We start from the raw sequence: 57,671 nt of genomic DNA on the forward strand, positions 1-57,671 counted from the left end.
AAGGGCGTGATAGCCAGTTGGATATTAGCCCTTTCAGTGCATCACGCTTTACATTGGCTGGTGGTTGATTGCCGGCTGCGCGGTGTGCAGGCTAAGGGTAGGGCCCGTCTCTTGAATATGAGACGGGCTTTTTATCTATGATTTAGCGCACTTAGTGGTTATGTCCTGCATGACTGCCAAACGCTGCGTTGAACTGCACCATTCCCACCCACTGCTCATCATGCCCTGCAAAGTCTTCGCGGGTCAGTTGGGTGCGCACGAACATGTTATCGCGTACATGCCAAGTGAGCTGCGCGCTGTGCCGCCAGGACGTGTCTTCTGAGACGATCGCGGTAGGGTGGGTTCCCATCACTTTGTTGGTTAACCCTAATGCTTCTGCCCGTAGGCCGACTTCCCAGCGAGGCGCAATACCGTAAATAGCGTCGATGTAAGCGCCATCTTGTTGCTCTGTGTAGTGGTCGTGTGCATGAAAGTGATCATGGTGTTGCACATGCTCTTGCAGGTCACGTTCGCTATAGAAGTATTCCGCACCTAATTGCCAGTTGCCCTGATAACCAGGTTGCTCCGCATCGTAGTTAAACCGCGCGTCTAAACCTGCGAACCAGTTGTCGCCTTCAGCGGTATGGGCATGGTGGCCATGGTCATCGACACGCACATACTGACGGTTCATGCCCGCAGACGTTCCCAGCGTTAGCTGCTTATTCGCACCGAGATCTGGGCGGTATTTAGCGAAAATCGTGCCCACGCGAGGGCCACTGGCGCGATCCTCATAGCCCCCTTCATCAAAGCGGCTGAAGCCTTCTCCCTCGCCTTGAAACAGCTCGCTACCCAGCGTCAAGGTGCTGTTTGGTGACCAGGTTAGCTGTAGACCTGTATCGAGCAGACCATGCTCTCCAAACAAATACTCATTGACCAGTGGGCGCTCAACAAAATCCCAAGCGTGAGGGTGTCGGCTGTTAATGTAGCCTATATCAGAAAGAAACTTACCGGCTTGTAAGCGCAGCCCGTTAGGCAGCGTACGTGTCGCAATAAAAGCCTCCTCCAGCGTGATATCGTCTTCCGTTAGCGAAACAACGGCCTTGCCCTCAAGGTGGGCGGTTTGCCCTTCGATAGCCACTTCAGAGTGTCCCAGGTTAAATCCATTGTCGAGATCATGGCTATGGCCGCTGTGGTCATGTCCTTCTTCATGATAGTGACCGCTTTCGTGCCCATGGCTAAAGCCGGCAGGCGAGTTCTCATCTCCTGAAAAGCGATTGTGGTAGATGCCTTCCACAACTAAGGAAACGTTGATGTTGTTTTCAGCATCGCTATGTTTATCGTTGCTATGTTCATAGGCGTCGTGCTCATGAGCATGACCAGAGTGATCATGGTCGTGCCCATGATGGTGATCATCTGCATAGGCAGAGGAGCTGATAAGCAGAGCAGTGGCAAGCGGTGTAAGCAGAAATAAAGAGCGTGGCACAGGTGTATTCCCTTAAACGTTAGAATTAAGCGCACAAAATGATATGTTATATTGTATCAATATTGCAATTGTGCTGAATTCTGTCGCTGCACGCGGCTAGCTTCGAGGGGGTGCGAGGTGTTTAAGAAAAACTGACCAAAATGTTGACCACACTATGCCTAAACAGACCATTTTCAGACTACAGGCACAAAAAAAGCACCCGTAGGTGCTTGATTTGTATAGTCAGGTGGTGGAGGCGGCGGGAATTGAACCCGCGTCCGCCAGCACGCGCCTATTGGCTCTACATGCTTAGATTTCGTCATTTGCTTTAACGCGACTGACTCCGACGATCAGGATTCAGCCACGCGAGCCTTCTAAGTTTAACGATTGATGAGAAGACACCACCAACCGCGGTCCTATCAGCTTTAGCTCGTATCCCATCAGTGATGAATAGGCACATCACCTTTGGGCCAGACAAGAAGCTAACAGTGTTTAAGCTGCTAGCGCGCCTTGAGCGTAGTTTTCGTCATTTGCGACTATTTTTCGTGATGTGGGATTTACGAGATACATCACGCTCTCGGCATGCACCGCAAGGGTTGTCACCGGCGTCGAAACCATGTCGCCCCCTGATTACAGATGAGCATTCTAACGTGCTCACATCGAATTGACCAGTTATGCCTTGTTATGTTCCCGCATTATCCGACCTTTCTGACGGCTCCAGTCGCGATCTTTCTCGGTGGCGCGCTTGTCATGCAGCTGTTTGCCGGTCACCAATGCCAGCTCACACTTCACCTTGTTGCGTTTCCAATAGAGCTTGAGCGGCACGCAAGTGTGGCCTTTGTCCTGAGTTACCGAGAAAATTTTGGCAATTTCCTTACGGTGCAGAAGCAACTTACGCGTGCGCGTCGGGTCAGCAATTTCGTGGGTGCTTGCTGTATTAAGCGGCATGATATGGCTGCCTAGTAAAAAAGCCTCGCCGTTACGAACCAAAATATAGGTGTCGGTAAGCTGTGCTTTACCAGCGCGAAGGCTTTTAACTTCCCAGCCCGCGAGTACCAAACCTGCTTCTAAGGTTTCGTTGATATGGTACTCAAACCGAGCCTTCTTGTTTTGGGCAATAACGCTGTTGCTAGGGCCCTTACTGTTACCTTTCTTAGTGGCCATGGAACCTCATCGTTGATCTGTCAGTAGCACCCCCTTCGTTATGTGGGGAGGCGTGATACCATTCAAGGTCTACAAAAATGTTTCCCATGATACGCTTTGGGCACTGTGAAGTCAGCGGAGAGGTCAATGCCAACCGTTAATCGTACCGCCTTGGTGCGGCACACCCCCCAACAAATGTTCGATCTGGTTAATGACTTCGAACGCTATCCCGAGTTCCTGCCGGGGTGTCGCCGTGCGCGCCTGCTAGAGCATGACGAGGCGCATTTAATTGGCGAGATGACCCTTGGACGTGCGGGTGTGGAGCAAACAATCACTACTCGAAATGATTTATATGCCCCCGAGCGGATTGAGCTGTCGTTAGTAAAAGGGCCGTTCAAGCAGCTTAAAGGGCGTTGGTTATTTATCCCGATGGGGGAAAACGCCTGCAAAGTCAGCTTGGAAATGGAATTTGTATTTGCCAATCGCTTGCTTAGCATGGCGTTTGGAAAATTATTTCAGCAAATTGCGGGGCAGCTTGTCGATGCCTTCACGAAGCGTGCTGACGAGCGCTATGGCCGTTGATACGTTCTCGGTAGAGGTTGCCTTTGCCTTGCCGCACAAGCAGCGTCTAGTGGCCTTAAAGGTGCGCCAAGGCACAACCGCACGCCAAGCGGTAGTGATGGCAGATCTACCCAGCCTGTTTCCCGAGATTCCCAGCGACACCTTTGAACAGGCACCGCTGGGAATTTTTGGCAAAGCGCTGCGCCAGCCTGAAAAAGAAGCGCTGCGCCCAGGAGATCGTGTTGAGGTCTACCGCCCATTGGAGATAGACCCCAAAGCTGCTCGCCTAGAGCGGGCAAAGCGTCAAGCCAGAGGCGAGTAACTTATTCGGAAGACATCACTGGCTATGGCGCTGTGGCATTTTCTGACGTAGGTACTCGTTGGCTAGGTGCGTTGATGCCGGTGATTGGATCTGCTGTTTCTGTTGCAGGGCCTGCGCCGGTATCCGTGCTGACCGGCAGATCGCTAGAGAAATCACCTTGCTGTTCAACGTTCACCAGACGCCCCATGTTATCGAACGTGAGGGTTACACGCCGCTGCTCAACACCCGCGTACGCTTTATCAAGACGGTAAACGTAATCCCATTCTCGCGTGTCAAATGGGGCTTCCAGCAACGGGCGACCCATCACATAAGTGACTTGCTCTCGGGTCATTCCTGGCTGTAATTGGCTGACCATTTCTTCGGTCACCAAGTTGCCCTGAGGGATGTCGCGCTTGTAAACGCCAACGTAGCTGCAGCCGCTAACAACGGTTAGGGCAACGGAAAGAGTAATGATACGAGTCAATTTTTGCATTTGAGCCTATTCTTCACTATCGTGGTTTCGGTCGATCATACCCGACCTAACCTGTTACTGCGAAGAGCAACCATGGCCGATCAGAACCATGAACTGCGCAAAGCCGGGCTGAAAGTGACCCTGCCGCGCGTCAAGATCCTGCAGATTCTCGAAAATGCTTCGGGTCAACACCACCTTAGCGCAGAAGAAGTGTACAAAACACTGATTGATGCGGGCGAGGATGTTGGCTTGGCTACCGTGTACCGCGTGCTGACTCAGTTTGAATCAGCAGGCTTGGTGATCCGTCATAATTTTGATGGTGGCCACGCGGTGTTCGAGATGACTCAAGAAGACCACCACGACCATATGGTGTGTTTAGAAAGTGGTGAAATCATTGAGTTTGTCGATGAAATCATCGAGCGACGTCAGCAAGAGATCGCCGAAGAGCACGGCTATGAACTTGTGGACCATGCCCTGGTGCTTTACGTACGCCCCCGTGGGTCGGACGTAACCCGACAGGACAGCGGCCCCACAAATAAAAAATAGTCGCGCTAAATAAAATGCCTCTAGGGTGCGAGTGATGACTCATTCGCGCCCTAGGGGCGTTTTTTATAGTATGTGGCGTTTGCTAGCGCGTTATCGATTGAAAAAAAGCGTTTAGTGCGGTGGCCGTTGGCTAGCGTGCAGCATTTCGCGGGCGTGGGCGAGTGTTTGGTCAGATAGCGTTACACCGCCCAGCATGCGGGCGAGCTCGCTAATCCGACCACGCTCGTCTAGCAGGGCCATATGGGTCAGCGTGCTATCTCGTTTGGCACGTTTTTCAATATGCAGATGCTGATGCGCCTGAGCGGCGACCTGAGGCAGGTGGGTGACGGTCATTACTTGACCGTTTTCGCCGAGCTTGCGTAGCAGTTGACCGACAATTTCGGCCGTCGCTCCCGAGATACCCACGTCCACTTCATCGAAGACCAGGCTGGGAATAGTGGAGTGGGAGGCGGCCACCACTTGAATAGCAAGGCTGATGCGCGATAATTCACCGCCCGAAGCCACTTTGGTTAGCGGCCTAGCAGGCTGGCCTGGGTTCGCGCTAATCAGGAATTGGACGTGGTCCAGGCCTTCTGGCGTAGGCGTTTCACGCGGGGTAACGTCCACGTCAAAACGTGCTTTACCCATGGCCAAGAACCCTAGCTGTTGTTGTACTTCTTTGCCCAAGCGAACGGCGGCTTTTTGTCGCGCCTCGCTTAGTTGTTTGGCATCGCTGCGATAGCGCTCGCGGTATTCAGACACTTGGTTGCTTAACGACTCCAGGTCGTCGTCGCTGGCTTCTAGCAGTTCGACTTCCTGGCTGAGCCGGGCATGCAGCGCGCAAATCTCTTCCGGGGCAACGTGATGCTTGCGGGCAATACGGTGGACATCGCCAAGCCGTTCTTCTACCCAGGCTAGGCGTTCCGGGTCTAGTTCGGTAGTACTGGCAAGACGATTTAGCTCGCTTGAAGCCTCCTCTACTTGAATGCGCGCATCGCTAAGCATGGCCAAGGTATTGGCCAGTGTGCCTTTGTCACTGCCGGGTAGCGCGCTTAAATGGGCATAGGCTTGATTTAACAGCGACAGAGCGCCACCTTCATCGCTCGCGCAGCAATCGGCGGCAAACTGGGTTTCACGCAGCGTCTCTTCCGCATGGGCGAGAGTATGCTGCTCTTCTTCTAACGTTTGCAGCTCACCCTCTGCCAGTCCCAGTTGATCTAACTCTTCTACTTGGTAGCGCAGCAACTGCCGCTTTGCCTCAACTTCACTGCCTTCTTCGCTGAGTTTTTTTAATCGCCGCCGGGCGCTGCGCCACTCGCGGAAGGTTTCAGCCAACTGCTGGCTACGCTCACGTAGCCCGGCATAATCATCTAGCAGGGCGAGATGGGTTTCTTCACGCATAAGTGCCTGATGAGCATGCTGTCCATGGATTTGAATCAGCTGCTCGCCCAGCGATTTTAGGTCGGCGATGGTGGCAGGGTGGCCATTGATCCACGCTTTGGAGCGACCGCTGGCTGTAACCACACGGCGCAGCAAGCACTCTTCAGCAGGCAGCTCGCGAGCAGTCAACCACTCTGTGGCAGCGGGTAGATGTTGAATATCAAAACGAGCGGAAAGGTCGGTGCGCTCACGCCCATGGCGCACGCTGCCAGCGTCGGCACGCTCACCCAAACATAGGCCAAGTGCCCCGAGTAAAATCGATTTGCCTGCCCCAGTTTCCCCGGTAATCGCCGTCATACCACGGGTTAGGTCGAGTTCAAGGCGGTCAACAATAGCGTAATCTTGGATTGCTAGCTGCGTGAGCATAAGGCCTCCTGAGGCGGTGCGGCACAGAAGCTGGATACTTATCCAATAATTGTTGTTTTATACAGTAGTCTATAACTCACTTCAATGCCCCTCTTGAGATGGCTTTTATGGCCCCCATATAGCGTCCATACGTGGTTAATACTCGTTACTTAACCGAGGTGGCCGTTAATGCCACCGCTGCATACTTTTCAGGAGCTAGGCATGGCAAAAGAACCGCAAACCCCATTAGAAGATGAGTTGGCCCGCCAAGAGCAAGAAGCGGAAGTCACCGAGCAAGCGGCTGAAGAGCGCCTGGTCGAGGGTGAGCTGGAAGGCTTGATCGAGGAAGACGCTGCGTTAGAGGGCGGCGTGGGAAACCCAGAAGCCGATATGCTAGCCGCTCAGGTGGAAGAGCTTGAGCAGAGCTTGGCGGAAGCTAAAGACCAAGCGCTACGTGCCGCTGCTGAAGCTCAAAACGTGCGTCGCCGAGCTGAGCAAGAAGCTGAAAAAGCGCGCAAGTTTGCTTTAGAAAAATTTGTTAAGGAGCTATTGCCCGTTGTTGATAGTCTGGAAAAAGCCCTAGAGAGCATGGAAGACGGAGCCTCTGACGTACATCGTGAGGGCGTTTCCATGACCCTCAAAATGCAGTTAGGCGTATTGAATAAATTTGGCGTGGAAAGCGTTGAACCCCAGGGTGAGCCCTTCGACCCGCAGGTTCACGAAGCGATGGCGATGGTGCCGAATCCCGAGCTTGAACCCAATACCGTCATGGACGTGATGCAGAAGGGTTATTTGCTTAACGGCCGCCTAGTTCGCCCCGCGATGGTGGTAGTTAGCCAAAAAGCCAATTAAGCATTGGCTGACGCAAAGCAAAAAAAAGCCCCTTGAAATGCTGCAAGCGGCCCCCAAATAAAGGGCAACCCGCGGGAAAACCCGCAAACGCTTTAAATTTCAAAAAGCAGATTTTTTGACATCAGCTTTCAAACATCAGTTTTGTAACAACCGAATTCGAGGTTTTTGCTATGGGACGCATTATTGGTATCGATCTGGGCACCACCAACTCTTGTGTGGCAGTGCTCGATGGTGACAGCGCTAAAGTCATTGAAAATGCCGAAGGCGGCCGCACTACGCCTTCCATTATTGCTTACACCGACGATGGTGAGACGCTGGTAGGCCAGGCGGCAAAACGTCAGGCCGTCACCAACCCTGAGAACACCCTTTACGCGATTAAGCGCCTGATTGGCCGTCGCTTCAAAGATGATGTCGTACAAAAAGACATCAAAATGGTGCCTTACAAAATCGCCGAAGCCGATAACGGTGATGCCTGGGTTGAAGTAAAAGGCAAAAAAATGGCGCCGCCGCAGGTAAGTGCGGAAGTGCTGAAGAAAATGAAGAAAACTGCCGAAGACTACCTCGGTGAAGCGGTAACTGAAGCGGTCATTACCGTACCGGCGTACTTTAACGACAGCCAGCGCCAGGCCACGAAAGATGCGGGCCGTATCGCCGGTCTTGATGTTAAACGCATCATTAACGAGCCGACCGCTGCTGCATTGGCCTACGGTATGGACAAATCCCGTGGTGATAAAACCATCGCGGTATATGACCTGGGTGGCGGTACTTTCGATATCTCTATTATCGAAGTGGCCGACGTTGACGGCGAAACCCAGTTTGAAGTGTTGGCCACCAATGGTGACACCTTCCTGGGCGGCGAAGACTTCGACTTGGCGCTGATCAACTACTTAGTTGACCAGTTCAAAGCGGACAGCGGTATGGATCTGTCTGGCGACAACCTCGCTATGCAGCGTCTGAAAGAAGCGGCTGAGAAGGCTAAAATTGAGCTTTCCAGTGCCCAGCAGACAGACGTTAACCTGCCGTACATCACCGCTGACAACACTGGCCCGAAACACCTTAACGTGAAGGTGACGCGTGCCAAGCTGGAGTCGCTGGTTGAAGATCTGGTACAGCGCTCGCTCGACCCGTGCAAAATGGCGCTGAAAGATGCTGGTTTGTCTGCATCTGAAATCGACGAAGTGATTCTGGTCGGTGGCCAGACGCGTATGCCGATGGTGCAGAAGAAAGCCGCTGATTTCTTCGGTAAAGAAGCGCGTAAAGACGTCAACCCAGATGAAGCGGTTGCTGTTGGTGCGGCGATTCAGGGCGGTGTTCTTGGCGGCGACGTAAAAGATGTACTGCTGCTGGACGTGACGCCGTTGACCCTGGGTATTGAAACCCTGGGTGGCGTAATGACGCCGCTGATCGACAAAAACACCACCATCCCCACGAAGAAGACGCAAACCTTCTCCACGGCGGATGACAACCAAACGGCAGTGACGATTCACGTCGTTCAGGGTGAGCGTAAGCAAGTCTCGCAGAATAAATCGCTGGGTCGTTTTGATCTTGCCGATATTCCGCCAGCGCCGCGTGGTGTGCCGCAGATTGAAGTGGCCTTCGACCTGGATGCCAACGGCATTCTAAACGTGTCGGCCAAAGATAAGGCGACCAATAAAGAGCAGTCTATCGTCATTAAAGCGTCCAGCGGTCTCACGGATGAAGAGATCGAGCAAATGGTACGCGATGCGGAAGCTCACGCGGACGAAGACAAAAAGTTCGAAGCGCTAGTGCAGCTGCGTAACCAAGCAGATGGCATGATTCACGCCACTCGCAAAACTGTGCAGGAAGCCGGCGATAAAGCGACCGATGACGAGAAACAAGCCATCGAGACCGCGATCAGCGAGCTGGAAGAAGCAGTGAAGACTGACGATCAGGACAACATCCAGCAGAAGCTGGACGCGCTGACCGAAGTGTCTGGCCAATTGGCGCAGAAAATGTACGCCGAGCAGGCAGAAGCTGCTCAGCAGGCGGACGGTGAAAGTGCTGAAAATGCCAGCACCAAGCCAGAGGATGACGTGGTTGACGCTGAGTACGAAGAAGTCAACGACGACAAAAAGAAACAGTAAATCACCTCTATCTGCTAAGGAATGCGGTGGCGCGGGAGACAACTCCCGCGTTGCTGTTTCCGAAGTAGACGCCTAATTAAGTGCGTAGCTAACCAGGAGGCGTAGGACCCATGTCCAAACGCGATTATTACGAAGTCCTGGGTGTCGAAAAAGGGGCTGATCAGAAAGAGATCAAAAAGGCCTATCGCCGCTTGGCGCAAAAATTCCACCCTGATCGAAACCCGGACGATAACACTGCAGCGGAAAAATTCCGTGAGGTGTCAGAAGCGTACGAAGTCTTAAGCGATGGCGAAAAGCGCGCGGCGTATGACCAATTTGGTCACGCCGGTGTTGACGGCCAGGGCGGCGGCTTTGGCGGTGGCGGGTTCGGTGGTGGTGGCGCTGGCGACTTCAGCGACATCTTCGGCGATGTGTTTGGCGATATCTTTGGTGGCGGTGGTGGCCGTCGTCGTGGCCCTAACGCCCCCGCGCGTGGCAGTGATCTACGCTACAACTTAGAGCTGGATCTGGAAAACGCCGTTTCCGGCACAACCGTTGATATCCGCGTGCCACGCCATATCGAATGTGACCGCTGCGATGGTGAAGGTGCTGAGCCTGGTTCTAGCAAAGAAACCTGTCCCACGTGCCATGGCCACGGCCAAGTGCGTATGCAGCAAGGCTTCTTCGCGGTTCAGCAAACTTGCCCGACCTGTCACGGCAGTGGTCAGCACATCAAAGTGCCGTGCCACAAGTGTAACGGTGAAGGCCGCGTGCGGGAAACGCGCACGCTATCGGTGAAGATTCCGCCGGGAGTGGATACTGGTGATCGCATTCGTCTGAATGGCGAAGGTGAAAGTGGTATTAACGGTGGCCCGCCTGGTGACCTGTATGTTCAGGTGTCGATCAAGCCACACCACATCTTCCAGCGTGATGGCAAACACCTGCAGTGTGACGTGCCGATCAACTTTGTTGATGCTGCATTAGGTGGGGAGCTAGAAGTACCCACGTTAGATGGCCGTGTGAAGTTGAAGATTCCACCGGAAACTCAAACCGGTAAACTCTTCAGGCTGCGCGGTAAAGGTGTGAAGCCGGTACGCGGCGGCGCCCCTGGCGACTTGCTTTGCAAAGTGGTGCTGGAGACGCCGGTCAATCTCAATGACGAGCAGAAAGACCTGCTTCGTCAGTTGCAAGAGAGCTTTGACGGCAGCAATAGTCACAGCCACTCGCCGAAGAAAACAGGTTTCTTCGACAGTGTGAAGAAGTTTTTTGAAGAGATGAAGCCGTAACGGCGATTCACTTCACAGCACATCAGCGCCCCGATACTTTCAAGTTTCGGGGCGTTTTTGTTGATTGCTTATCGCTAACTCATTGTGTTGCATAGTGTAAAATAGCGGGTCTGATGGGCTTATCGTTTAATCGCTAACCGATACCCTTTTAAAGCGTGGATTATTTGCACATAACTTATTTGCACATAAGGACGAGGGCAAATGCTAGCGGATGAAGAGTCTCGCTCTGGGTTGGGCATTGGGCTGCGGGTGCTTTCCGGCGTGCTGTTTACCGGTATGTTGGTGTGTATTAAAGCGGTGAGTGACGAGGTGCCGGTAGGGCAGTCGGTGTTTTTCCGCTCGCTATTTGCGCTGTTGCCGATTGTTGTTTTTTTGATGCTTCGTCGCGAGTTTCCGCAGGGATTGGCGACGCGCCGTCCACTGGGGCATGCGTTGCGCTCGGGGCTTGGGGCAGCGGCAATGTTCGCATCGTTCGCGGCGGTGGCCTTGTTGCCTGTCGCGGAAACTACGTTGTTAGCCCAGCTGACGCCCGTGTTTATGGCGTTGGGTGGTGTCTTGCTGCTGGGGGAGCGTTTCTCGCTTTATCGGGCGGGCGCTATTGCGTTGGCGTTGGCTGGGGTGGCGGTGCTGGTGCTGCCAGGGCTTGAGGCCAGTCGCGAGCAAGGGCAACTGGCTGGCTATGCGCTAGGGGCGCTGAGCGCGCTGTTAACTGCTGGAGCGCTGCTAACCGTACGGCGCATTTCACGTACCGAAACAGCCGGTTCCATTGCCTTCTACTTTATTCTGGTCTCTGCGCTAGCGGGGTTGGCAACGCTGCCCTTGGGCTGGGCACCACTAAACGGTGATGTGGTGTGGTTGTTAGTGCTTTCTGGCTTGTTTGGCGGCACGGCCCATATTGCGATGACGCTGGCGCTGCGTTACGCCGAAGCGTCACGCCTAGCGCCTTTTGAATACATTGCGTTGGTGTGGCCTGTGTTAGCAGATTGGCTGCTGTTTGGCCTGCCGGTTTCTAGCGGCTTTTTGCTGGCACTGCCGTTGCTACTTAGCGGGGTCGGGCTGGCCACACTGGAAGGCCGCCGGATTAAACGGCTTCTTCGACGATAAGCGTTTCCCTGAACAGAAACATGCTGTTGCAAGGGATTCTCATTTCTTACTTTGCGATTTCTACTGTGAGGATTACGCTAGTAAGATCTAACTCACTATCTTTGTGGAGAAAATACGATGCCTTTATCCCGTGCCGAAATCGTAACGCCTTCTGGTGAGCGCTTGATAAACCGCTTGTGCAAGCACTGGGCACATAAGCTTGAGATTGAGCATAATGAGCAGGAAGCCAAAATCACATTTGCCAATGGCACCTGCCTGATGCATGCCGAGGCGGATCGCTTGATTGTGTCCCTTGAAACCTTGGAAGAAGAGCATCTGGATCAGTTGGAAGGGGTGGTGGAAAGTCATCTCATGCGCATGGCAAAAGACGAGCCGCTGGAAATTGTTTGGGAGAACTAACTCGTTCGAAGCAGCGTGCGCGCTGCCTTAAGCAAGCGCCGCATCATTAACAGGGGTCTGTTATAATTTCGGCCACTTTTTTATCCTTGTTTTTCTTATACCAAGCTGGGTGCCGAACGGCGCACGCGCAGGAGTTCTCATGACTCGAATTGCCATTGTAGGCGTCGCTGGCCGTATGGGCCGCACATTAGTAAATGCGGTAGAACAGCAGGCAGATGCCTCACTTGCAGGCGGTATCGTTGAGCCAGGTAGTTCCTTGGCGGGTGCGGACATTGGTGAGCTGGCAGGTGTTGGCAAACGCGGTGTGGTGGCCGTCGATTCTCTCGCTGCGATTGTGGACGACTTCGATGTTCTAATCGATTTCACTGCGCCGCAGGTAACCCTGGCAAATTTGGCATTCTGCGCCGAGCACGGCAAGGGCATTGTGATTGGCACCACCGGCATGAGCGATGACGAACTGGCCGAGCTGGACAGCTACCGCGATAAAGTGGCCATGGTGTTCGCGCCTAATATGAGTGTCGGCGTTAACCTGACCCTCAAGCTGCTTGAGACCGCTGCAAAAGCCCTCGGTGACGAAGGCTACGATATTGAAGTCATTGAAGCGCACCATCGTCATAAAGTGGATGCGCCTTCTGGCACGGCGATTAAGATGGGAGAAGTGGTCGCGGAGAGCATCGGCCGCACGTTAAAAGAGCACGGTGTCTATGAGCGGGTAGGCCAGTGCGGTCCGCGCACCGACAAAGAAATCGGTTTTGCCACCGTGCGCGCTGGCGACATTGTTGGCGAGCACACAGTGATGTTTGCCACTGAAGGCGAGCGTATCGAAATTACCCATAAAGCCTCCAGCCGTATGACCTTTGCTAAAGGCGCGGTTCGCGCTGCTCGCTGGGTCGCTGATAAGGCGCATGGCCGTTACGATATGCAGGATGTATTAGGTTTAGAGTAATGTTTTAGTACAACAGGGGGCGTTTCGATATGTACTCTGTTGGCTGCTGAACATAACTGTTTGGATGGCCTCCGAACCCGCTAGCAGGGTGAGGGGGCTTGCTGCTTTTTGGCCCCCCTCCTGATTGATTTTCTGCTTAATTTTGACGCCGGTGCTGTAGGCGTCCTCCAGCCCAGGTTTCGAAGATAGCGCGGTCGTCGCCTAGCATCATTAGAGTGAATAACTCCTCTGCCAAACTTTCGCATCGTGCCATACGTCGTGCCATCAGCGGTGAGGCGGACAGGTCGATAACTACAAAATCGGCATCCATGCCTGGTGCGAAACGGCCGATACGGTCATCTAGCGATAGGGATACTGCATTGCCTCTGGTCAGGGCATGGAAGCCTGACCAGGCCGTCAGTGGCTGGCCGAGCAGTTGCCCTACTTGATAGCCCGCCTTGAGAGTCGCTAATCCGGAAAGATCGGTGCCAGCACCAATATCGCTGGCCAGGGTTAGATTTAACCCGCTTTCATGGGCGGCGTGGCGGTCGAACAAGCCGCTACCAAGGAAGAGATTAGAGCTGGGGCAAAAAGCGATATTGGCACTGCGTTCAGCCAGCCGCTTGCGCATGCCATTGTCCAGATGAATGCCATGGGCAAAGGTGCTGCGTGGCCCAACCAGGCCGGACTGCTCGTAAACCTCAAGGTAGTCACGGCTTTCTGGAAACAGCTCGGCTACCCAGTCCAGTTCGCCGAGGTTTTCCGATAAGTGAGTTTGCAGCCATAGGCTTTCATCGTTGCGCAGCAGGCCGCCAGCGGCATCAAGCTGGGTGCGTGTGGATGTGGGAGCAAAGCGCGGCGTAACACTGTAGCCAAGGCGGTCGGTGCCATGCCAGTCGCTGATCAAGCGCTCGGTATCACGAATGCCGCCGAGGGTCTTGTCGGTAAGTGCTTCGGGGGCGTGGCGATCCATCAGTACCTTGCCAGCGAGCATACATAGGCCGCGGCGTTGGGCGGCGCTGAAGAAGGCATCTACCGAATTGGGATGGCTTGAGCAGAACACTTGGGCGGTGGTGGTCCCGACTCGCATCAACTCTTTGAGAAAAGCGTCGGCCATGTTGTCGGCATGTGCGCGCTGGGCGAAACGGCACTCTTCAGGAAAGGTGTAGTCATTCAACCAGTCCAGCAGTTGGCGGCCATAAGAGGCCATGATATCGAGCTGAACGTAGTGAACATGGCTGTCAATAAAGCCTGGCATGACCAGCTTGTCACGCTGGTCGATGACGCTGATATCGGCGGGCAGCTGAGGGGCCAGGGTGCGATAGTCGCCAACGCCCTGAATGCGGCCATCGGCCCACCACAGGGCACCGTCTTGGTGGTAGACAACGCTACCCTCTCGGGGCGTGTCACCATCGCCGGGATCGGCATCGAAACTCAAGACCCGTGCACGTATTAACCAGGCTTGCCCCTGCTCTTGTTTCAGGCTTTGTCCTTGCTCTTCATTCATGATGTTGCTCCTGAAGATAGTTAGAGGGGGAAGGCTTAACGGACATTGCTGTGTCGTTTGTCAGCGGCAGGGTCAAGTTTGGCGCGTGCGGCTTCGGCGGCAGCCATGACTCGCTCCGGTGTGGCTGGCGTGTCCAGAGGTATCGCCTGGGTGTATCCGTTTAGGCTGGCCAAGCCGTCACGCAGGGCCGCCCATACCGACATACCAAGCATAAAAGGGGGTTCACCTACTGCCTTGGAGCGATAGATGCTGGCCATGGAGTTGGGGTGGCCTTCCATTAAGGAGGTATTGAAAGTGGCGGGTAGATCGCCGTAAGTGGGGATCTTGTAGGTCGCGGGGCCATTCGAAATCAGTTGGCCTTTACCATTCCATTTCAGCTCTTCACTGGTTAACCAGCCCATCCCCTGAATGAAACCACCTTCGACTTGGCCGATATCGATAGCCGGATTCAGGGAGTCACCCACGTCGTGGAGGATGTCGACACGATCTACCAAGTATTCGCCGCTCAAGGTATCGATTGAAACTTCGGCCACCGCCGCACCAAAGGCATAGTAGTAGAAGGGGCGTCCATTGCCGCTGGCACGGTCATAATGGATCAATGGTGTGGCGTAGAAGCCTTTTTCCGATAGCGAGATGCGCGATAGATAGGCGGCTTGAACCAGCTCTCCCCAAGCGATGCGGCGTTCACTTTCGCCAAAGCCGGCTATTAGATAACCCTCTTTGATGTGGATGGTTTCTCGATCGAGATGGTAGTGCTCGGCAGCAAAGTCATAAAGCCGTGTTTTTAGTTTGAGCGCGGCATCGCGAGCTGCCTGGCCATTGAGGTCGGCGCCGCTGGAGGCGGCGGTGGGAGAGGTATTGGGCACCTTGTCGGTACGTGTGGCGGTGATGCGCACGCTATCAAGATCCAGGCCCAGCTCACGCGCCACCACTTGGCAAATCTTCGTGTGCAGCCCCTGGCCCATCTCGGTGCCACCGTGGTTGATCATTACGCTGCCGTCGGTATAGACGTGCAGTAGCGCGCCCGCTTGGTTGAGGTGCTGGGCGGTGAAGGAAATGCCGAATTTTACTGGGGTCAACGCTAAGCCTTTGCGAATGACGGGGCTCTTGGCGTTGAACTCCCGGATTTCTCGGCGTCGCTGCCAGTAGTCGCTAGAGGTTTCGAGTTGCTCAACCAGCTCATGCAGAAGAACGGTCTGATCCACCGTCTGGCCGTAATGCGTCGTGTTGCGTCCGTCGCGATAAAAATTGCGCTTGCGTATCGTCAGCGGATCTTCGCCTAGGCGGCGAGCGATATCCTCCATTGCCGCTTCGATAACCATCATACCTTGGGGGCCGCCGAAGCCGCGGAAGGCGGTGTTAGAGGCCGTATGGGTGCGCGCTCGATATCCTGTAACGCGGACGTCACCCAGCGAATAGGCGTTATCCGAGTGAAACATAGCGCGATCAACAATGGCGTCGGAAAGGTCGGGTGAATAGCCACAGTCGCCGATTACATTGATATCGCCACCCAGAATCACGCCATGGGCATCGACGCCAAGGCGGTAGTCGTTATGAAAAGGGTGGCGCTTACCGGTTACGCGCATGTCATCGACTCGCGGTAAGCGGAAGCGGCAGCTGCGCCCGGTTCGCCGGGCGATTAATGCGGCTATGCAAGCCCAAGGTGAAGCCTGTGTTTCCTTGCCTCCGAATCCGCCCCCCATGCGGCGTGTCTCGACGGTAACGGCATGGAAGGGAATACCGAGTACCTCGGCAACCAGTTTCTGCGTCTCGCTGGGATGCTGGTTAGAGGTGTGAATCATGACGCCTTCGTCTTCGCTGGGATGGGCGACGCAGGCCTGCCCTTCCAAGTAGAAGTGTTCCTGGCCGCCGACAAACTGTTTGCCAGCAACGACAATGGCGGCGTCGGCAAAGGCTTTTTCCCAATCTCCACTGATCTGTTGATGAGTGGGGCGAACCAGATCACCCGCGTTGGCGGCAGCAACGGGGTCGAGGCTTGCTGGGCGCTCTTCGATCTCGATAATTGCCTTTTCGACTGCTTGACGAGCCGCACGATGGCTGTCGGCCGCCACGGCGAATAGCACCTGGCCCGCGTAGAGCACTTCGCCGTCAGCCATGATGGGATCCCCTGGGAAAACGGGGCCAATATCGGTATGGCCTGGCACGTCTGCCACGCTAATAACATCGACCACACCAGGAGCAGACCTTACCGCTTCCAGATCCATGCGGGTAATGCGCCCGTGGGCGACAGATGACAGGCCTGCGGCTAGGTGGAGGGCATTGGCCGGAAGGGCTAGGTCATCAATATAAGCCGCGCGCCCGGTGACATGCTTGATGGCACTCTCGTGATTGGCCGAGGTGCCAGAAAAAAAACGGCCGGTATGTTGTGCTGGATGAAATGCTTTCTGCTCAGGCTGTGGTGCTGGCAGATCAGTGAGCGTACGCATGGAGCATCACCTCCTGAGTGTGTGGTTGGGTGTGGGTAGACGATTCGATGACCAGACGTAGGCGTTCAAGTAGCGCACTCGCTGACCGCGTGCGGTAGTCGGCACTGCCACGAACATCGCTCATCGGTGAAAAGTCATTCGCGAGCGCTTGGCGTGCAGCCTCGAAGACGGTTGGTGAGGGCGGATTCCCTTCGAGAGCCGCTTCGGCCCCACGGGCTCGGGCAGGTATGCCGGCCATGCCACCGAAGGCCAGGCGTACATCGCGTAGGCATCCATCCTCCAGATGCCAGGCAAAAGCACTCAGCACGGCAGAAATATCATCTTCGCGCCGCTTCGAGAGTTTCCATACTTTTAGCTGGCGGCCTGCTTGCGGGGCCGGGATGAAAACCGCGCTTAATACTTCATTGTTAGCTAAGTCGGTCTTTTTGTAGTCGATGAAGAAGTTGTTGGCGGCAATCTCGCGGGAGCCGTTAGGGCCTGCGAGGCGAAGCTGTGCATCAAGGGCCAGCAGCACCGGCGGGGTGTCGCCGATGGGGGATGCATTGGCGACATTACCGCCTAAGGTGCCGCGGTTGCGTACCTGAGCCGAGCCGAGGCGGTGTAGAAGATGGGCAAAGGTTGGGTATTCACTCTCGAGTAAAGGCTCCAAGCGTGCATAGGTGACGGCTGCTCCGATCCACCAACCGGGGCGCCCGCTCGCATCCTGACCTTGTTCAATTTGCTGAAGCTCACTTACGCGCGTGGTATCGATAAGCCGTGGTAAGTCCTTCAGTTGTTGGGTGACTTCAAGCCAAAGGTCAGTGGCACCCGCAACCAAACGTGCTTCTGGATGGGCTGCGCGTAGGCGTATTAGGTCATTCAACTGACGAGGCTGATGGAAACGGCTGCTGGTTTCGTCCAGGTTGGCCACGTGCTGATTATCTTGCGCATCATTCAGTGTTGCATCTAACCATTCAGGGCGATGACCATCGATACTGTTCATTGCTAATGCCGCATCACGAATGGGGCGATAGCCAGTGCAGCGACACAGGTTGCCGCCAAGTGCGGCTTCAAGGCGCTCAGGGCTAAAGGGAGTGGCGAGCGGGTTAGTGTGCTGTTCTTCGTGGAGTGTGAACAATGACATCACAATGCCCGGCGTGCAGAAGCCGCATTGGCTACCATGGCATTCGACCATGGCTGCCTGGGCGGGATGCAGGTACTGCTGGTCGTCAGCGAGACCTTCGACGGTGACTAAGTGGCGTCCTTGGAGCTGATGAGCGGGCATGATGCAGGCGTTGGCGCTGTGGTAGCGTAGCTCGCCATTGGCATCGGGTGCCCCGATGGCTACTGTGCAAGCGCCGCAATCACCAGACGCGCAACCTTCCTTGGTGCCGGTCAGGTGTAGTTGTTCTCTTAGCAGCTCCAGAACGCTAAGGTGAACATCCGCTGTAACGCGATGCGGTTGCCCATTGAGGTGAAATGTAATCATAGTCCTACCCGTTATGTTGTTATTGGTTGCTTAAGTGCTGTCCGATCGGTCAGGTGGTGCGTGAGAAACGGGGTATTTTTTGATGACTCAGCATGAGAAGAGTCGTCTATTGTGCTGTCAGCAGCATAACCACCGCTAACAGGGCGGAGACCCACATTGCAGGCTTAATCTCGTCCAACTTGCCGGTGGCCAGCCGGATGAGCACAAAGCTGATAAAACCAAAGGCGATACCCAGGGTGATGGAGTACGTCAGCGGCATTAAAATGATGGCCAGAAATGCGGGAAAGGCTTCCTCGAGACGGCTCCAGTCAATCTTTCCAATCGGTGCCATCATGAACAGCCCCACCAGGACAAGAGCTGGGGCGGTCGCGATGCTGGGAACTAGGGACAGCAACGGTGAGAGAAACAAGAAAGGCAGGAACAATACGCCAATAACGACTGCCGTGAGTCCTGTGCGGCCGCCTTGGGCAACGCCAGCACCGGATTCGATAAAGGTTTGTGCCGCGCTGGTGCCGAGAGGGGCCGCGATCATCGATGCGAAAGCATCCACCGTCATGGAACGCTTAAGGTTGCGTGGATTACCGTTGGCATCCTTGAGATCCGCTGACTCGGATAGCGCCATAAAGCAAGACAGTGAGTCGAAGAAGTTAGTAAACAGCATCACGAAAATGAACGGCAGGTAAGCCACCTTGAGGGCGCCTAGAATATCGACCTTCATTACCGCCGAGAAATCCGGCCATGCGGCTAGGCCTTGCCAAGCCACCAATACGTCGTCACTCCACAGCCGCCCCATAGGGATTGCCAACAGAGTGGTTAGGGCGATGCCTAAGATCAGAGCGCCATTGAAGCCGCGAATGGCTAATATCGCGGTAGCCATTAGGCCAATAAAGAAGGTTATTAGGCTTGCGTTTAAATCACCCAGGCTAATCAGGGTCGCAGGGTTGGCTACGATGAACCCGGCATTCTTGAGCCCAATAAAGGTGATGAATAGGCCTATCCCACAGGTGATAGCATAGCGCAATGAGGCTGGAATGGCCTCGATGATGGCTTCGCGAACGTTAAACAGCGCCAAAACAGCGAACAGTACTCCTGACCAGAATACGCAGCCTAGAGCAACTTCCCACGATAACCCTGCGCCAAGCACCAGGGTGTAGGTGAAAAGCGCATTCATGCCCATTCCAGGAGCAACTAAAATTGGGTTGCGGGCATACAAGCCCATGGCCAAGCTACTAAAAAAGCTGATGACCACGGTGGCGGAGAGTGCTGCAGAAAAGGGAATACCCGCATCGGATAAGATGGCTGGGTTGACCACGATGATATACATCCCGGCTAGAAACGTCGCGATGCCTGCAAGCACTTCGGTCTTCACCGAGGAGCCGCGGCGGCTGACATTGAAGTAATTATCCAGGGTGCTCGTTGCTTGTACGGGAGGAGAGCCAGAATACGGCGTAGGGCTTTGTGGCATGACGATATTCTCTTTGTATTTGTTGGGTGAGCTATCGAAAAAAACGCGTTTGACCATTTGGTCAACTCGGACAAGCGTAGACAAAAAAACATCAAGAAGGCAACCAAATATATTAATTACGTACACAAAAAATTTTGGGGCGACTTCCACCCTCCTCATTTATCAATGACCTGAAGGTCGTGGCATATTGATTGCAGGGGCAAAATGGAGCATATAAAGTTGCTGGTAGTTTTAGGGCTAGCCTAAGGTCGATAAATCCTGTAACATTCCAAAAATTTTGGCCCAGTGGCTGCAAAAAGCAGCAAAATATCTGCAGCGAACGAATCTCTGTAGGGTAAGCACCGCGCTTGTTGCACTGGCCTTAGGTTAGAGAAAACAGTCAGCTAAATGCTGCGCCATGGCCATTCGCCACGGAAGAGAACAACAAGCGGGATGAAACCGATTTTTTTACTATCGGCTTCGTCCCGCTTTTTTACGACCCGACGTTTGCACGCACAAACGCCGACAAACCGGATCGCCGAGCCTGCGCCCACAGGCTCCCACCAGCATGGGAGAACTTGTCTTGAATAACCCCGCATTGAGCAAACCCGCGATATTGGCCCTGGAAGATGGCAGTGTGTTTCATGGCATTGCCATTGGCGCGGATGGCGTCACAAGCGGTGAGGTGGTGTTCAATACAGCCATGACCGGCTACCAGGAAATCCTCACTGACCCTTCTTACACCCGCCAAATCGTCACGCTGACCTACCCTCATATCGGCAATACCGGCATTAATTCGGAAGATGTGGAATCTGCATCGATTGCCGCAGCTGGCCTGGTGATTCGTGATTTACCCCTGCTAGCCAGTAGTTTCCGTTCAGAGCAAAGCCTTTCTGACTATCTAAAAAGCCAAAATGTGCTGGGCATTGCGGATATCGATACTCGCCGTTTAACGCGCATTCTGCGTGATAAAGGTGCGCAAAACGGTGCGATTCTGGCGGGTGCAGAAGCAGAGGGCGATGATGCGGTAGAGCGGGCGCTGGCGGCAGCGAAGGCATTTCCCGGGTTGAAGGGCATGGACCTGGCCAAGGAAGTCTCATGCAAAGAGGCTTACGAATGGACCCAAGGCGAGTGGACGTTGGGCGAGGGCTACGCTGATACTACCAAAGGTGAGCGTCCTTACCACGTGGTGGCGTATGACTTCGGTGTGAAATTTAACATCCTGCGTATGCTGGCCGCGCGCGGCTGCCGGTTGACGGTTGTACCGGCACAAACGCCTGCGGCTGACGTGTTGGCGATGAATCCGGATGGCATCTTTTTGGCTAACGGCCCCGGTGACCCCGAGCCCTGTGATTACGCCATCAAGGCAATTCAGGATGTATTGGAAACCAATACGCCGGTATTTGGCATTTGCCTTGGCCACCAGTTGCTGGCGCTGGCCTCGGGTGCCAAAACCATCAAGATGGGCCACGGCCATCACGGTGCTAACCATCCGGTGCAGGATTTAGACACCGGTACGGTAATGATTACTAGCCAAAACCATGGCTTTGCTGCTGATGAAGCGACCCTTCCGGCCAACGTGCGTGCCACGCACCGTTCGCTGTTCGATGGCACGCTGCAAGGAATCGAGCGCACTGATCGCCCGGCGTTTAGCTTCCAAGGTCACCCGGAAGCCAGCCCCGGCCCGCGCGATGTGGCGCCGCTGTTTGATCGCTTTATTGCCATGATGCAGGCGCGTCGCTAACGCTGCCCTTGATCGCCGCCATGTAACGCCGTTTTTTTGTCGCTCATCGTCACCTATTTTGCGGGAACCGTTATGCCTAAGCGTACCGATATCAACAGCATTCTTATCATTGGCGCTGGCCCGATTGTCATCGGCCAGGCCTGCGAATTTGACTACTCTGGCGCCCAGGCGTGTAAAGCGCTGCGTGAAGAGGGGTTCCGAGTTATTTTGGTTAACTCCAACCCGGCTACCATCATGACCGACCCGGCCATGGCCGATGCCACCTACATCGAGCCGATTACCTGGCAAGCGGTTGAAAAAATTATTGAGGCCGAGCGCCCGGACGCGATTCTACCCACTATGGGTGGCCAGACAGCGCTCAACTGTGCGCTTGACCTGGAAAAGCATGGCGTGCTGGAAAAGTACAGCGTCGAGATGATTGGTGCCAACGCCGATGCCATCAATATGGCCGAAGATCGTGATCTGTTCGATCAGGCCATGAAGCGTATTGGTTTGGAGTGCCCGAAAGCCAAAGTGGCGCACACCATGGATGAGGCCTGGGAAATTCAGGCTGAATTGGGCTTCCCGACCATTATTCGTCCTTCTTACACCATGGGCGGCTCCGGCGGCGGCGTGGCGTATAACAAAGAAGAGTTCGAAGAGATCTGTACCCGCGGTTTCGAGCTTTCCAATAACCACGAGCTGCTGATCGATGAATCGCTGCTGGGGTGGAAAGAGTACGAGATGGAAGTGGTGCGGGATAAGAATGACAACTGCATCATTGTCTGTGCGATTGAAAACTTCGATCCTATGGGCGTTCACACCGGTGACTCGATTACCGTCGCGCCAGCTCAAACGCTGACCGACAAAGAGTACCAGATCATGCGTGACGCCAGCCTCGCGGTGCTGCGCGAGATTGGTGTGGAAACCGGCGGCTCCAACGTACAGTTTGGTATGGACCCGAAAACCGGTCGCCTGGTGGTTATCGAGATGAACCCGCGGGTATCGCGCTCGTCGGCGCTGGCATCTAAGGCTACTGGTTTCCCGATTGCTAAAATCGCCGCGAAACTGGCGGTGGGTTACACCTTGGATGAGCTGCAAAACGATATTACCGGTGGCCGCACGCCCGCGTCGTTTGAGCCATCAATCGACTATGTCGTCACTAAAATTCCGCGCTTTACCTTCGAGAAATTCCCTCAGGCAAACGACCGTCTGACCACTCAGATGAAGTCGGTGGGCGAAGTGATGGCGATTGGCCGCACGTTCCAAGAGTCGCTGCAGAAAGCGCTACGCGGTCTGGAAACCGGTAACGATGGCCTTGATCCGATCATCACCGATTTCACGCCAGACAACATGGCGATCATTCAGGGCGAGCTGCAGGCCGCTGGTGCCGAGCGTATTTTCTATGTGGCTGACGCAATGCGCTCTGGAATGAGTGTCGATGAGGTATTTGCGCTCACCAATATCGACCCTTGGTTCCTGGTGCAGTTGGAAGATTTGGTGTTGACTGAAAATGCCGTCGCCAAGCGCGCCCTGGCCGATTTCTCTGCCCGTGAGCTTTACCAGCTTAAGCGCAAAGGCTTTGGTGACGCGCGTTTGGCCAAGCTACTGGGCGTGTCTGAAAAAGAGTTCCGCAAAACGCGCCAGGCAGCGGGCATTCGTCCGGTTTATAAACGTGTCGATACCTGTGCGGCGGAATTTGCCTCTGACACCGCTTACATGTACTCCACCTATGAAGAGGAGTGCGAAGCGGACGTCTCTGATCGTCAGAAAATTATGGTATTGGGTGGTGGCCCGAACCGTATCGGTCAAGGTATCGAGTTCGATTACTGCTGTGTTCATGCCGCCTTTGCCATGCGCGATGATGGCTATGAAACCATCATGGTCAACTGCAACCCGGAAACCGTTTCTACCGACTACGACACCTCTGATCGTCTCTACTTCGAGCCGGTGACGCTGGAAGATGTGTTGGAAATTGCCGACAAAGAGAAGCCGGTTGGCGTGATTGTGCAGTTCGGTGGTCAAACGCCGCTGAAGCTTGCCCGTGAGCTAGAGGCAGCAGGCGTGCCGATTATTGGTACCACGCCGGATGCCATTGACCGTGCTGAAGATCGCGAGCGCTTCCAGGTGATGATCGACAAGCTAGGCTTGAAGCAGCCGCCCAACGCCACTGCCCGCAGCTTTGAAGAGGCGTTTTCCAAGGCAGAGGCCATCGGCTACCCGCTGGTGGTGCGTCCTAGCTACGTGCTGGGTGGTCGGGCAATGGAGATCGTTTATGACGCCTCCGAGCTTGAAAACTACATGACCAATGCGGTGAAGGTGTCTAACGACTCTCCCGTTTTGCTTGACCACTTCTTGAGTGCCGCGATCGAAATCGATATCGACGCTGTGTCGGACGGTCAACAGGTGGTGATCGGCGGTATTATGCAGCACGTTGAGCAAGCCGGCGTTCACTCTGGTGATTCCGCCTGTGCGTTACCGCCTTACTCGCTGCCTGCCGATGTGCAGGATGAAATGCGCGAGCAGGTCAAGAAAATGGCCGTTGAGCTGGGCGTTAAGGGTCTGATGAACGTGCAGCTGGCGTGGCAGGATGGCGAAATTTATGTCATCGAGGTTAATCCTCGTGCGTCGCGTACCGTACCGTTTGTGTCTAAGTGCATCGGCACTTCGTTGGCACAGATCGCGGCGCGCTGCATGGCGGGTAAGACACTGGCCGAGCAGGGCTTTGAGCGCGAAATTATTCCGCACTTCTATAGCGTGAAAGAGGCGGTCTTCCCGTTCAACAAGTTCCAAGGTGTTGACCCGATTCTGTCGCCCGAGATGAAGTCGACGGGTGAAGTAATGGGCTCTGGCGAGACCTTTGCAGAAGCGTTCTTTAAAGCGCAGCTGGGCGCTGGCGAAGCCATTCCAGCATTGGATGGCGAGCGTAAAGCGTTCCTTTCGGTACGCGAGCCCGACAAGCAAGGGATTATCGAAGTGGCGCGTTCTCTGCTAACATTGGGCTTCACACTATGTGCAACGCGCGGTACAGCAGCGGCACTTGAGGCTGCTGGACTGGAAGTGGAGCACGTCAATAAAGTCTACGAAGGCCGTCCCCATATCGTCGATCTGCTGAAGAACGACGAAATCGCCTACATCGTGAACACGACTGAAGGTCGTCAGGCTATTAACGACTCTTCAATTATTCGCCGTACTGCTCTCGCGCGCAAGGTGCCCTATGCGACCACCTTGGCGGGCGCTAATGCTGTTTGCATGGCGCTTGAGTACGGTAGGGAGATTACGGTGCGGCGCCTTCAGGATCTGCATGCAGGAGCAAGTCAATGAACAAGGTCCCGATGACGGTAGCGGGAGAAAAAAGTCTTCGCGAAGAGCTTAATCACTTGAAGGGCGAAGCCCGCCCTCAAGTTATTGCTGCTATTGCTGAAGCGCGTGAACATGGCGATCTCAAAGAGAACGCTGAGTACCACGCCGCTCGTGAGCAGCAAGGATTTATTGAAGGCCGTATCCAGGAAATTGAAAGCAAGCTTTCAGGTGCGCAGGTAATCGACGTTACTAAGCTGCCAAAAACCGGCAAGGTGATCTTTGGGGTTACCGTGTCGTTGCTGAACCTGGATAGCGACGCCAGCGTTACCTACCGCATTGTTGGTGAAGACGAGGCCAATATTAAAGAGGGGCGCATTTCTGTGACCTCACCTATCGCCCGAGCGATGATTGGCAAAGAAGAAGGCGATGTGGTGGTGGTAAAAACACCTGGTGGCGATGTTGAGTACGAAATTGAGAGTGTTGAACATCTCTGATTTACCGCGGTGACGCGGGGCAGGCGTCTTGAAGGCGCCTGCAATCCAGGCACACTAAAAGGCCCGTGACGGTGACGTCGCGGGCCTTTTAGTATCATGCGTTGGTTAACGAGCCACGTGTGGGTTAATGCCGTCCGTGGTGGTTTTCAAAACGCGTGATGTTGGAAAGCTTGGGGTTTACCTTTGGGTTACGGCGATAGAGCAGCGCCATTTTGCCAATGGTTTGTACTAGCTCGGCGTTACTGTCGGCGACTAGCTCATTGAGCATTGCGACACGGTCGTCCCGCTCTGTAATAGCGAGCTTCACTTTGATGAGCTCGTGATCGTTGAGCGCGCGGCTGAGTTCTGCGAGCAAATTTTCGGAGACGCCGTTCTCAGAAACGGTGACCACTGGATTGAGGTGGTGGCCAATGCTACGAAATGCTTTCTTTTGTGCCTGTGACAAGCTCATGGTATCTTGCGGTATCCCGGTTAGCGCTTAACGCTCCATCTTACGGTGAAATGCCGTTAAGTGAAAGCAATCGCGTGAATGCGCCCATCTCTTATTCCAGTGTTAGATTCCCACATGCAGCAAAAGCCCCCAAGCCGTAAACATTCAGTGAGCAAGACCAGCAACAACTGGAAGAAAGAACATTTCGACGATCAGTATGTGAAACAACGCTGGCAAGATGGCTATCGCTCCCGTGCAAGCTATAAGCTGCTTGAGCTTGATGAAAAGGATAAACTGTTTCGCCCCGGCATGACGGTAATTGATCTAGGCGCTGCCCCAGGGGGGTGGAGTCAAATTGCCGCAGAAAAGGTGGGGCCTGAGGGTGTCGTGATAGCGTCAGACATATTAGAGATGGATGCCCTAGCCGGCGTTGACTTTATCCAGGGCGATTTTACTGAAGAGAGCGTGCTTAACGCGATTCTTGAACGTCTAGGAAATCGTCAGGTAGACCTTGTGATGTCTGATATGGCCCCCAATATGAGTGGTATGGCGGCTATTGATCAGCCACAGGCAATGTACCTTGTTGAACTCGCTTTGGAACTTGCGCGAGAAACGCTACCGCCTGGCGGGCGTTTTCTGGCTAAGGTATTTCAAGGCGAAGGATTTGATACCTATTTGAAAGAGCTCCGAAGTAGCTTTGATCGTGTTGTGACTCGCAAGCCGGATGCTTCGAGGGCGCGCTCGCGGGAAGTCTATTTTTTAGCGGAAGGATTTCGAGGCTAACGAGACGTTGCCCTGTACTCGTCAGTAAGTGCGAGCGTGTAGATACTGGCGGGTAATAGCAAAGATTTATCACCACGATTGCCAGACAGGCAGGCGTAAATTGTGTCACATTATGCACATTGGACGAGCGTGACACAGATGGCCCAAAGCAAAATGTGCTTTGGCAATGGTTGAACGTTAAGCTCTAGTGTAAGGTCTGAGTATTAACGGTTAACTGACGGATTCTTGTAATGAGGGTAGCCCCTTGAACGATATGGCGAAGAACCTGATTCTGTGGTTGGTCATCGCGGCCGTTCTACTGACAGTGTTCAACAATTTCAGTACGGAAAGCGCACCGCAAACCACCAACTACTCTCAGTTTGTGCAGCAGGTGCAAAATCAGCAGGTACGTAGTGTCACGATTGATGGCTATACCATCATTGGTGAGCGTACGGATGGTTCTCAGTTCCAGACCATTCGCCCGTCGGCGGAAGATCCTAAGCTGATGGATGATCTGCTAAGCAACAACGTGACCGTTGTCGGTAAAGAGCCGGAACAACAAAGCATCTGGACGCGCTTGCTGATTGCGAGCTTCCCGATTCTGCTTATTCTGGCCATCTTTATGTTCTTTATGCGCCAAATGCAGGGTGGAGCCGGTGGCGGTAAAGGCGGTCCAATGAGTTTTGGTAAGTCGAAAGCCAAACTGCTTTCCCAGGATCAGATCAAGACAACTTTTGCCGATGTTGCAGGCTGCGACGAGGCGAAAGAAGAAGTTGAAGAGCTTGTAGACTTCTTGCGTGATCCTACTAAATTCCAGCGTTTGGGTGGCACAATCCCGCGCGGTGTATTGATGGTAGGTCCGCCAGGAACGGGTAAAACGCTGCTGGCCAAGTCCATTGCGGGCGAAGCCAAAGTACCGTTTTTCTCTATCTCTGGTTCAGACTTTGTTGAGATGTTTGTGGGCGTTGGTGCTTCACGCGTTCGTGACATGTTTGAGCAAGCCAAGAAACAAGCGCCTTGCATCATCTTTATTGATGAAATCGATGCGGTTGGCCGCTCACGTGGTGCTGGCATGGGTGGCGGCAATGATGAGCGTGAGCAGACACTCAACCAGTTGCTGGTAGAGATGGATGGCTTCGAAGCTAATGAAGGTGTCATCGTCATTGCGGCCACTAACCGCCCTGACGTGCTTGATCCTGCGCTGCTACGTCCGGGTCGTTTCGACCGTCAAGTAACGGTTGGGCTGCCGGATATTCGTGGTCGTGAACATATTCTGGGCGTTCACCTGCGTAAAGTGCCGCTGGCGGATGATGTTAAGCCGCAGCTAATTGCGCGCGGTACGCCAGGCTTCTCTGGTGCGGACCTTGCGAACTTGGTCAACGAGGCAGCGCTGTTTGCCGCTCGTCGTAACAAGCGCTTGGTTGCCATGGAAGAGCTGGAGCTTGCTAAAGACAAGATCATGATGGGCGCTGAGCGCAAATCGATGGTTATGACCGATAAAGAGAAGCTCAACACGGCGTATCACGAATCAGGTCATGCCATTATTGGCTTGGTTGCGCCCGAGCATGATCCTGTTTACAAAGTGACGATCATCCCGCGTGGCCGTGCGCTAGGTGTTACGATGTTCTTGCCGGAAGAAGATCGTTACAGCCTGTCTCGCCAACAAATTCTCAGTCAGATTTGCTCGCTGTTTGGTGGACGTATTGCCGAAGAGATGACGTTGGGCGCTAACGGTGTTACAACGGGCGCTTCAAACGATATCAAGCGTGCTACCGAGCTCGCTCATAACATGGTCGCTAAGTGGGGGCTGTCGAATGAGATGGGCCCGATCATGTACGACGAGGATGAGTCCCACCAGTTCCTTGGTGGCCCCGGTCAGGGTGGCGGTAAGCTAAAATCTGGCGAAACAACGTCTCGTCTCGATAAAGAAGTGCGCAAGATTATCGACGAGTGTTACGAGCAGGCTCGTCAGATTTTGGAAGATAATCGCGACAAGCTAGACGCGATGGCCGAAGCACTGATGAAGTACGAAACCATCGATGCTGATCAGCTGAAAGATATTATGGAGGGGCGCGATCCGCGTCCGCCAGAAGGCTGGAACGACGGTGATTCATCTGGCGGCGGCACGCGTGTTAGCGACGATAAGCCTGAAGAGAAGGCTGGGGAAAAGGCTGACGATACGCCTTCTGATGCGTCTGGCGACGATGGCGAAGAAGATGATGACGAGCCACGCCGTCGTCCTTCTGACCCGTTAGGCGGTCCCGCAGGCCCTTAACGTGTGTGAGTGTTAGAGATGTTAGCAAAGGCGCCCCATAACGGGGCGCCTTTTTGTTATGCTGTGAAGCAATTGCAAACACGTTTTTTCTTTTAGTAGGCCGCAGCATGAAACCGATAGTTGACTCTTCATCGCCTTCACGGGCAGCGGATAGCGCATATCACCTGCGCTGTGGGCGCCATTCATTAGATCTTTCGTTTCCACGGGTAATGGGGATTCTGAATGTTACTCCGGACTCCTTCTCTGATGGCGGGCAACACGTTGGTCTAGATAGCGCGCTGCACCACGCTGAACAAATGTTGGCGGAAGGTGCTGCGATGATTGACGTGGGCGGGGAGTCGACAAGGCCAGGGGCTAGTCCTGTATCAGAGCAAGAAGAGTTAGATCGTGTGGCGCCTGTGGTTGAAGCGTTAGTGCACGAGCTAGATGCGCTGGTGTCAGTGGATACCAGTAGCCCTGTCGTTATGCGAGAAGTAAGCGCGCTTGGCGCTGGTATGATTAACGATGTGCGAGCGCTAGAGCGCGAGGGTGCGCTCGGCGCTGCAGCAAGCACCGGCCTGCCTGTGTGTTTAATGCATCGCCAAGGTGAGCCCCAGGATATGCAGCAGTCGCCCTATTATGGTCAGCCAGTTGAGCGAGTGGTTGCCGACTATCTTGCTGAGCGGGTAGCGGCATGTGAAGCCGTTGGAATTCGTCGTAGCCGTCTATTGATAGATCCTGGTTTTGGTTTTGGCAAAACCATTGAACATAACCTGCGCTTGCTGAAGTATATGGATGAGCTTCGGGCGCTGGAGTTGCCGCTGTTAGTGGGGATGTCGCGGAAAAGCATGATTGGTAAAGTGTTGGGTCGCCCGGTGGAAGAGCGCTTGGCCGGAGGTCTTGCGCTAGCAGCCATGGCGGTTGAGCGGGGCGCCAATATTTTGCGCGTGCATGATGTAGGGCCCACGGTAGATGCCGTAAATATGGCATGGGCGGTGCTTCAGGAAGGCTGCGAGACGCAGCTAAATAAGGAGATGATGCCATGACGCGACGTTATTTTGGTACCGATGGGATTCGCGGTACGGTTGGGCAAGCGCCTATTACTGCCGATTTTATGCTCAAACTGGGGTGGGCGGTGGGTCAGGTGCTGCGCCGTGAAAAAGGCCGCACACGTGTGTTAATTGGTAAAGATACGCGCATCTCTGGCTATATGTTTGAGTCAGCCTTGGAAGCGGGGCTGTCTGCCGCAGGCGTCGATGTTTCGTTGTTGGGGCCAATGCCTACACCGGGGATCGCCTATCTAACGCGTACCTTTCGCGCCGACGCTGGGATTGTGATTTCCGCGTCGCATAACCCCTTTGATGATAACGGCATTAAGTTTTTCTCTGCCGAGGGTAAAAAGCTACCCGACGAGATTGAAGATCGCATTGAGACGATGCTTGATGCACCTCTGACAACGGCGAGCGCGGCTCAGTTGGGTAAAGCGACGCGTATTGACGATGCTGCCGGGCGCTATATCGAGTTCTGCAAATCGACGTTACCTGATCGTCTCAGCCTGCATGGTCTAAAAGTGGTATTGGATTGTGCTCATGGGGCTACCTACCACATTGCGCCAAACGTATTTCGTGAGCTCGGCGCTGATGTTAGCGTGATTGGTTCTTCCCCTGATGGGTTGAATATTAACCATCAAGTGGGGTCTACCCATCCCGCAGCGCTGCGTGCAGCGGTGATTCAGCAAGGCGCTGATTTAGGCATTGCCTTTGATGGTGATGGAGATCGAGTGCTGTTGGTAGATGCCGATGGCCGTGAGGTGGATGGCGACGATATTCTTTACCTGATTGCCCGAGATCGTCACGAACGGGGGCTGCTTGAAGGCGGCGTGGTAGGCACTCTGATGAGCAACTTCGGGCTTGCCATGGCGCTGGAGCGGCTGGGGATTCCCTTTCAGCGCGCGAAAGTGGGTGATCGCTTTGTCATGGAGATGATGGCTGCCAACGGTTGGGAGCTGGGAGGCGAGTCATCAGGTCATATTGTATGTGGTCATGCTCAAACGACGGGCGATGGGATTGTTTCAGCGTTGCAAGTGTTGGCGTTGATGGTGCGAGAGCAAAAGCCGCTACTGTCTCTCTTGACGGGCTTGGAAAAGGTGCCCCAGTCGCTGGTTAACGTCAGGCTGCCTGGGGGCACCAACGCAAAAGATGTCATGACGGCAAAGCCGCTACTCGAAGCGGTGGCTGCCCTTGAAGCTGAGCTGGGTGACCAGGGTAGAGTGTTGCTACGGCCGTCGGGCACTGAGCCGCTAATCCGAGTGATGGTGGAAGGGCGGGCTCACCTGGATGTTGACCGTCTAGCGCATAAACTTGCCGATCAGGTCCAGGCGTTGCTCAGCTAGCTTGGTAAATGTGTTTGATAGGCGAGTATGCTTGCCACGCCCCAACTAACTAACCTGTATAACAGCGGTTGTCTTGACAAGGCCGCTCCTATACCATTTCGCTCCACCTTGAGTGAGGATAATCGATGCGTACGCCATTAATTGCCGGTAACTGGAAAATGAACGGCTCCACGGCGTTGATTCAAGCGTTCGGAGACGCCTTCACCGCGTCCAAGCTGCCTAATGATATCGACGTTGTAGTTATTCCGCCGTTTCCTTATTTGGAAGCTGCACGAAGTGCTTTCCAAAATACGCCGTTACAGTTAGGGGCGCAGACGCTCAATCCTCAGCACTCAGGTGCGCATACGGGTGAGATCAGCGGGCGTATGCTTAAAGAGTTTGATGTGGCCTATGTGCTGGTTGGTCACTCTGAGCGTCGCCAGCTATACAAAGAAGGTGATGAGCAGGTGTTTGACCGCTTGGTCGCTGCGCTTGATGTCGGCATCACGCCGATTCTTTGTGTGGGTGAAACCCTAGAAGAGCGCGATGCCGGTAGCACGATGGATGTTGTATTGCGGCAAGTTGGCTATGCAATGGCGCGTTTAGAGCCGGCACAGCGGCTTAAGGTTGTTATTGCCTATGAGCCTGTATGGGCAATTGGGACAGGCCGTACCGCAACCCCAGAGCAGGCTCAGGAAGTAATGGCCGGTATTCGTACCTATCAGGCCGGGTTTGATAAAATGCTAGCCGAGCAGCTTAAGTTGCTTTACGGCGGCAGCATGAATGCAAATAATGCGGCTGAGTTGCTTGCTCAGCCGGATATCGACGGCGGTTTAGTGGGCGGTGCTTCACTTAAAACCGACGATTTCTACGCCATTTGTCAGTCAGCAGGATAATCCCATGCAAGTTGCAATTCTTATGGTTCACGTGGTGATTGCGATCGCCTTGGTTGTGCTAATCCTGCTTCAGCAGGGTAAAGGTGCCGAAGCGGGTGCCGCCTTTGGTGGAGGGGCATCGCAAACTGTGTTTGGTTCGCGGGGTAGTGGTAACTTTTTGTCTCGCGCAACGGGGCTTTTAGCCGCCGGCTTTTTTGTTACCTCAATGGCATTGGCTTATTTTGCGACCCAGGCAGGACAAGCGCCCGAAGCGGGTATTCCCGACTCTCGCCTGATTGAACAGCAGCGCAATATTCCAACGCTTGACGATGGCCCTGCAAGTATGGATAATACCGCGCCAGTGCTAGAGGAAAGCAGCGAGTAACATATTGATACTGCTTTTTTTAGCCTCCCCTGTTGCCGAAGTGGTGGAATTGGTAGACACGCTATCTTGAGGGGGTAGTGACCGTATGGTCGTGCGGGTTCAAGTCCCGCCTTCGGCACCATCTGTTTTGCTGGTTTACCAGCTTCCCAGAGTTGTTTTGTCAAATAAGCTTCATTAAAGGGCTATTGTCAAAAAGTAGGGATTGGCACCTAAGACGAAAAATGCACTTGAAAAGAAAGGTTGACGAAAGTGGTTCAAGTGTCTATTATCGTCGACCTAGATTGATGCGGGGTGGAGCAGTCTGGTAGCTCGTCGGGCTCATAACCCGAAGGTCATCGGTTCAAATCCGGTCCCCGCTACCATTTACTAGTAACATGTTAATCGCCTAAAAAGTCTTGATGTTAGTTAATCTTGATGTTGGTTGGGCAAGGGCGAAAGCCAAATCATGTTATTAGGTGGTATTACAGGTTTCTTTCGAAAAGCCCCTTCCTGTGAAGGGGCTTTTTGTTAGTAGCTTTTCGAGAGCCAAGAGTGTCTCCAGAGCGGAAGTCTTCCGAATTGCCAGAGACACATTTCCGGGTAACGCCAATCAGCCACCTAGCTTCTCATTCAACTCCTGGCCAGGTGCCTGATGCAACGGCTATAGGAGCTTTGTCTGTGGCCACAAAACACGCTGCGCTTCACGCGCTGATCGAACCTGTCGTAGCCGCCATGGGTTTTGAGCTATGGGGTATCGACCATCTTTCCCAGGGCAAGCATTCGCGGCTGGTAATTTATATCGAACGCGAAAGTGGCGTCAGCGTGGAAGACTGCGCTGATATTAGTCGCCAAGTCAGTGCCGTTATGGATGTGGAAGATCCCATTCCTGGCGAATACCGCTTGGAAGTCTCGTCGCCTGGTATGGCACGTCCCTTATATACCCTGGATCAATTTATTCGTTATCAAGGCCACCACGTTGCGCTCAAATTGCGCGTGGCTTTTGATGGACGGCGTAAATACCAAGGCCTTCTCGCTGGTGTCGAAGGCGATGAAGTACTGCTACAGCTGGATGGCGAAGAGTACTGTTTTCCAATCGAAAGCATCGATTCTGCGCACGTCGTCCCGCAATTCGACGAATAAACGGGTGGCGGCTTCCGGCAGGCTGCCGGGATGATGCACAAAAGGACAGGTTTTCTGGCGAGGCAAACGCATGAGTAAAGAAATTTTAATGGTCGTGGACGCGATCTCTAACGAAAAAGGCGTCCCCCGCGATGTTATTTTTGAGGCGGTTGAGGCCGCGCTAGCTAGCGCGTCACGCAAGCGTTTTGATCAAGAAGAAGCCAATGTGCGCGTTCATATCGACCGCCGCACGGGCGACTACGATACGTTCCGCTACTGGACCGTTGTCGAAGATGACGAATTTGAAACACCTGATTATGAAATTAAAGAAACCATCGCCGAGCAGCGTGATCCGCCGCTGAAACTAGGCGATGTGGTTGAGAAAAAGATTGAAAATGCCGTGTTTGGCCGTATCGCTGCACAAACTGCAAAGCAGGTTATCGTGCAAAAGGTACGTGAAGCCGAACGCGCTGAAGTGGTTCGTCAGTACGCTGACCGCGAAGGCGAGTTGGTGGCAGGTATCGTCAAGAAAACCACCCGTGACGGGTTGATTATCGACCTGGGTGAAAACGCTGAAGCGTTCTTGCCGCGTAACGAAATGATCCACGGTGAGCGCTACCGCATGAATGAGCGGGTACGCGCCTTGCTAGTAAAAGTTGATCCAGAGGCGCGTGGTGCGCAGCTACAGCTGTCACGTACCTGTCCTGAGTTCATCATTGAGCTGTTTAAAATTGAAGTGCCGGAAATTGCTGAACAGCTGATTGAAATCAAGGGTGCAGCGCGCGACCCTGGCTCGCGGGCCAAAATCGCCGTTAAAACTAACGACCGCCGCATCGATCCTGTTGGGGCGTGTGTTGGTATGCGCGGTTCCCGCGTACAGGCAGTGTCGTCAGAGCTGCAAAATGAGCGTGTCGATATTGTGCTGTGGGACGATAACCCAGCGCAGTTGGTGATAAATGCCATGGCACCTGCCGATGTGGCGTCTATCCTGGTTGACGAAGATGCTCACGCCATGGACGTTGCCGTTGCTCAAGACAATCTGGCGCAAGCCATTGGTCGTAGCGGCCAGAACGTGCGCTTAGCTTCTGAGCTAACCGGCTGGCGTATTAACGTGATGACCGAAGATGAAGCTGAGTCAAAACGTGAGCAGGAAATTGATAGCCTGGTGGACTCCTTTGTTCAGCATCTGGAAGTGGACGAAGACGTTGCCCGCCTATTAGTAGAAGAAGGGTTTACCACCCTGGAAGAAGTTGCCTACGTGCCGCTTGAAGAGATGCTCGAAATCGAAGAGTTCGATGAAGATTTGGTGGAAGAGCTGCGCGCACGAGCGAAAGACGAGCTGCTGACGATGGCCATTGCCTCGGAGGAAGCGCTAGACGGTGCCCAACCAGCAGACGATCTGCTGGACATGGACGGCATGGAGCGCCACCTGGCCTTCATTCTGGCTAGCCGAGGCATCGTCACCATGGAAGATCTCGCCGAGCAGTCTGTCGACGATCTGGTCGATATCGAGGAGTTGGACGAAGCGCGCGCAGCGGCACTGATCATGACTGCCCGTGCGCCCTGGTTTGAAGACGATGGCGTATCGGATTCGAACACACAGTAAAAGGTCACGGGCTGAGGAGGGTCACTATGTCGGATATGACAGTTAAAGATTTTGCAGTAAAGGTGGGCCGTGATGTGCCCCGCCTATTGGAACAGATGAAAGAAGCTGGTTTAAAACATGCGTCAGAAAGTGACGCCGTGTCTGAAGACGATAAGCAAACGCTGCTAAGCTTTTTGAAAAAAAGCCATGGCGGCGGTGACAGCGATGCTAGCAAAAACCGCATTACGTTGACGCGTAAAACCCGTAGCCGTATTAAAACGGGCGAACGTGGCAAAACGATCGAAGTGCAGGTGCGTAAGAAGAAAACGTACGTTAAGAGCGCCGAAGACGATAAGCCGAAAGCGCCTGAGCCTAAGCATTCTGGTCCGCGTCAGCTGGTAGGCGATATGGCAGAAGCGGAAGCCGAGCGTAAAGCTCGCGATATCCGCGAAGCTGAAGAGAAGGCGGCAGCGGCTAAAGCGAAAGCAGCGGAAGATGCTGCACGTAAAGCCGAGGAAGAGAAAGCCAAGGCAAAAGCGGCTGAAGTGCCCGATATCGCTGTGCCTGAGCTGCAAATCGACGATACCCCGGCACCTGATGATTTGCCGCCTGCGCCGCCGAAAGAAGGCCGCACGGATCGTCGTACAGCGCCGCCTAAAAAGGCAGCGGCTAAGAAAAAAGGCCGTAGTGACGATGAGGATCGTGGCGACCGCGAAGAACGTAAGCGCGGTGGTGGCGGTAAGAAAGTCAAACGTGCCGAGCGTCGCGGCGGTCGTCGTGGTGGTGCCAGCCAGAGTGGCAACGGCAAGCATGCTTTCCAAAAGCCGACTCAGCCGATCGTCCGTGAAGTCTCGATTCCTGAGTCCATCAGCGTTGCTGAGCTGGCCGACAAAATGTCGATCAAGGCCAATGAAGTGATCAAGGCCATGTTCAACATGGGCGCGGCCGTGACCATCAACCAAACGATTGACCAGGATACTGCGGCTATCGTTGTGGAAGAGATGGGCCACAAGGTCAAGCTAGTGAAGGACGATGCGCTGGAAACGGAAATGCTGGAAGGCATCTCCTACGAAGGCGAAGAGATTACTCGTTCACCGGTGGTCACTGTTATGGGCCACGTTGACCACGGTAAAACATCGCTGTTGGATTATATCCGTCGCGCGAAAGTCGCCACTGGCGAAGCGGGCGGTATTACCCAGCACATCGGTGCTTACCACGTGGAAGACAACCACGGCGGCGTTACCTTCCTGGATACCCCTGGCCACGCGGCGTTTACCGCAATGCGTGCCCGTGGTGCTAAAGCGACTGACGTCGTTATCCTGGTTGTTGCTGCTGACGACGGCGTAATGCCCCAGACGATTGAAGCGATCGAACACTCCAAAGCTGCTGAAGTACCCATGGTGGTGGCGGTGAACAAGATCGACAAGCAGGGCATCGATCTGGACCGCATTCGTAATGAGCTCTCGCAGCATGGCGTGATTTCAGAGGAATGGGGTGGTGACACCCAGTTTGTGCACGTTTCTGCGAAGACTGGCGATGGCATCGAAGAGCTGTTGGAAGCCATTCAGCTTGTGTCAGAAGTACTTGAATTGACGGCTGTACCTTCTGCACCTGGTAAAGGCGTTGTTGTTGAATCGCGCCTTGATAAAGGTCGCGGTCCGGTAGCCACTGTTCTGGTACAAAACGGCACGCTGAAGAAAGGCGATATCGTTCTTGCTGGTCTGCATTACGGCCGCGTTCGTGCGCTTACCAATGAGCTGGGCAAGCAAGTGGATACCGCTGGTCCTGCTATGCCGGTCGAAATCCAAGGTTTGGATGGCACGCCGGACGCAGGTGATGACTTCATGGTCGTTGCCGATGAGAAGAAAGCCCGTGAAGTGGCTAACTTCCGTCAAGGCAAATACCGCGAAGTGCGCCTGGCACGTCAGCAGAAGGCCAAGCTGGAGAACATGTTCAGCCAGATGGGTCAAGACGAAGTGGCCAAGGTCAACATCGTTCTGAAAGCTGACGTTCAAGGTTCGCTGGAAGCTATCAAAGGCGCCTTGGAAGAACTCTCCACCGGTGAAGTTGAAGTCGCCGTGGTCTCTTCGGGTGTTGGCGGTATCACCGGTACTGATGCCAACTTGGCGCTTGCTTCTGAGGCCATCGTCGTTGGCTTCAACGTCCGTGCTGATGCGGCTGCTCGTGAAATCATCGAACGTGAAGGTCTGGATCTGCGCTACTACAGCGTTATTTACCAGCTGATCGATGAGGTTAAGCAGGCGATGAGCGGTATGCTTGCTCCCGAGTGGAAAGAAGAGATCGTGGGTGTGGCCGAAGTACGCGATGTGTTCCGCGCACCGAAAATTGGTGCAGTGGCTGGCTGTATGGTTGTCGAAGGCACCGTATCGCGCAGCAAACGTATCCGTGTACTGCGTGACAACGTGGTGATTTACGAAGGCGAGCTCGAGTCGCTGCGCCGCTTCAAAGATGACGTTCAAGAAGTGCGTAACGGCATGGAATGCGGCATCGGCGTGAAGAACTACAACGATGTTCAGGTCAACGATAAGATCGAAGTCTTTGACCAAGTGAAGGTCGAGCGCAGCCTGTAAGGCCGCGAGGAGCAATCATGCGCGAATTTAAGCGTACCGACCGAGTTGCTGACCAGCTCCAAAAGGAGCTGGCAGTACTGATCCAGCGCGAAGTAAAAGACCCGCGTTTGGGCATGATAACGGTGAGCGGCGCGACCGTTAGCCGTGATCTTGGCTACGCCGATATCTATGTCACCTTATTGGGTGAGCAAGATCCCGCGCGTATCAAAGAAAACCTGCAGGTGCTAAAGCGCGCTGGAGGCTTTCTAAGAAGCCAAATTGCCAAGCGTATTAAGCTGCGTCACGTACCTGAACTGCGCTTTCATTACGATGAAAGCGTGGTACGTGGCCAGCACCTCTCGTCACTGATCGACGAAGCGGTTTCAACTGACCGCGCACGCCAGCAGGATGATGAAGAGGGAAGCGACAATGACAATGGTGAGGAGACGCGCTAATGGCACGTCGCCGTCGCGGATTGCCGGTTAATGGCGTATTGCTGCTGGATAAGCCTAAGGGTATTTCCAGCAACCATGCGCTGCAGCGTGTGCGTCGTCTGTTTGAGGCGCAAAAAGCCGGTCATACCGGCACGCTGGACCCTATGGCAACAGGCTTGTTACCTATTTGCCTTGGGGAAGCTACTAAGTTTTCCGCGCACCTGTTAGAAGCCGACAAGATGTATCGCACCCGTGTAGAACTGGGTGTGATTACAGACACCGGTGATGCCGAAGGCACGGTCATTGAACGGCGAGAGGTCCCCCGCTTAACGGCTGGGGATGTCGAGTCAGTCCTAGCTCGCTTTCACGGCGAGATTGACCAAGTGCCGCCGATGTATTCGGCATTGAAGCATCAAGGCAAAAAGCTGTATGAGCTTGCCCGTGAGGGTAAGCACGTTGAGCGTGCAGCGCGGCGAGTAAGCGTGTATGATGCGCGGCTGCTTGCTTTCGAGGGCACTGCCTTTGAGATTGAAGTCAGCTGCAGCAAAGGCACGTATATTCGCACCTTGGCTGAAGATATTGGTCATGCGCTGGGCTGTGGTGCCCACATTAGCCAGTTGAGAAGGCTCAAAACGGGGCCCTTTACCGGCGATGCAATGTGGACACTGGAGGGCCTTGAGGCGCTGGCAGATCAAGCCACCCGAGAGGCTGAACTAATGCCTGCGGATGTGCTGGTCGATCATTTGCCGTCGCTGACGGTGGATGAAACGGCTTACGGGCGTCTTGCACACGGCCAATCGGCTAGTTTAGCCATTGGTGTGCTTGAGCCTGATACGCTGGCAAGACTTTATTACGCTGAGACGTTTATCGGCCTTGGCGTTGTAAAAGGGGCGCAGGAAGTAGCTCCCAAGCGGCTGTTAAGTACCGTCGCTATCTCGTAAAGCGTTGCAAGGACGTAGCGATTTGCGCGAAAATTGTACGTGAAGATAGTTGCATGAGACTGCAAATATGCGTGGTCTCACCCATTCAATTTTAGGCATATTGCTTACTGGAGAGACAGATGGCATTAACCGCTGAGAAGAAGGCCGAGATCGTCAACGAATACGGCCGCGGCGATAACGATACCGGTTCCCCTGAAGTTCAGGTTGCACTGCTGAGCGCCAACATTAATGGCCTGCAGGACCACTTCAAAACCAACAAGCAGGATCACCACTCTCGTCGTGGTCTGATCCGCATGGTAAACCAGCGTCGTAAGCTGTTGGATTACCTGAAGCGTAAAGATTTTGAACGCTATCAGTCTCTGATTCAGCGTTTAGGTCTGCGTCGTTAAGCGTTAACGGCAACGATCAAAAACGGGCAGCCCCTTGTGGGCTGCCCGTTTTTTTGTTTCTGGTAGCCGTATGGCGCCACAGCGCCTAGAATGGTGGCGAGTCAAAACGACCCAAGCGAAAAGACAAGTAGATATTAATGTTAAAGGAAGTCGCCGTGAATCCGGTAAAAAAAACGTTTCAATACGGTCGTAGCACCGTCACCCTAGAAACTGGGCGTATTGCTCGCCAAGCCACTGGTGCCGTTATGGTGACCATGGATGAAACCGTCGTACTGTGTACGGTTGTGGCTAAAAAAGAAGCAAACCCCAATCAGCCTTTCTTCCCACTCTCGGTACACTACCAAGAGAAAACCTACGCAGTGGGCAAGATCCCCGGCGGCTTCTTTAAGCGCGAAGGGCGTCCTACTGAGAAAGAAACCCTTACCTCACGTCTGATTGATCGTCCGATCCGTCCGCTATTTCCTAAAGGGTTTATGAACGAAGTGCAGGTTATCTGTACTGTTCTGTCGACTGATCGTAATCATGACCCCGATATCGCAGCCCTACTGGGCACTTCGGCAGCGCTGGGTATTGCTGGTGTGCCGTTCAACGGCCCGATTGGCGCGGCACGTGTGGGCTTTAATGAAGAGCAGGGCTACTTCCTAAACCCAACCGTTGAAGAGCTGACTACCTCAGAGCTGGACATGGTTGTTGCCGGTACCGAAAACGCCGTATTGATGGTGGAGTCGGAAGCTCAGGAACTGCTTGAAGACGAAATGCTTGGTGCCGTGCTGTTTGGTCACCAAGAAATGCAGGTAGCCGTTAGCGCGATTAAAGAGCTGGTCGCTGACGCTGGCAAACCGCGTTGGGATTGGCAGCCTGCTCAAGAAAATGTAGCACTGAAAACGGCCATGGCCGATGCCTTTGAAGCCAAGGTAGGTGATGCTTATCGCATTACTGACAAAATGGCTCGTCAAGATGCGCTGTCAGCGCTGAAAGATGAAGCGGTTGCACAGTTGGCCACTGCTGAAGGCGAAGAAGTAGAAGGTAAGTTCAGCAAAGATGACGTGAAAGGTGCGTTTGCTGGCCTTGAAAAGCGCGTTGTACGCTCTCGTGTCGTAAAAGGCGAGCCCCGTATCGATGGACGCGACAATGCCACTGTACGTCCTCTAGCGATTGAGGTGGGTGTACTGCCTAAGACACACGGTTCGGCAGTATTTACCCGTGGTGAAACTCAGGCCATCGCCATTGCTACCTTGGGCACCCTGCGCGATTCGCAGCTGATCGAGTCCCTGGAAGGTGAGCGTAAAGACCGCTTTATGCTGCACTACAACTTCCCTCCTTACTGTGTTGGTGAAGCCGGCTTTATGGGCGGCCCGAAGCGTCGCGAAATTGGCCATGGCCGTTTAGCACGCCGTGGCGTTCAAGCGATGCTGCCGTCAGAAGACGTTTTCCCCTATACCATCCGTGTGGTATCGGAAATCACCGAATCTAACGGTTCTAGCTCCATGGCGTCAGTGTGCGGCTCCTCGCTCGCGCTGATGGATGCTGGTGTACCATTAAAAGCACCGGTGGCAGGTATTGCCATGGGCTTGGTGAAAGATGAAGACGGCTATGCGGTATTGACCGATATCCTGGGTGACGAAGATCACCTGGGCGATATGGACTTCAAAGTTGCCGGTTCTGAAGAGGGCGTTACTGCTCTACAGATGGACATTAAGATTGAAGGCATCAATGAAGAGATCATGGAGAAAGCGCTGCAGCAGGCTCATGATGCTCGCCTCAGTATCCTTGCTCAGATGAACGACGTGATCAGTCAAAGTCGTACCGATGTGTCGGAGAATGCTCCGTCTATGGCGACAATCAAAATTGATCCGGACAAGATTCGTGATGTGATCGGTAAAGGCGGCGCGACGATTCGTAAGATTTGCGAAGATACCGGCGCTTCTATTGATCTAGATGATGATGGCACCGTGCGCATCTACGCCGAAGATAAAGCCGCAGCCAAAAAAGCGATCGATACCGTGCTGGCAATTACCGCAGAGGCGGAAATTGGTAAGCTTTATAACGGTAAAGTAGTTCGCATTGCGGACTTTGGCGCTTTCGTTAATATCATGCCGGGTACCGACGGCTTGGTTCACATATCGCAAATTGTTGCCGAGCGCGTTAACAACGTGCGCGACTTCTTAAATGAAGGCGATGATGTGATTGTGAAAGTATTGGATATCGACAACCGCAATCGTGTGAAACTCTCAATCAAAGAGATCACCGAGGAAGAGAAAGCAGCTTTTGCCGCTGCCGAGGCGGACGTCGCTAACTAAAGCGATGTAGACGTAACGGCCGCCCCCGCAGCTTTCAGTTGCGGGGGCGGTGTCGTTTTATAGGCAGTATAGGAAAAGAGAAGAGAACATGGAGAAGGAGCAAGCGCCGCGTTGGTGGGCGGTAGTGGCCGTGATGATCGGCATTTTTTTATTGGTGACAGCTGAGCAACTGCCTATAGGGTTATTGTCCCAGGTGGCGTCGTCAATGGGTGTCACACCAGGTATGGCGGGCCTTATGGTGACCGTGCCGGGAGTTGTTGCCGCTTTCTCAGCGCCTCTGTTGCCGGTCGCGGTAGGCCGTCTAGATAGACGCATTATGCTCACGGTGATGATGATTGTGATGGTGATTGGCAGCGCGCTTTCAGCAGTGGCCAGCAATTTTGGGTTACTACTGGCAGCCCGTGTGTTGGTGGGCATTAGTATCGGTGGGTTTTGGGCCATTGCGGGCAGTATTGCCCCAAGGCTGGTGCCCAGCGATCAAGTTGCCAAGGCCATGACGATTATTTTCGGTGGTGTGGCCGCTGCGTCAGTATTGGGGGTGCCGTTAGGCACGCTGCTTGGGGACCTGAGCAACTGGCGGGTGGCGTTTGGTGCGCTAGGAGGGCTGAGTCTTTTAACCTCCATTGCACTATGGTGTTGGCTACCGCCACTGCCGCCAAGAGAGCCGGTACGGTTGCGTATGTTAGCGCAGCAGTTTAGCAATCGCGGCGTGCGTGTCGCGGTGTTAACCACTGGCTTTGTCGTAATTGGGCACTTTGCTGCTTATACCTTTATTAGCCCCATTCTGCAGGAGATTAGTGGCGTGGCTCAGCGTCATGTTGGCAGTTTGTTGTTGCTATATGGGGCGGCCGGGATTTTAGGTAATATCGCGGCAGGTATCTTTGCTGGGCGTCACCCTTATCGGGCGGTGCTGGCCATTCCTAGCTTGTTACTGTTAGTTGTGGCTATTTTCCCGCTACTGGGAGTTCAACCTACCAGCGGCGTACTGCTGCTAATGGTATGGGGGGCTGTTTTTGGCAGCGTATCAGTAAGTATTCAAACCTGGATTATACGTACGGCACCTAATACCGAGGCTGCTACCGCGCTGATGGCCTTTACCTTTAATATGTCAATTGGTTTAGGAGCCATGTTTGGTGGACGTATCGTTGATGGCACTAGCCTGCCGATTGCTATGTGGGCGGCATCAGTGCTGTTTTTGCTCGGGGCTTTACTGGTATGGCGAACGCCTTCGAGCATTGTAGGGGAGAAGCGTCGCTAGTCCTTAAAAAAGCCGTAAAAATAAGCTAACAAAAATGCCCCCGCTAAGTAGCGGGGGCATGACGTTTAACCGTATTGAAAAAGTGGTTAAGGGCGCTCAATCGCCAGTGCGACGCCTTGGCCGCCGCCGATACACAGGGTGGCTAGGCCTTTCTTAGCATCACGCGCAATCATTTCATGCAGTAAGCTAACCAAAATACGACAGCCAGAAGCACCGATCGGGTGGCCTAGTGCAATAGCACCGCCATTCACGTTCACTTTGCTGACATCCCAGCCCAACTCTTTGTTGACTGAAAGCGCTTGAGCAGCGAATGCTTCGTTAGCTTCTACTAGGTCAAGGTCGTCCAGGCTCCAGCCCGCTTTTTCGAGGCAGCGGCGGGTGGCCGGAGCTGGGCCAATGCCCATAATTGCTGGGTCAACGCCAGCGTTAGAGTAAGCGGCAATACGCGCCAGTGGCTCTAAGCCAAGTTCTTTGGCTTTTTCTGCTGAGCAAAGCATCACCACTGCAGCGCCATCGTTTAAGGAGGAGGCGTTACCGGCGGTAACGGTGCCGTCTTTCTTGAACGCGGGGCGCATACCACCTAGCTTCTCAGCGGTAACTTCCCGTGGGTTCTCATCCGTATCAAACACCACTGGATCGCCTTTGCGCTGCGGAATTTCCACAGGAACGATCTGGCCTTTGAATTTACCATCTCTGATAGCTTGCGCAGCTTTTTGCTGAGAGGCCGCCGCGAACTCATCCATCGCTTCGCGAGTGATACTGTATTTTTCCGCTAGGTTTTCCGCGGTAATACCCATGTGATAGTTGTTGAATGCATCCCACAGGCCATCGTGAACCATGGAATCAATCGCTTTCCAGTCGCCCATGCGCTGACCGTTACGCGAGTTAGGCAGGATGTGGGGGGACGCAGACATGTTTTCCTGTCCACCTGCCAGAATAACGCTGGCGTCACCGCAACGGATGGCCTGGGTAGCCAAGTGCAGGGCCTTGAGGCCTGAGCCGCATACCTTGTTGATCGTCATGGCTGGAACGGCATCAGGCAGACCAGCTTTGATAGCCGCCTGGCGCGCAGGGTTTTGGCCTACGCCAGCTGTCAGCACTTGGCCTAGCAACACTTCATCAATTTGCTCTGGGGCAACGCCGGTAGCGGCGAGAATGTCTTTAATAACCAATGCACCTAAATCGCTAGCAGGAATGCCAGCGAGTGATCCACCAAAGCTTCCTACGGCGGTGCGGCGAGCGGCGACAATAACCACGTCTTGCATATGATGACTCCTTGGGTAAGTAACGCAACGTTCCGAGTGAGGACAGAGGCTTCAGGGGAAGCGGACTCTCCATTGTTGTTAGCATGTTGTGTCGAACTTATCTATCAGCATAGGGGAAGGTTGTGCATTGCGGCAATACGCTTTTTTAGGCAAATAAAAACGGGCCGTAAAACGGCCCGTTAAATAGCTGCTTACTCAACTGCTTGGCTTACGCTAATTGGACAGGAATCGCATTGCTGGTGTGGCTAACGTGATTGCCTTCTTGCAGATAGACAAGCGCAGGCTGATGCTTTTCAAGCTCTGCTTCGGAGTAGTGAGCGTAACTACAAATAATAATCCGATGCCCCGGTGAGGCTAAATGCGCGGCTGCACCATTGATGGAAATTAGCCGAGAGCCTTCTTCTCCACGAATCGCGTAGGTAGTGAAGCGCTCGCCGTTTTCCACGTTATAGATCTGGATTTGCTCGTTTTCGCGAATACCGGCCATATCCAGCAATTCCCCGTCGATAGCACAGGAACCTTCGTAATTGAGTACCGCGTGGGTAACGCGAGCCATATGCAGCTTGGCTTTAAGCATAATCGTGTGCATAGAAACTCCTAAATAGCGAAACTAGCTTACGCGCTAGTGTCAGTGGCAGCGTCTGGGAGCTGCACGCTGATGTTGTCAATAAGTCGAGCGGGGCCTAGCTTAGCCGCTGCTAGTAGCACGGCACTGCGTGTCGAGCTGCTCACAGGAGCAAGCGTTGCGTCACGTAGCTCAAGGTAGTCAGGCGTAAAGCCAGCATCATACAGTGCCGTTTTACCCTGTTGTAGTACCTCTTCGATGGAGGTGCCGCGCTCTAACGCATCGCGTAGCTCGCATAAGGTGCGATATAGCATGGGGGCTTTTGCGCGCTCAGACGCACTTAAATAACCATTACGAGAGGAGAGCGCTAGGCCGTCATCAGCGCGCACAATCGGTACGCCGATAATCTCGATAGGCATGTGTAGATCACTCACCAGCTTACGAATGACCGCAAGTTGCTGGTAATCTTTTTCACCGAAGCAAGCTACATCCGGCTGCACCAGATTAAATAGCATGCTGACCACGGTAGAAACGCCATCAAAGTGCCCAGGGCGCGAGCCTCCGCACAACCCTTCACCTACGTCGGGGACATGCACGAGAGTCTGGGCAGCCAGGCCATTGGGGTAAAGCGCGCTGACGGTGGGGGCGAAGAGAATATCGCAGCCAGCATCAGTCAACTGCGCTTGGTCTGCCTCGAGCGTCCGTGGGTAGGCGTCCAGGTCTTCCCCGGGACCGAACTGCATTGGGTTCACGAACAGGCTTGAAATGACGACGTCAGCGTGCTGACGAGCATTGGCCACAAGCGTCAAGTGGCCTTGATGCAAGTTGCCCATGGTGGGCACTAAGGCAATGCGTTGGCCACGCTGGCGGTATTCGCGGAGCGTGCTGCGTAATTCGTTGATATCTCGTAAAGTGCGCATAAAGAGGTCGTGGTCGTTCCAGTTGGCGCTTAAAAACAGTGCTCAGCGGCTGGGAAAGTACGGGTTTTAACCGCTTCATGGTAGTGTGCAAATGCGCTTTGAATGCTTTCAGCATCAGCCATGAAATTCTTGACGAAGCGCGGTGTGCGGCCATGAGTAACGCCTAGCACGTCGTGCATGACTAGAATTTGGCCATCGGTATCAGGGCCTGCGCCGATGCCAATCACTGGGACGTCTAAGGCTTCAGTTACCGCTTTGCCAAGACTGGCTGGTACACATTCCAGCAAAATCACGGAAGCACCTGCCTCAACGAGCACTTTGGCATCATTGATAATTTGTTCGGCCTGGGCGGCTTCGCGGCCTTGCACTTTATAACCACCTAACTGGTAGACCGTTTGCGGTGTTAACCCAAGGTGGGCGCATACCGGGACGCCGCGGCGGGTCATCTCACGGATACCGTCGGCCATCCATGCTTCGCCTTCGACTTTTACCAGTTCAGCGCCAGCACGCATCAATGCGGCAGAATCTTCTAGCATGCGTTCCGTGGTGGCGTTGCTCATAAACGGCAAGTCCACCATCAACAGGCTATGGCCTTTGCCACGCGCCGTGCAGCGTGTGTGGTAGCAAATATCTTCAATAGTCACGGGAAGCGTACTAGTGTGCCCTTGTAAGACCATGCCTAGGGAATCGCCGACTAGCAGAACATCAACGCCTGCAGCGCTGGCGGCATGGGCAAAAGAGGCATCGTAAGCGGTCAGGCAACTGAACGTTTCGCCGGCGCGCTTATACGCCTGCAGAGTGCTCAGGGTGACGGTTTTCATGGCGTGCTCTCGTAGTTTCTAAGTGGGCCGATGCAACGTGGGCAGCCGACCATTATTAACGTTGCATCCTTGCAAGCGTGAAGTGGCGTAACTGGCAATTGTTACCTGAATGGGGGCTTGGTGTCGAGATTTGTGTCAGACGGTAGCAGTCACGGTAGCATTTGGATTGTCTAACCGTTGTATCCCACTTTGCTCAAGCTGCTTCAGCCACTCAGCAAGCGGCTGTTGATAAAGCACTATTGGCTCTAATTGAGTAGCAGACACCAGTTCTTCAAGAGGCGCTAATACAAAGGCGCGTTCATGCATATGGGGATGAGGAACCTGAAGCCTAGGGCGCGCGATCGTGTCTTGATTGTAAAGCAGCAGATCTAAATCCAGCGTGCGCGGCCCCCAGTGGCGCAATCGCCGACGGCGGTGGCGTTGCTCTAGCCCTTGAAGCTGGTCCAGTAGTGCCAGCGGAGAAAGCGTAGTTTCAAGGGCGGCCACGGCGTTAATGAAGTCAGGCTGGTCCTGTGGCCCTATTGGCCGTGTAGCGTATAGGGACGACTGGGCCACCAACTGGCAAAGAGGCAGTGTGTCCAGTTCTCGTAAGGCTTGGCGAATGTGGCTGACGGGATCATCCAGATTGCTACCTAGACCAATATAAGCAAGTGACATTGTGTTCTTACTGCTCTGTTTTACGTGGTTTGCGTCGTTTTTTACGTCGACGGTCCCCCTGGCTTGCCGGATCACTTCCCACTTTTTGCAGCAGCCGAAGTTGCTCGTGCTCATCACCTTGCTGGAAGGCATTCCACCAATCGCCTAAGCCACGCGGTATTTCACCTGCTTGTTCACGCAACAGCAGCAAATCGTAGGCGGCTCGGAAGCGTGGGTGTTCGCGGGTTTGAAATGCCCGTTTGCCACGGCGCAGAGGAAGGCGTGCCTGTAGTTCCCAAATATCGCGCATCGGCATGCCAAAGCGTTTGGGAATCGAAATATGCTGTAACTGGCGAGTGACTACCTGCTGGGCGGCAGTTTGCAGCGCTGGAATTGCGGGCATGCCTTCGCGCTCAAGCTCGGCTTGACGGTGTGCCACTGGCGCCCACAAAAAGGCGGCTAGCAGAAAGGCTGGCGTCACTGGCCGGCCTTCCGCAATGCGCTTATCGGTGTTAGTGAGCGCTTGCTCAATCAGATCTTCGGCCCAAGCAGCATCCGCCATGGCTTCTTCCGCTTCGGGGAACAGCATGCCAAACAAGTTGTAATGGCTCAGTAAGCGGAAAGTAATTAAGCCGTGTCCCGACATGAATAGCTTGAGTACTTCATCAAACAAACGGGCGGGAGGAATTTGCAGTAACAGCGGCGCTAGATCATACATCGGCTCTTCAGTGGCTGGCTCGATGGTGAAATCGAGCTTGGCCGCAAAGCGCACCGCACGCAGCATACGTACTGGGTCTTCCCGATAGCGGGTAACGGGGTCGCCAATCAGTCGCAGCGTACGTGACTCAATATCACGCGCGCCGTTGGCAAAGTCATGAATCGTGAAGTCAGCGATATTGTAGTAAAGCGCATTCACGGTGAAGTCGCGGCGTAGAGCGTCTTCTTCGATGTTGCCCCACACATTGTCTCGCAATAGCAGGCCATCGTCAGACTGCTGGGCGATATGATCGCCGTGCTCGTCCTGAGGCTTGCCGCGGAAAGTGGTAACTTCAATGACTTCGCGACCAAAGCGCACATGCACAATGCGAAAACGCCGACCAATCAGCCGCGAATTGCGAAACAGATCGCGCACCTGTTCCGGCGTTGCATTCGTGGCAACGTCGAAATCTTTCGGCATTTTGCCCAGCAATGCATCACGAATGCAGCCGCCAACTAGGAAGGCATCAAATCCAGCGCCATTAAGGCGATACAGCACCTTTAACGCGGCCTCGCTGATTTGCTGACGAGAAACAGGGTGCTCGGAGCGCGGAATAATACGGGGACTGAGCGCATCAGCGGCGCTCTCTGGGGAATCGAGCAGGGATTTCAAGTGCTCTCCCGGGCTATGTAATAAACGGGTAAATCCTTTAAACATGCGGCGATATCGACTCGCAGGGTATCGAAAACAGTATTATCGAAAACAGTATCGAGAAACGTAGCGAAAAAATGACCGCAAGGTTAGCGGTAAGTTGCTGAGTGTAGCCGACCCCTTGAGGCTTGCAAAGCACTGGAGCAGGGTTTGTAAAAGACGACTGCTTTAAACGCGGAAAGGGGAGGCTACAAGAGCCTCCCCTATAAAGCAGACAATCAGCGTCCATGCTGTTGTTTTTCTTCATGATGGCACATCGCTCTGAATACGCACCGCAGTCGGTAGGCGTGAGAACCAGTCTGATTCCGACCGCCTCGTATTCAAAACAATAATCCAACCGCGAACTTTTTCTCCCGGCGTGTTGTTATTGGTTCCGGGGTGTACACACATGCTGCTGTTGTTTTTGTTTGGAAGCAGATTCTTTGTGTACGTCGCGTCCTTTTTTGGGCACTTGCTGACTGTTGTTATTGTTCGCTGCGCCTATTCTGCTTAGCGCTAGCAAGTCGTGAGACTCAAGCCTATTGTTCTTGTTAGTACTATGATCTCTGCCTGGCCCTGTTGTTTTTGTTTTGGCTCAGGTTGGGGCGGTGTCATGTTGTTTTTGTTAGCGACGTCCGCGCTGCCCATTTTGTTCTTCTTGCCCAGTAGTATTGCACTTGCTGTGCCACCCATATTTTATTCTTTTATTTTCATGGGCTTGTAATTTATTGGCTATGCCAGGGAACTAATCGCAACGCATAGTGTTACCCGTTTTTAAGGGATTTTTGGGGCGTGTTGTGTGGGAAGGTAACAGTGGCTGATGGGAAAGTTTTGGATATTTCTTATGCAAATCAATCTATTGGACGTTAGTCGTAGAGGGCGAGGTGGTGAATGGCTAATCATAGGTATTGCCGCCACCTAATTGGGGCGGCGTGCGGTTTTTTTACGTGGAATGCCTAGGCGCTGGCGCCTCTCCCATAAATTTTTACGGCTAATTCCCAGTTTTTGGGCTAACTCGGTTTCACTCATTTGATCCTGATGTTCCAGCACAAAATGCTGAAAATAGTCCTCGAGAGAGAGGTCGTCGTCATCGCCACTTGGCGCTGATGATTCATTGGCTAATGCGGAGCTGTTACCTGCAGAAGAGTGAGGTCGATTGGTAACAGGGCCAAGGCCTAGGTCGTCAGGGTGAATCAAATGCCCCTCAGCTAGAATTACACCCCTCTCCAGTGCATTCTCAAGCTCGCGTACGTTACCAGGCCAAGGGTAGTCGCGTAGGTCCTGTCGGGAAGCCCGTGACAAACGAAGCCCTTGGCGATCATGACGTTTGCAGGCTTTATCTAACAGGATATCGGCTATCTTCAATACGTCTTCTTCACGGTCGCGCAGCGGAGGCAGTTCAATCTGCATAACGTTAAGGCGATAGTAGAGATCTAGTCGGAATTCCCCGCTTTTTGACAGAGCGCGCAAGTCCCTATGGGTGGCGGCGATCAGGCGAACGTCCACATGGCGTGTTTCGACGGAGCCAATTTTGCGGATTTCACCTTCCTGGAGTACGCGTAACAGCCGCGCCTGGGCATCCAGTGGTAACTCGCCGATTTCATCTAAAAACAGGGTGCCACCGTCGGCGGCTTCCACTAACCCGGTTCGGGCAGCGCTAGCGCCGGTAAACGCTCCTTTCTCATGGCCAAAAAGCTCTGACTCGATCAGCGTCTCAGGTATTGCCGCGCAGTTCACACAAATCAGCGGTGCTTTGGCGCGTTTGCTTTGCTGATGAATGGCCCGGGCAACGAGCTCTTTACCTGTGCCGGATTCTCCTTGAATTAGCACGGTAACGTCTGCCGGGGCTGTTTTGCGAATGCGCGTGTAAACCTGCTGCATAGCCGTGCAATTGCCGATCATCGTTTGACGCCCACCTCCTTCATCGGTGATATCCGGAGGTGTGCCTTGCTGCATCGACTGCTTATGCAGAATGCGTTCGACGGTTTCTAAAAGCTCGGTGTGATCAAATGGTTTAGCAACATAGTCCACAGCCCCTTGCTTAAGCGCGTCGACTGCCGAGCGCATGCTGGCATAGCTGGTCATTATCAGTACCGGCGCGGGGGCTGCGGCCTCAATGAGGGCGGTGCCAGGATCACCTGGCAGTCGCAGGTCGCTAATGACTAGATCAAACTCGCTAGGCGCCAGCTCACGTGCTTCTTCTGCGCTGCCCGCTTCGCTGACGGTATAGCTGTGACGTTCGAGTAAACGCTTTAATGCGCTGCGAATAATCGCTTCATCTTCAACAATCAGTATCCTGGGCATGAGGTAGGTGATCATCCTGTTGGTAAAGCGGTAGCCAAAGCGTGATGGCAGTGCCGCGAGGCTTTCCTGGAGGTGGTGACGCAACCTCTATTTTGCCTTGGTGCTCATTGATAATTTGGTAGGCCAACGAGAGCCCAAGCCCCGTTCCTTGACCCGCAGGCTTGGTCGTGGTGAACGGCTCGAAAAGGCGATGCTTCACGCTTGGGTCAATGCCGTGGCCATCATCGGTGACTCGCCACCAAGCATGGCTTGCCTGTTTGCCTGCTTCAATATGAACCGTGCCCTGAGCGTCGCAAGCGTCTTTGGCATTGCTCAGTAAGTTGACCATGACCTGGGTTAATCGCTGAGCATCGCCACGCACCACGATGTCATCCGGGCAGTCATTGGTAAAGCTTACATCCTCCCCCGAGCGCGCTAAATGGATCAAGTGCAGCGCGTCTTCGCTAACGGTAGAGAGCGAGGCGGGGGATGCCGGCAGTGGCAGGGTTTGACGGCCACCGTGGGCAAAACCGACCAGCGAGTTAACAATCTTAGTGACTCGTTGGGTTAACTGTTGAATTTGGTCAGCCGTTTCCAGTAGCGCTGGGTCATCGGTATCGTAGCGCAAGTTTTGGGCCAGTGACGAAATGCCCGTGATAGGGTTGCCTATTTCATGTGCCACGCCTGCCGCAAGTTGCCCTATGGAGGCCAAACGCGCTGCGTGGACAAGTTCCTCTTCTAGCCACTTCATTTCAGTATGGTCTTCTACCAAAATTACGCTGCCGCCACGGCTGTCGTGTCCGCTTAACACTGCTTTGTGAAGAGTGAGGAAGTAATCCTTGCCATGTAGTGACACGGCTTGTTTATACAACGGCGTATGGCTGGCGTTGAGTACGCTACCGAGTAAATTGGGCCAGGGTGGGGGCAGGCTATCTCGGCGTGAGCCAATCACGCTATCGCCGCTAATCCCGGAGAGTGATGAAAGCGCCTCATTCCACATTAACAGCTCATCATCGTCGCCTAGCACGCACAAGCCTACGGGCAAGTAGGCTAACGTTTGCCGGTGATGGCGGCGTAAGCCATCCAGTTCCCGAGCCAACCCAGTGAGCCTAGAGCGGTAAGCTTCCAGGCGGCTTTCAACAAAATGAATGTCGTCAGTGACCGGTGCGTCGTCGTGGCGGTAGGGCAAGTAACGATCAACAATATCTCGCGCAACTGAAGGCCCCATTAAACCGGATAAATTCGCCTGGATTCGGTCGCGCAGGCGGCGCAGTGCATAGGGGCGGCGCTCCTGAGGTGTCAGGTTTAGCGCTGCCAGTGCGCGGTCAACTTCACGGCTGGCTGCTTCATCGCCCAACGCTTGGGCAAGATAAGTAGGGAAGTCTCCCGCCGTGGCAGCTTCCAGTGGTAGGCGTTTTGAACGAATGACCGCATCTACGGAGCATGCTTCAGCCGCAGAGCGTTCTCCTTCTGAGATGCGGGTAAATAACGACACAATGAGAAGCAGTAAAATATTAACCGCTAAAGAAACAAGCGTAACGTTATACCAAATGGGCGCATCCGCAGACATCAGGGGAGTGAGGGGTAGCGAGAGCGTGGGGAGATCAAGCAAAAGCGGCAACCATAGGCCCCACAGCCAAATGATGATGCCGCTCATTAGCCCGGCGATCATGCCCTTGCGGTTCGCACCGGGCCAGTACAACAACGCCAGCATGCCAGGCAGGCACTGTGCCATGCCTACAAATGCAGCGAGCCCCAAGTTTGTCAGCGAATGGTAGCGACCGACGCTTTCAGCAAATAGCCACCCGCCCGCAATCACAGCGACGACTAAACCGCGACGTAGCCAGAGCAGCCAGCCGTATAAATCGCTACGCGCCTCCGGGGGACGAGCCACTAGCACCACGTGGTTAAGCACCATGCCTGAAAGAGCCAGCGCGATCATCATCATGGTGCCACTGGCGGCGGCAAGGCCACCGATGAAGGCTAGCGCTCCCACCCACCAATGCTCTGACATCAAGAAGGCGGCGTAGGCTGCAACGGGAACCGTCTCGTTTATCGATTGTGCAGCCCACCAAATCAACGGTACTGGCAGTGCCATCAGTAGCAAAAATAGCGGTAATGTCCAACTGGCTTGGAGCAGGGTGTGGCGAGAAAGGCTTTCTGCAAAGGTAATCTGAAACAGGTGCGGCATCATGAAAGCGGCCGCAAAGAACAGCAGTAGCAGCGTGCGCCATTGGGGGGCTTCAAATTGCGGCGTTGCGGCTTGGGCTGCGGCTCCAGGCCCTTCTAACCACTGCTGTAATCCGTGAGGCCCATCAAATACCCACCACAGTGCAATGGCACCTAGCCCAAGCATCGCCAGTAGTTTAATGATCGATTCAAAAGCAATCACGCTGAGTAGCGTATCGTGACGATGTCGGTGGCTGTGGCGTGCGCCAAACAACACCGCACAGCCTGCGATCACACCGCAAAACAGCAGGGTGGCCGCCGCGCTATAGCGGCTGCCGGTGAGCAAGTAGACCGCATCGCTTAAGGTTTGCACCTGGATACCCAGCAGCGGCATCACGGCTAGCAGGCTGATCAGCGTTACCAGAGTGCCTGCCCAGCGGGATCGGTAGCGAAACGCAAATAGATCCGCCAGTGAAGAGAGCTGGTAGGTACGAGTAATGCGTTGTATGGGCACCAGCAGTACGGGGGCCAGCAGAAAAGCCCCGGCTGCACCGAGGTAATATGCCAGGTAACCAAAGCCTGCTTTCGCCGCAAGTTCCACACTGCCATAGATTGCCCACGCGCTGGCGTATACGCCCAATGCCAGGGTGTACACAATAGGGTGGCGCGTAATGCGCACGGGCACCCAGCCACGCTCAACGGCCATGCCGCAGGCAAACAGTAAGGCAAGATAGCCTAGGCCCAGCAGTACTACTCCTAAAAGCTCAACGCTCATCTAACTTCCTTTTTTGCTCAAGCCATAGCGTTAGCGCGATCAGACCGCCCCAAATAGCAAATGGGCGATACCAGGCAATGCTTGGATCTCCCCAGCCGTCCATCAGTAACGGCGAAAGCAAATAGCCGCCAAACACCAAGAACAGCAGTATGCGATAAACGTACATATTAAAACTCTGATTGATAGCGGCGGTGGGTGGTAGCGACAAGCTTTTCAACAGACCAGTGTGCTATTGCCCAGTTTAGTTGTGTTTCGGGTGGCTCTTGAACCAGCGTGTCAGGTGGGGCCTGATCGAGTAGTTGCAGTGCTTGAAACAGCTGTTGGCGAATGCCGTCGGCGTCTTCGGCTAATGCAGGGGCCAGGTTTTGCTTAGAAAGCTTTTGACCCTCTTGAGTAACCACGAGCGGTAAATGTAGGTAGCTGGGGGTTGATAAGCCAAGCGCTTGCTGCAACTGGCCTTGCCAGGGCGTGTTATCCAGCAGGTCATAACCGCGCACAATATCGGTAATGCCTTGATCAGCATCATCCACTACGACGGCGAGCTGATAGGCCCAAAGCTGATCTTTGCGCTTAAGCACAACATCGCCCAAAACGGCAGGGTCGAACTGTTGGCAACCAAAAAGCCGATCCTGCCAAGTAATAGGGCGCTTTGCCAGGTCGCTGCGCAGCCGCCAGGCAACCGGCTTTGTGGCATCACGAACGCTCTCGCGGCACCAGCCAGGATAGATTGAAAACGCTTGCCACTGCTTTCTCGAACAGCTACATGGATAAGCCAAACCTTGGGCAGCCAGTTGATCGAGCGCCTGCTGATAAGCCTCATCACGGTGGCATTGCCAGCGGATTTCTTCATCCCAATGAAGCCCAAAGGCGTCAAGCTGACGCAGAATTGTATCAGCAGCGCCTTCAGGGCAGCGGGGCGGGTCGATATCCTCTATGCGCACCAGCCACTGCCCACCAGCAGCGCGGGCGTCTAAATAGCTGCCTAGGGCGGCGACTAGCGAGCCAAGATGCAGTGGCCCTGACGGTGTAGGAGCGAAACGTCCTCGGTAGTGCGTGGTATGGGTCATGACAGCCCGAATCAATTGTTCAAATAGCGCCAGCGATTAACTACGATGATAAGTACAGCGATAAATACAAGATGACAAACAAAAACGGGCACCTCAAGGGTGCCCGTTGGACGCTTTAGCTTGTAACAAACTAGCAGCTTATAGCGTATTCGCGCCGATGATTAGCCACCGAGCTGTTTCTCTTTAAGCTCTGCCAGCGTTTTACAGTCCACGCACAGCGTTGCCGTGGGGCGGGCTTCAAGGCGGCGAATGCCGATTTCAACGCCGCAGGCTTCACAAAAGCCGTAGTCGTCTTCATCGATTTTTTCGATGGTTTCGTTGATCTTTTTCAGCAACTTGCGTTCGCGATCCCGAGTACGCAGCTCCAGGCTGAAGCCCTCTTCTTGAGTAGCGCGGTCAGCGGGGTCAGCGTAGTTATTAGCGTCTTCCTGTAGGTGGCGTACGGTACGATCCACCTCTTCCATGAGATCTTGTTTCCAGTCTAGAAGGAGCTGGCGGAAGTGCGCGAGCTGCTTCTCGTTCATATACTCTTCGCCCGGTGCTGGCTCATACGGGGTGAAGGACTTGGACGCTTCCGGTTTCTTTTCCGCTACTGGCATGGGAGTGCCCCTTACGTATGTGACTGCTGATCGACCATGAGCGTGTGTCACGATCTCACGCCAAAGGGATGCTTGTTTAGCTGAAAAATGCGCGCTATGCAAGCATAATAGCGCATTTTCGACCATGGTCTTGCCTCTTCAACGACCTGCGTCATGATTTCTCTACCATTTAGTGAAGGAACCGTTATGGCTTGGAATTCACGTGTAAATCACGTTGCACCTTTTCGCGTGATGCATCTATTGGAAATGGCCCAGGCTCGAGAGGCCGAAGGCCACGATGTGATTCACCTAGAGGTCGGCGAACCTGATTTCGCGACGCCGGCACCGATTGTAGCAGCAGGCCAGCAAGCGTTGGCAACAGGCAAAACGCGCTATACACCTGCGGCAGGCCTAGCGTCGCTGCGGGAGGCGATTTCAAGACATTACGCCGAGCATTTTAATGCCACCGTTGACCCCTCACGTATTTTGGTAACGCCAGGGGCCTCTGGAGCGCTGCTGCTGGCTAGCCAATTACTGGTCGAAACAGGCAATCGTGTTTTGATGGCCGATCCCAACTATCCGTGTAATCGTCACTTTATGGCCCTAGCTGGCGCAGACATTGATGCCATTCCCGTGGGTCGCCAAAGCGGTTGGCAGTTAACGGCGCCGTTGATTGAACAGCACTGGCAAGCTAAAACGAGTTTAGCCATGCTGGCCTCCCCGTCTAACCCTACGGGACATACGTTAGGCGCTGAGGCGCTAACCGCAGTTATCAACACGGTAGCTGCGAAAGGCGGTGACGTGATTGTCGATGAGATTTACCAAGGCTTGAATTATGACGATGCACCACTATCGGCGACATCGCTTTCCGACCAGGCCTTCGTGGTTAATAGCTTCTCTAAATATTTCGGCATGACAGGCTGGCGCTTGGGCTGGTTGGTGGCGCCTGAACATGCCGTCGAGCCGCTTACTAGGCTGGCGCAAAACGTCTTCCTTGCCGCGCCAACACCTTCCCAGCATGCGGCGTTGGCCGCCTTCACTCCAGAGTGTCGAGATATTTTGGAAGCGCGTAGATCGACGCTTAAGCAGCGACGCCAAGTGTTGTTGGATGGGTTAGCGCAGTTGGGGCTTGCCCCGGACCTGCCACCTCAAGGGGCTTTTTATCTGTGGTTGGATATTTCTCATTACAGCCGAGATAGCCAAGCATTCTGTGAGCGGTTGCTGGTTGAGGAGAACGTGGCAATCACCCCGGGCATTGATTTTGCGCTGGAGGGCGGCGAACACCATGTGCGCATTGCCTTTACTAACAGCGTTGAACGGTTGCAGGAGGCCGTAGAGCGCATTGGCCGTTTCGTGAGCCGACTATGACGACCTATCCTGAGTTGGTGCCTGGGGTGTTAATGCGTCGTTATAAGCGCTTTTTAGCCGATGTAAGGCTGGAGAGTGGCGAGGAAGTCGTTGCCCATTGCCCCAACACGGGCTCAATGAAGGCGGTGAATGTGCCCGGTTGTCGAGTGTGGCTGTCACGGAGTGATAATCCCAAGCGCAAGCTGGCCTGGACCTGGGAATGGATTGAGTTGCCACAGTCAGAGGGCGCCTTGGCGCTGGCTTCTGTCCACACTGGTCGCGCCAACCGCATCGTGGAGGAGGCCATTTTAGCCGGTGATATTGTGCCATTGGCAGGCTATCAAACGCTCAAGCGGGAAGTGAAGATCAGTGACGCAAGGCTCGATTTCCGGCTGAGTGATCCTGATAAGGGCGAGGTTTTTATTGAAGTTAAGCAGGTCACCCTTAAAGAAGCCGATGGACATGGTTATTTTCCTGATTCGGTCAGCGTGAGGGGCACCAAGCATTTGCATGCATTAACCGCGCTGGCCGAGCAGGGCGAAAGGGCCGTGCTGCTGTTTTGTGTCGCCCATGAAGGTATTCACGATGTAGCCCCAGCGGCCCACATCGATCCCATCTATGCGGCGGCGCTAGCCGCAGCGGTAGATGCTGGAGTTGAGGTGTTGGCTTACGGTATTACGCTAGATTGGCAGGCAGGAGCTCCGGTAGCGGTGCGATTAGCAAGACCGCTACCGGTGCGAATTTAACGCTCGATATAAAAACGTTGAATAAAGCTGACCCGCTCAGGGCTGGCATTACGGTCGTAGCGAACGTCAAGGTTAAAACGCGTGGGCTCGTCGTGGCGCAGGGCAAAGGTGGCCAAGTGATAAGTGGCATCACCATCGTGCACAGTACGAAAGCTTAGCGATTCTTGGACGTCGGTGAGGCCTGTCACGTGGCCTT

The 57,671-nt window shown here is 54.1% G+C and carries 50 protein-coding genes, 2 tRNA genes and 1 other RNA gene (2 of these 53 running past the window's edge); 31 read left to right on the forward strand and 22 right to left on the reverse strand.

Annotated features, from left to right (window positions below):
- Positions 1 to 68: the 3' portion of an NAD(P)/FAD-dependent oxidoreductase gene (locus K7H08_RS13145; protein ID WP_231658221.1), read on the forward strand. It extends 1,195 nt beyond the left edge of the window; 68 of the gene's 1,263 nt are visible here — the last part of the coding sequence; its start codon lies beyond the left edge, outside the window; the stop codon is at positions 66 to 68.
- 83 nt (positions 69 to 151) lie between these two features.
- Here K7H08_RS13145 and K7H08_RS13150 read toward each other — a convergent pair whose 3' ends face one another.
- The 3 genes from K7H08_RS13150 to smpB form a co-directional block, all read right to left on the reverse strand.
- Positions 152 to 1,462 carry a TonB-dependent receptor gene (locus K7H08_RS13150; RefSeq protein ID WP_231658222.1) on the reverse strand — a complete coding sequence of 437 codons (1,311 nt, stop codon included), beginning with the start codon at positions 1,460 to 1,462 and terminating at the stop codon, positions 152 to 154.
- 227 nt (positions 1,463 to 1,689) lie between these two features.
- Positions 1,690 to 2,068, reverse strand: a transfer-messenger RNA (tmRNA) gene (gene ssrA / locus K7H08_RS13155).
- 45 nt (positions 2,069 to 2,113) lie between these two features.
- Complete coding sequence (gene smpB, locus K7H08_RS13160; protein WP_231658223.1) at positions 2,114 to 2,605, reverse strand: SsrA-binding protein SmpB; 492 nt, start codon at positions 2,603 to 2,605, stop codon at positions 2,114 to 2,116.
- A gap of 126 nt (positions 2,606 to 2,731) precedes the next feature.
- Here smpB and K7H08_RS13165 point away from each other — a divergent pair, with 126 nt between their 5' ends.
- Complete coding sequence (locus tag K7H08_RS13165; protein ID WP_038480655.1) at positions 2,732 to 3,166, forward strand: type II toxin-antitoxin system RatA family toxin; 435 nt, start codon at positions 2,732 to 2,734, stop codon at positions 3,164 to 3,166.
- Positions 3,156 to 3,467 (forward strand): RnfH family protein, encoded by a 312-nt coding sequence (locus K7H08_RS13170; RefSeq protein WP_038480658.1) that lies wholly within the window; start codon positions 3,156 to 3,158, stop codon positions 3,465 to 3,467. Before K7H08_RS13165 ends, K7H08_RS13170 begins: the two co-directional genes overlap by 11 nt.
- 22 nt (positions 3,468 to 3,489) lie before the next feature.
- Here the strand turns inward: K7H08_RS13170 and K7H08_RS13175 are convergent, their stop codons facing one another.
- Complete coding sequence (locus K7H08_RS13175) at positions 3,490 to 3,939, reverse strand: outer membrane protein assembly factor BamE (RefSeq protein WP_038480662.1); 450 nt, start codon at positions 3,937 to 3,939, stop codon at positions 3,490 to 3,492.
- Positions 3,940 to 4,011: 72 nt separating this feature from the next.
- Here K7H08_RS13175 and fur point away from each other — a divergent pair, with 72 nt between their 5' ends.
- Positions 4,012 to 4,464, forward strand: coding sequence for a ferric iron uptake transcriptional regulator (gene fur, locus K7H08_RS13180; RefSeq protein WP_009723762.1), 453 nt, complete (start codon positions 4,012 to 4,014; stop codon positions 4,462 to 4,464).
- Between the two features lie 111 nt (positions 4,465 to 4,575).
- On the opposite strand, the gene recN is transcribed toward fur, so the two are convergent.
- Positions 4,576 to 6,249, reverse strand: a complete 1,674-nt coding sequence (recN, locus tag K7H08_RS13185) for a DNA repair protein RecN (protein ID WP_038480665.1) — start codon at positions 6,247 to 6,249, stop codon at positions 4,576 to 4,578.
- A 201-nt stretch (positions 6,250 to 6,450) separates the two neighbouring features.
- On the opposite strand from recN, the gene grpE reads away from it, so the two are divergent.
- The 6 genes from grpE (at position 6,451) to dapB (ending at position 12,899) form a co-directional block, all read left to right on the forward strand.
- Positions 6,451 to 7,080, forward strand: a complete 630-nt coding sequence (gene grpE / locus K7H08_RS13190) for a nucleotide exchange factor GrpE (RefSeq protein WP_038480668.1) — start codon at positions 6,451 to 6,453, stop codon at positions 7,078 to 7,080.
- A 170-nt stretch (positions 7,081 to 7,250) separates the two neighbouring features.
- Positions 7,251 to 9,185: a molecular chaperone DnaK gene (gene dnaK / locus K7H08_RS13195; RefSeq protein ID WP_038480671.1), complete on the forward strand. Its 1,935-nt coding sequence runs from the start codon at positions 7,251 to 7,253 to the stop codon at positions 9,183 to 9,185.
- Positions 9,186 to 9,295: 110 nt separating this feature from the next.
- Positions 9,296 to 10,450 carry a molecular chaperone DnaJ gene (gene dnaJ, locus K7H08_RS13200; RefSeq protein ID WP_009723758.1) on the forward strand — a complete coding sequence of 385 codons (1,155 nt, stop codon included), beginning with the start codon at positions 9,296 to 9,298 and terminating at the stop codon, positions 10,448 to 10,450.
- A 201-nt stretch (positions 10,451 to 10,651) separates the two neighbouring features.
- Complete coding sequence (locus tag K7H08_RS13205) at positions 10,652 to 11,554, forward strand: DMT family transporter (protein WP_198349517.1); 903 nt, start codon at positions 10,652 to 10,654, stop codon at positions 11,552 to 11,554.
- A 117-nt stretch (positions 11,555 to 11,671) separates the two neighbouring features.
- The gene (locus K7H08_RS13210; RefSeq protein WP_038480678.1) at positions 11,672 to 11,953 is read left to right on the forward strand and encodes a DUF2218 domain-containing protein; all 282 of its coding nucleotides are present in this window, start codon (positions 11,672 to 11,674) and stop codon (positions 11,951 to 11,953) included.
- A 139-nt stretch (positions 11,954 to 12,092) separates the two neighbouring features.
- Positions 12,093 to 12,899, forward strand: a complete 807-nt coding sequence (gene dapB, locus K7H08_RS13215) for a 4-hydroxy-tetrahydrodipicolinate reductase (RefSeq protein ID WP_095604435.1) — start codon at positions 12,093 to 12,095, stop codon at positions 12,897 to 12,899.
- A 136-nt stretch (positions 12,900 to 13,035) separates the two neighbouring features.
- Here dapB and guaD read toward each other — a convergent pair whose 3' ends face one another.
- From guaD to K7H08_RS13235, 4 genes are all read right to left on the reverse strand, one after another.
- Positions 13,036 to 14,385, reverse strand: a complete 1,350-nt coding sequence (guaD, locus tag K7H08_RS13220) for a guanine deaminase (protein WP_120385881.1) — start codon at positions 14,383 to 14,385, stop codon at positions 13,036 to 13,038.
- A gap of 35 nt (positions 14,386 to 14,420) precedes the next feature.
- The gene (gene xdhB / locus K7H08_RS13225) at positions 14,421 to 16,832 is read right to left on the reverse strand and encodes a xanthine dehydrogenase molybdopterin binding subunit (RefSeq protein WP_231658224.1); all 2,412 of its coding nucleotides are present in this window, start codon (positions 16,830 to 16,832) and stop codon (positions 14,421 to 14,423) included.
- A complete protein-coding gene (gene xdhA / locus K7H08_RS13230; RefSeq protein WP_231658225.1) occupies positions 16,816 to 18,300 on the reverse strand; it encodes a xanthine dehydrogenase small subunit in 1,485 nt (494 codons plus the stop codon). The genes xdhB and xdhA overlap by 17 nt, the downstream gene beginning before the upstream one ends.
- Positions 18,301 to 18,406: 106 nt before the next feature.
- A complete protein-coding gene (locus K7H08_RS13235; protein ID WP_231658226.1) occupies positions 18,407 to 19,765 on the reverse strand; it encodes an NCS2 family permease in 1,359 nt (452 codons plus the stop codon).
- Positions 19,766 to 20,342: 577 nt separating this feature from the next.
- Between K7H08_RS13235 and carA the strand changes: the two genes are divergently transcribed.
- The 3 genes from carA to greA all read left to right on the forward strand — a co-directional run bounded on the left by carA (position 20,343) and on the right by greA (position 25,264).
- The gene (gene carA, locus K7H08_RS13240; protein ID WP_198349569.1) at positions 20,343 to 21,488 is read left to right on the forward strand and encodes a glutamine-hydrolyzing carbamoyl-phosphate synthase small subunit; all 1,146 of its coding nucleotides are present in this window, start codon (positions 20,343 to 20,345) and stop codon (positions 21,486 to 21,488) included.
- 72 nt (positions 21,489 to 21,560) lie between these two features.
- A complete protein-coding gene (carB, locus tag K7H08_RS13245) occupies positions 21,561 to 24,791 on the forward strand; it encodes a carbamoyl-phosphate synthase large subunit (protein ID WP_231658227.1) in 3,231 nt (1,076 codons plus the stop codon).
- On the forward strand, positions 24,788 to 25,264 hold the full coding sequence (greA, locus tag K7H08_RS13250) for a transcription elongation factor GreA (RefSeq protein ID WP_009723748.1): 477 nt from the start codon (positions 24,788 to 24,790) through the stop codon (positions 25,262 to 25,264). Before carB ends, greA begins: the two co-directional genes overlap by 4 nt.
- Positions 25,265 to 25,388: 124 nt before the next feature.
- Here greA and yhbY read toward each other — a convergent pair whose 3' ends face one another.
- Positions 25,389 to 25,715: a ribosome assembly RNA-binding protein YhbY gene (yhbY, locus tag K7H08_RS13255; protein ID WP_038480694.1), complete on the reverse strand. Its 327-nt coding sequence runs from the start codon at positions 25,713 to 25,715 to the stop codon at positions 25,389 to 25,391.
- Between the two features lie 114 nt (positions 25,716 to 25,829).
- Here yhbY and rlmE point away from each other — a divergent pair, with 114 nt between their 5' ends.
- The 16 genes from rlmE (at position 25,830) to K7H08_RS13335 (ending at position 42,916) form a co-directional block, all read left to right on the forward strand.
- Positions 25,830 to 26,477, forward strand: coding sequence for a 23S rRNA (uridine(2552)-2'-O)-methyltransferase RlmE (gene rlmE / locus K7H08_RS13260; protein ID WP_038480697.1), 648 nt, complete (start codon positions 25,830 to 25,832; stop codon positions 26,475 to 26,477).
- 244 nt (positions 26,478 to 26,721) lie between these two features.
- Positions 26,722 to 28,731 carry an ATP-dependent zinc metalloprotease FtsH gene (ftsH, locus tag K7H08_RS13265; RefSeq protein WP_038480700.1) on the forward strand — a complete coding sequence of 670 codons (2,010 nt, stop codon included), beginning with the start codon at positions 26,722 to 26,724 and terminating at the stop codon, positions 28,729 to 28,731.
- Positions 28,732 to 28,838: 107 nt separating this feature from the next.
- The gene (gene folP, locus K7H08_RS13270; protein ID WP_038486484.1) at positions 28,839 to 29,756 is read left to right on the forward strand and encodes a dihydropteroate synthase; all 918 of its coding nucleotides are present in this window, start codon (positions 28,839 to 28,841) and stop codon (positions 29,754 to 29,756) included.
- Positions 29,753 to 31,102 carry a phosphoglucosamine mutase gene (gene glmM, locus K7H08_RS13275; RefSeq protein WP_038480703.1) on the forward strand — a complete coding sequence of 450 codons (1,350 nt, stop codon included), beginning with the start codon at positions 29,753 to 29,755 and terminating at the stop codon, positions 31,100 to 31,102. The genes folP and glmM overlap by 4 nt, the downstream gene beginning before the upstream one ends.
- 125 nt (positions 31,103 to 31,227) lie before the next feature.
- Positions 31,228 to 31,977, forward strand: coding sequence for a triose-phosphate isomerase (tpiA, locus tag K7H08_RS13280; RefSeq protein WP_095604440.1), 750 nt, complete (start codon positions 31,228 to 31,230; stop codon positions 31,975 to 31,977).
- Positions 31,978 to 31,981: 4 nt separating this feature from the next.
- Positions 31,982 to 32,341, forward strand: coding sequence for a preprotein translocase subunit SecG (gene secG / locus K7H08_RS13285; RefSeq protein WP_009723741.1), 360 nt, complete (start codon positions 31,982 to 31,984; stop codon positions 32,339 to 32,341).
- A 34-nt stretch (positions 32,342 to 32,375) separates the two neighbouring features.
- A tRNA-Leu gene (locus K7H08_RS13290) sits at positions 32,376 to 32,462 on the forward strand.
- A gap of 164 nt (positions 32,463 to 32,626) precedes the next feature.
- Positions 32,627 to 32,703: transfer RNA gene (locus K7H08_RS13295), tRNA-Met, on the forward strand.
- A 295-nt stretch (positions 32,704 to 32,998) separates the two neighbouring features.
- A complete protein-coding gene (rimP, locus tag K7H08_RS13300; RefSeq protein WP_030074116.1) occupies positions 32,999 to 33,460 on the forward strand; it encodes a ribosome maturation factor RimP in 462 nt (153 codons plus the stop codon).
- Positions 33,461 to 33,530: 70 nt separating this feature from the next.
- Entirely contained in the window at positions 33,531 to 35,045 is a 1,515-nt protein-coding gene (gene nusA / locus K7H08_RS13305) for a transcription termination factor NusA (RefSeq protein WP_009723738.1), read from the forward strand.
- 26 nt (positions 35,046 to 35,071) lie between these two features.
- Positions 35,072 to 37,615 (forward strand): translation initiation factor IF-2, encoded by a 2,544-nt coding sequence (infB, locus tag K7H08_RS13310; protein WP_038480711.1) that lies wholly within the window; start codon positions 35,072 to 35,074, stop codon positions 37,613 to 37,615.
- Between the two features lie 17 nt (positions 37,616 to 37,632).
- Positions 37,633 to 38,049, forward strand: coding sequence for a 30S ribosome-binding factor RbfA (rbfA, locus tag K7H08_RS13315; RefSeq protein WP_038480714.1), 417 nt, complete (start codon positions 37,633 to 37,635; stop codon positions 38,047 to 38,049).
- Positions 38,049 to 38,969 (forward strand): tRNA pseudouridine(55) synthase TruB, encoded by a 921-nt coding sequence (gene truB / locus K7H08_RS13320; protein WP_198349514.1) that lies wholly within the window; start codon positions 38,049 to 38,051, stop codon positions 38,967 to 38,969. Before rbfA ends, truB begins: the two co-directional genes overlap by 1 nt.
- A gap of 119 nt (positions 38,970 to 39,088) precedes the next feature.
- The gene (rpsO, locus tag K7H08_RS13325; RefSeq protein ID WP_009723734.1) at positions 39,089 to 39,358 is read left to right on the forward strand and encodes a 30S ribosomal protein S15; all 270 of its coding nucleotides are present in this window, start codon (positions 39,089 to 39,091) and stop codon (positions 39,356 to 39,358) included.
- Positions 39,359 to 39,495: 137 nt separating this feature from the next.
- Complete coding sequence (pnp, locus tag K7H08_RS13330) at positions 39,496 to 41,658, forward strand: polyribonucleotide nucleotidyltransferase (RefSeq protein WP_231658228.1); 2,163 nt, start codon at positions 39,496 to 39,498, stop codon at positions 41,656 to 41,658.
- 88 nt (positions 41,659 to 41,746) lie between these two features.
- Positions 41,747 to 42,916, forward strand: a complete 1,170-nt coding sequence (locus K7H08_RS13335) for an MFS transporter (RefSeq protein WP_038480722.1) — start codon at positions 41,747 to 41,749, stop codon at positions 42,914 to 42,916.
- An 86-nt stretch (positions 42,917 to 43,002) separates the two neighbouring features.
- Here the strand turns inward: K7H08_RS13335 and K7H08_RS13340 are convergent, their stop codons facing one another.
- The 11 genes from K7H08_RS13340 to dksA all read right to left on the reverse strand — a co-directional run bounded on the left by K7H08_RS13340 (position 43,003) and on the right by dksA (position 55,403).
- Positions 43,003 to 44,181: an acetyl-CoA C-acetyltransferase gene (locus tag K7H08_RS13340; RefSeq protein WP_231658229.1), complete on the reverse strand. Its 1,179-nt coding sequence runs from the start codon at positions 44,179 to 44,181 to the stop codon at positions 43,003 to 43,005.
- Between the two features lie 208 nt (positions 44,182 to 44,389).
- Entirely contained in the window at positions 44,390 to 44,770 is a 381-nt protein-coding gene (gene panD, locus K7H08_RS13345; protein ID WP_038480729.1) for an aspartate 1-decarboxylase, read from the reverse strand.
- Positions 44,771 to 44,796: 26 nt separating this feature from the next.
- Entirely contained in the window at positions 44,797 to 45,666 is an 870-nt protein-coding gene (gene panC, locus K7H08_RS13350) for a pantoate--beta-alanine ligase (protein WP_231658230.1), read from the reverse strand.
- 29 nt (positions 45,667 to 45,695) lie between these two features.
- Positions 45,696 to 46,487, reverse strand: a complete 792-nt coding sequence (panB, locus tag K7H08_RS13355) for a 3-methyl-2-oxobutanoate hydroxymethyltransferase (protein ID WP_083000738.1) — start codon at positions 46,485 to 46,487, stop codon at positions 45,696 to 45,698.
- 135 nt (positions 46,488 to 46,622) lie between these two features.
- The gene (folK, locus tag K7H08_RS13360) at positions 46,623 to 47,144 is read right to left on the reverse strand and encodes a 2-amino-4-hydroxy-6-hydroxymethyldihydropteridine diphosphokinase (protein ID WP_038480739.1); all 522 of its coding nucleotides are present in this window, start codon (positions 47,142 to 47,144) and stop codon (positions 46,623 to 46,625) included.
- 7 nt (positions 47,145 to 47,151) lie between these two features.
- Entirely contained in the window at positions 47,152 to 48,537 is a 1,386-nt protein-coding gene (gene pcnB / locus K7H08_RS13365; RefSeq protein WP_038480742.1) for a polynucleotide adenylyltransferase PcnB, read from the reverse strand.
- A gap of 891 nt (positions 48,538 to 49,428) precedes the next feature.
- Positions 49,429 to 50,814, reverse strand: coding sequence for a sigma-54-dependent transcriptional regulator (locus K7H08_RS13370; protein WP_089039907.1), 1,386 nt, complete (start codon positions 50,812 to 50,814; stop codon positions 49,429 to 49,431).
- Entirely contained in the window at positions 50,792 to 53,737 is a 2,946-nt protein-coding gene (locus K7H08_RS13375; RefSeq protein ID WP_038480749.1) for an ATP-binding protein, read from the reverse strand. Before K7H08_RS13375 ends, K7H08_RS13370 begins: the two co-directional genes overlap by 23 nt.
- Positions 53,727 to 53,903, reverse strand: coding sequence for a hypothetical protein (locus tag K7H08_RS13380; RefSeq protein ID WP_231658231.1), 177 nt, complete (start codon positions 53,901 to 53,903; stop codon positions 53,727 to 53,729). The genes K7H08_RS13375 and K7H08_RS13380 overlap by 11 nt, the downstream gene beginning before the upstream one ends.
- Position 53,904: 1 nt before the next feature.
- Positions 53,905 to 54,804, reverse strand: a complete 900-nt coding sequence (gene gluQRS, locus K7H08_RS13385; RefSeq protein ID WP_231658232.1) for a tRNA glutamyl-Q(34) synthetase GluQRS — start codon at positions 54,802 to 54,804, stop codon at positions 53,905 to 53,907.
- A gap of 161 nt (positions 54,805 to 54,965) precedes the next feature.
- Positions 54,966 to 55,403, reverse strand: a complete 438-nt coding sequence (dksA, locus tag K7H08_RS13390; protein WP_009723720.1) for an RNA polymerase-binding protein DksA — start codon at positions 55,401 to 55,403, stop codon at positions 54,966 to 54,968.
- Positions 55,404 to 55,589: 186 nt separating this feature from the next.
- Between dksA and K7H08_RS13395 the strand changes: the two genes are divergently transcribed.
- Both K7H08_RS13395 and sfsA read left to right on the forward strand, forming a co-directional pair.
- Positions 55,590 to 56,750, forward strand: coding sequence for an aminotransferase class I/II-fold pyridoxal phosphate-dependent enzyme (locus K7H08_RS13395; RefSeq protein WP_038480755.1), 1,161 nt, complete (start codon positions 55,590 to 55,592; stop codon positions 56,748 to 56,750).
- The gene (sfsA, locus tag K7H08_RS13400; protein WP_095604448.1) at positions 56,747 to 57,475 is read left to right on the forward strand and encodes a DNA/RNA nuclease SfsA; all 729 of its coding nucleotides are present in this window, start codon (positions 56,747 to 56,749) and stop codon (positions 57,473 to 57,475) included. The genes K7H08_RS13395 and sfsA overlap by 4 nt, the downstream gene beginning before the upstream one ends.
- Here the strand turns inward: sfsA and K7H08_RS13405 are convergent.
- A protein-coding gene (locus tag K7H08_RS13405; RefSeq protein ID WP_038480760.1) for a DUF4426 domain-containing protein crosses the window boundary here: on the reverse strand, positions 57,472 to 57,671 show its 3' portion. Its footprint extends 262 nt past the window's final position; the window shows 200 of its 462 coding nt (coding positions 263-462); its start codon lies beyond the right edge, outside the window; the stop codon is at positions 57,472 to 57,474. The two genes, sfsA and K7H08_RS13405, sit on opposite strands and share 4 nt — an antisense overlap.

The sequence above is a fragment of the Halomonas sp. IOP_6 genome (assembly GCF_021151565.1).
Classification (GTDB): domain Bacteria; phylum Pseudomonadota; class Gammaproteobacteria; order Pseudomonadales; family Halomonadaceae; genus Vreelandella; species Vreelandella alkaliphila.

Coding starts and splice junctions, on each gene's coding strand:
- smpB (WP_231658223.1), bottom strand. CDS start 2,605: ATGGCCACTAAGAAAGGTAACAGTAAGGGCCCTAGCAACAGCGTTATT.
- K7H08_RS13165 (WP_038480655.1), top strand. CDS start 2,732: ATGCCAACCGTTAATCGTACCGCCTTGGTGCGGCACACCCCCCAACAA.
- K7H08_RS13170 (WP_038480658.1), top strand. CDS start 3,156: ATGGCCGTTGATACGTTCTCGGTAGAGGTTGCCTTTGCCTTGCCGCAC.
- K7H08_RS13175 (WP_038480662.1), bottom strand. CDS start 3,939: ATGCAAAAATTGACTCGTATCATTACTCTTTCCGTTGCCCTAACCGTT.
- fur (WP_009723762.1), top strand. CDS start 4,012: ATGGCCGATCAGAACCATGAACTGCGCAAAGCCGGGCTGAAAGTGACC.
- recN (WP_038480665.1), bottom strand. CDS start 6,249: ATGCTCACGCAGCTAGCAATCCAAGATTACGCTATTGTTGACCGCCTT.
- grpE (WP_038480668.1), top strand. CDS start 6,451: ATGGCAAAAGAACCGCAAACCCCATTAGAAGATGAGTTGGCCCGCCAA.
- dnaK (WP_038480671.1), top strand. CDS start 7,251: ATGGGACGCATTATTGGTATCGATCTGGGCACCACCAACTCTTGTGTG.
- dnaJ (WP_009723758.1), top strand. CDS start 9,296: ATGTCCAAACGCGATTATTACGAAGTCCTGGGTGTCGAAAAAGGGGCT.
- K7H08_RS13205 (WP_198349517.1), top strand. CDS start 10,652: ATGCTAGCGGATGAAGAGTCTCGCTCTGGGTTGGGCATTGGGCTGCGG.
- K7H08_RS13210 (WP_038480678.1), top strand. CDS start 11,672: ATGCCTTTATCCCGTGCCGAAATCGTAACGCCTTCTGGTGAGCGCTTG.
- dapB (WP_095604435.1), top strand. CDS start 12,093: ATGACTCGAATTGCCATTGTAGGCGTCGCTGGCCGTATGGGCCGCACA.
- guaD (WP_120385881.1), bottom strand. CDS start 14,385: ATGAATGAAGAGCAAGGACAAAGCCTGAAACAAGAGCAGGGGCAAGCC.
- xdhB (WP_231658224.1), bottom strand. CDS start 16,832: ATGCGTACGCTCACTGATCTGCCAGCACCACAGCCTGAGCAGAAAGCA.
- xdhA (WP_231658225.1), bottom strand. CDS start 18,300: ATGATTACATTTCACCTCAATGGGCAACCGCATCGCGTTACAGCGGAT.
- K7H08_RS13235 (WP_231658226.1), bottom strand. CDS start 19,765: ATGCCACAAAGCCCTACGCCGTATTCTGGCTCTCCTCCCGTACAAGCA.
- carB (WP_231658227.1), top strand. CDS start 21,561: ATGCCTAAGCGTACCGATATCAACAGCATTCTTATCATTGGCGCTGGC.
- greA (WP_009723748.1), top strand. CDS start 24,788: ATGAACAAGGTCCCGATGACGGTAGCGGGAGAAAAAAGTCTTCGCGAA.
- yhbY (WP_038480694.1), bottom strand. CDS start 25,715: ATGAGCTTGTCACAGGCACAAAAGAAAGCATTTCGTAGCATTGGCCAC.
- rlmE (WP_038480697.1), top strand. CDS start 25,830: ATGCAGCAAAAGCCCCCAAGCCGTAAACATTCAGTGAGCAAGACCAGC.
- folP (WP_038486484.1), top strand. CDS start 28,839: ATGAAACCGATAGTTGACTCTTCATCGCCTTCACGGGCAGCGGATAGC.
- glmM (WP_038480703.1), top strand. CDS start 29,753: ATGACGCGACGTTATTTTGGTACCGATGGGATTCGCGGTACGGTTGGG.
- tpiA (WP_095604440.1), top strand. CDS start 31,228: ATGCGTACGCCATTAATTGCCGGTAACTGGAAAATGAACGGCTCCACG.
- secG (WP_009723741.1), top strand. CDS start 31,982: ATGCAAGTTGCAATTCTTATGGTTCACGTGGTGATTGCGATCGCCTTG.
- nusA (WP_009723738.1), top strand. CDS start 33,531: ATGAGTAAAGAAATTTTAATGGTCGTGGACGCGATCTCTAACGAAAAA.
- infB (WP_038480711.1), top strand. CDS start 35,072: ATGTCGGATATGACAGTTAAAGATTTTGCAGTAAAGGTGGGCCGTGAT.
- rbfA (WP_038480714.1), top strand. CDS start 37,633: ATGCGCGAATTTAAGCGTACCGACCGAGTTGCTGACCAGCTCCAAAAG.
- truB (WP_198349514.1), top strand. CDS start 38,049: ATGGCACGTCGCCGTCGCGGATTGCCGGTTAATGGCGTATTGCTGCTG.
- rpsO (WP_009723734.1), top strand. CDS start 39,089: ATGGCATTAACCGCTGAGAAGAAGGCCGAGATCGTCAACGAATACGGC.
- pnp (WP_231658228.1), top strand. CDS start 39,496: ATGTTAAAGGAAGTCGCCGTGAATCCGGTAAAAAAAACGTTTCAATAC.
- K7H08_RS13335 (WP_038480722.1), top strand. CDS start 41,747: ATGGAGAAGGAGCAAGCGCCGCGTTGGTGGGCGGTAGTGGCCGTGATG.
- K7H08_RS13340 (WP_231658229.1), bottom strand. CDS start 44,181: ATGCAAGACGTGGTTATTGTCGCCGCTCGCCGCACCGCCGTAGGAAGC.
- panD (WP_038480729.1), bottom strand. CDS start 44,770: ATGCACACGATTATGCTTAAAGCCAAGCTGCATATGGCTCGCGTTACC.
- panC (WP_231658230.1), bottom strand. CDS start 45,666: ATGCGCACTTTACGAGATATCAACGAATTACGCAGCACGCTCCGCGAA.
- panB (WP_083000738.1), bottom strand. CDS start 46,487: ATGAAAACCGTCACCCTGAGCACTCTGCAGGCGTATAAGCGCGCCGGC.
- folK (WP_038480739.1), bottom strand. CDS start 47,144: ATGTCACTTGCTTATATTGGTCTAGGTAGCAATCTGGATGATCCCGTC.
- pcnB (WP_038480742.1), bottom strand. CDS start 48,537: ATGTTTAAAGGATTTACCCGTTTATTACATAGCCCGGGAGAGCACTTG.
- K7H08_RS13370 (WP_089039907.1), bottom strand. CDS start 50,814: ATGCCCAGGATACTGATTGTTGAAGATGAAGCGATTATTCGCAGCGCA.
- K7H08_RS13375 (WP_038480749.1), bottom strand. CDS start 53,737: ATGAGCGTTGAGCTTTTAGGAGTAGTACTGCTGGGCCTAGGCTATCTT.
- K7H08_RS13380 (WP_231658231.1), bottom strand. CDS start 53,903: ATGTACGTTTATCGCATACTGCTGTTCTTGGTGTTTGGCGGCTATTTG.
- gluQRS (WP_231658232.1), bottom strand. CDS start 54,804: ATGACCCATACCACGCACTACCGAGGACGTTTCGCTCCTACACCGTCA.
- dksA (WP_009723720.1), bottom strand. CDS start 55,403: ATGCCAGTAGCGGAAAAGAAACCGGAAGCGTCCAAGTCCTTCACCCCG.
- K7H08_RS13395 (WP_038480755.1), top strand. CDS start 55,590: ATGGCTTGGAATTCACGTGTAAATCACGTTGCACCTTTTCGCGTGATG.
- sfsA (WP_095604448.1), top strand. CDS start 56,747: ATGACGACCTATCCTGAGTTGGTGCCTGGGGTGTTAATGCGTCGTTAT.